The sequence below is a fragment of the Verrucomicrobiota bacterium genome (assembly GCA_016200005.1).
GTDB lineage: Bacteria > Verrucomicrobiota > Verrucomicrobiia > Limisphaerales > PALSA-1396 > PALSA-1396.
Genome location: JACQFP010000021.1, coordinates 1 through 57,671, shown reverse-complemented (window position 1 = coordinate 57,671; position 57,671 = coordinate 1). Strand labels below are relative to the sequence as shown.

Genomic DNA, 57,671 nt, shown 5'->3' with positions numbered 1-57,671 from the left:
TGCCCTTTGGAGGCATTTGTCCTGGTTCGAATCCAGGTCGGACAGCCACGCGATAGGAATTGCGCGCGATTCGTGGCGTAACACGCGGTGTGACCTCTGGAGTTTGCCCCCTCACCCTTCCCTCTCCCCTCCAAGGGGGAGAGGGTGGCCTCCGGCCGGGTGAGGGGTTTGTATCTTATCGATTGTTATTGGCAAGCGCCTCTCGTCCGGCGTCAAGCAATTCAAGAATCCGGTCAACGTCATAGACGCAGCCGCCCCACGTGCCGCCCCCGGCGCGTTGCAGCGCGGCCCACAGCCGGGTGTCATCCGGCACACCGGGATCGGGGGACAGGTTTTCGTTCGCCGTCCGCCTCGCTAGAATTTCCGCGCCTTCCTCCGGCATGAAATGGTGACCGGCTTCACCCACAAAATCCACGCTTCCTTCCAGCCGTTGACGATCAATCACAATCCGGATGATGTCGCCTTCACGCAATTTGCCAACCGGCCCGCCGGCCAGGGCTTCCGGGCCAACATGTCCAATGCACACGCCGGTTGAAACACCGGAGAAACGAGCGTCGGTGATCAACGCCACATCTTTCCCAAAGGGCAAATGCTTGAGAGCGGAAGTAACTTGATACGTCTCTTCCATCCCGCTGCCAAGCGGCCCGCGCCCGATCAACACCATCACATCACCCGCTTTGATACGGCCCTGCTTGATGGCGGCGATCGCGTCCTTCTCGCGAAAGAACAGCCGCGCCGGACCTTCCTTGCGGCAAATACCATCGGCATCAGCGAGCGACGGGTCTATCGCCGTGCTCTTGATGATCGACCCCTCGGGCGCAAGATTGCCGCGTGGAAAAGTCACGGTGCTAGTAAGACCTCGGGCGCGCGCCTTTTCCGGCGACATGATGACTTCGTCGGGATCAATGCCATCCTGCTGTCGCAATATCTCCCGGAAGCGTAAGCGTCGCCCCGACTTTTCCCACCAATCCAAAATTTCATCCAGCGTTTGACCCGCAACTGTTGAAACGCTGGTGTCCAACAACCCAAGTCGCCGCAAGTGCAACATGACTTCCGGCACTCCACCCGCCAGAAAAACACGGACCGTCGGATGGTGCGTCGGTCCATTCGGCAGCACATCGACAATGCGCGGCGTCTGACGGTTGACCGCAATCCAATCGTCCACCGTCGGCCGCGCCAAGCCCGCCGCATGAGCGATGGCCGGCAGGTGTAAGACCAGATTCGTCGAGCCACCGAAGGCGGCGTGGACGGCCATCGCGTTGCGGATGCTGGCGGGCGTGAGAATGTCGCGCATCGTTCGCTTCCGCGCTTCGAGCTGATGAACGGCGCGCGCCGACCGCGTGGCCATATCAAGCCAGACCGGTTGCCCTGACGGCGCGAGCGCGGAATGTGGCAGTGACATGCCGAGCGCTTCACCAACAACTTGTGCCGTGGCCGCTGTGCCGAGAAATTGGCAACCGCCACCGGGTGTAGCACAGGCGCGACACGCGAGGTCGGCAGCTTCCTGCAACGAAATCAAACCGTGCGCAAAGCGCGCACCAATAGTTTGAATTGTGCCTGCGTCTTCGCCGTGTTCCGGCGGCAACGTGACACCACCTGGCACGAGCACACACGGCAAATCATGCATCGCTGCCAGCGCCATCATCATTGCGGGAAGACCTTTGTCGCACGTTGCGACGCCGATAACGCCCGCGCGTTGAGGCAACGAACGAATGAGTCGGCGGAAAATCAGTGCAGCGTCGTTGCGGTATGGCAGACTGTCGAACATGCCGGGAGTTCCTTGAGTGCGGCCATCGCAAGGGTCAGAGCAATAAGCGGCAAACGGAATCACACCGAGGGCACGCAACTCTTTCGCCGCCGCTTGAACCAGCATTCCGATTTCCCAATGCCCAGTGTGATAGCCAAGCGCGATGGGTTGTCCGTCCGGCGCGCGGATGCCGCCTTGCGTGCTGAGAATCAGGAATTGTTTGCGACCCGCCTCACTCGGATTCCAGCCCATCCCGGCATTTTGAGTGAGGCCAAACAGGTCGCCGCTCGGGCTCGCGCGCAGTATTTCTTCGGTGAGGGGAATCCGGCCGATCGGGCCGGCCGCGCGGGTTTGAACCTGATAAATCTCCGCACTGGCAGCGCGCAAGAGGTCGTCAGTCTCAGTCATAGGTGACACGAATGCTGCCACACCTTGAAGCGATGCACACGCAGAAAGCGGGGCGGCGGCAAGCGGCCCTTCAATTCCTTGGCAGCGTGAAGAAGAAATTTGTCCCGGTTCCGGGTTCACTCTTCACGCCAACTTCGCCGCCGTGCGCCTGAATAATGTGTTTCACGATGGACAACCCGAGACCGGTGCCGCCGGTTTCGGCGGAACGCGCACGATCGACGCGATAGAAACGCTCGAACACGCGCTCGCGGGCCGCTGTCGGAATGCCTGGCCCGTCATCTCGCACCCAAAGTTCCACTTCCGTTTCCGAACGTGGTTTTCCGCCGACGCTCACGCGGCCTGCGTCCCGTCCATATTTGATGGCGTTTTCAATGAGATTGAACAGCACTTGTTGCAAACGATCAGCGTCGGCCTGCGCCGTCAAACCGGCAGGCACCAGGTTCTCCAACGTAACTTTTCTTTCTGCTGCGCGCGCTTGCAGATCATCCATGACGCGCGCGGCCTCTTCCCGCAAATCAACCGGGTGCCGGTTCATGACGATCTGGCCGCTTTCCAATCGGGAAATCGTGAGCAGGTCTTCGATCAAGTAGGTGAGCCGGTTCGTATGCTTCTCGATGGTTTGCAAGAAGCGGTTGGCGGTTTCCGGATCATTCTTCGCGCCGTCGATCAGGGTTTCGACAAAACCTTTGATGAGCGAGAGGGGCGTGCGCAGTTCGTGGCTGACGTTGGCGACGAATTCGCGGCGGGTGTTTTCCAGTTGGCGAAGGCGGGTCAAGTCGTGAACGACCAGCATCGAGCCTTGCGGGTTTCCGTTCGAGTCGCGGAAGGCGGTAGCGTTGATCTCCAACCCGCGTGGGTTCAATCCCGGAAGTTCCAGTTCATAACCCTGCACGGTTTGTTCGTGGGGCAAACGGTTCACCAACGTTGCCAATTCCTGCTGGCGGAAGGCTTCCATGATCGTTTGTCCCCGGACATCGGCCGTCAAGGCGAACAGCCGTTGCAGCGATTGATTGACCAATTGAATCCGACCGGCGGCATCCAAAACCAGCACGCCTTCCGTCATGCTGTCGAACAAGGCCGATTGTTGCGCCTGTCTTTGGGCGAAAACCTGTTCGTGCTGCGTACGCACGACTTCGAGCGCGCGCTCTTGCTCCAGTTGTTGTGCGCGCAAGCGTTCGTAGCGGCGCTGCCACCAGAAGTGCAGCGCCACCGTGGCAACGAGGAGAAATGCGATTAACAAAGGCCACATGCGCCGAGTGGGTTCAATTCAAGATTGACCATGCATCGCCAGCCATGCGCGAAGGGTTGGACGGTTGATCGCTGAGGAATCATTCCTCCACAAACCGATAACCGACCCCGCGAACGGTATCGAGATATTTCGCGGCCGGGCCGAGCTTCTCCCGCAACCGCCGCATGTGCGTATCGACGGTGCGGGTGTCGATTAGGCGGTCGTAGTCCCAGACGTCCTTGAGCAGTTGTTCGCGGGACTGGACGCGCCCACGCCGTTGCACGAGCACGGTCAACAACTTGAACTCGGTGGCGGTCAGTTCAATCGGCTTGCCCTTCATGCTGGCCTGGTGTCGGGGAATATCAACGCACAGTTCTCCCAAGAGAATGCGTTCGGTTTTTTCCTTGGTGCTCTGGCCGCGCTGCAGGATTTTTTTCACCCGCAACACCAGTTCGCGCGGGCTGAAGGGTTTGGTCACGTAATCATCCGCACCCAGTTCCAAACCGAGCACGCGGTCGATCTCTGCGGCCTTGGCGGTGAGCATGATGATGGGAATGGCCGAGGTCCGCTGATCGCGGCGCAATATTTTGCAGACCTCCAATCCGTCCACTTCCGGCAACATCAAATCCAATATGATCAATGCCGGCAAGATCGAGCGGGCTTGCTTCAATGCCGCCTCGCCATCGGCGGCGGTCGTGACTTCAAAGCCCGCGGCCTTCAAGTTGAATTCAATCAACTCGACGGCATCCGGTTCGTCATCCACCACGAGAATCTTCTGCTTCACGGTTTTGAAATAGCACGCGACGAGCAGTGAAACAATTCAAACCGGGCAACGAACGGGTGACGGAATTGTGACGAATGGGTGACGAAGTTCACCAAGCTCCAAGCACCAACATCCAAGCTCCAGAGAAACTTCAAATTTCAAACACCAAACACAAAACTTCGTGAGCCATTCGCATTAGATATGATGTTTGGAATTTCTCTGGATGTTGGAGTTTGGTGCTTGGTGCTTTGGGTCTGTCATGGTCCAGCTGCTTTGGGTTGTCCCGGCGCTGGCACTGCGACCGGAGCGGGACGCGGTGGTTGCAAGACCGGGAATTTGATGAGCGGAAATTGTGGATGATTCGATTTGACGCTGAACTCGACTTTCTCATCGCGACCAATCTCAAATCCCTCCGGGAACGTGAGGGTGGCGATGAACTGGCGGCCAGGAAGGAACTCTTTTATCTGGATATCCACTCCCTTGGCGTTTACTGCCGGGTCAGTAAGTACCATGACGTTCGTCCCGTTGTTGATGATGGAGACCTTGGAAATCACGTTGCCCGTCAGCGGAGCCGCGGGAAGGATGATCTGGGGTGGCCCCGTCTCGATCACCTTCTGCATGTTTGCCAGGGCGGTGACGCTGATGACTGGCGTGTTGGTCGAAGAGGTCTTCAAGGAGATCTGCCCTTGCATATTCGCACCTTCCAATGGCGGCACAGTGCTAATGATCAACTCAAACTCCTTGCCAGGTTGGTTGGTCTTAAGTTGGGCGGTGAAGAGGCGGTTGTTGCTTTCCGGATTGGAGACGGTGAGCGGCTCATTCACGTTGTTGAGGATGCGCACCGTCGTCGCATTGGACGGCGATTCGGACGTGACCATGATGACCGCGAACTGCGGGGAAACTTCCACCGGCCGCCAAATGTTGCATTTGATCTGGAGGTTCACGGCGGGCTGGGTGGGGTCATTACAGGTCACAGTAATGGACTTTTCAACCGGGCCGCTGTAACTGCCGCTGTTGAACTGGATGGGAATGGAGCCGCTCTTGCCCGGCGCCACCGTTCGCGACCACTCGCCCGCCGCTGTGCAGCCGCAAGTCGGTTGCACGTTGCTGATTTCCAACATTTGGTTGCCCACGTTGGTGAAGAAGAATTCGTGTTTGACCACATCGCCGCCGTTCACTCTGCCAAAATCAAACTCTGGAGTTGCAAACCGGATCCTCGGTCCGGACGCAACGGTGGCAGGCGACACGCCGCTCGCTGCTGAGAGCAAAGGCTGGACCGGCACCGATCCCGGAATTGTCGGTTGCGGCGACGTTGCGGTGCTGGGCGGTGGGGTTGGGCTTACAGCGACGGTGGTGTCCGTTTTGCGCCCGGATAGTCCCGTTGCGGCATACAGCAGCAACCCGGCAACTCCGGCCATCGCGGCTATTATGGCGATGGTTTTCGCCGACCTGGATTTATTCTTTGCTTTCATGCTCTACGCGCTGGCCTCATTGTTGTTTGCCGACTCAATACCTGACCGCAGCCTCGCCGCGTATGCCTCGAACAGGCGGCGGATTTCGTCCCGCACGCGCCGGAACTCCGCGAGCCTTAGTTCTTCGCTGCCTTCGGCCCTGGCCGGGTCGTCGAATTCCCAATGGTTACGGTTTACCTGACCGGGAAAAATTGGGCAAGCCTGGTCTGCATGACCGCAAACCGTAATGACCGTATTGACCGGCCGCGACAGGAATTCGTTCATGTGCTTCGAGCGGTGGCCGGAGATATCAATGCCGATTTCGGCCATGACTTTGAGGGCGAGCGGATGAATGAAGCCAGCGGGCTGGCTGCCGGCGCTTTGCACATTGACGAGATCGCCGGCTGCGGCCCGCAAAATTCCTTCCGCCATTTGACTGCGGCAGGAGTTGCCGGTGCAGAGAATCAGAACTGTGGGCTTCATGGGTTGGGGATACATTCAATACTCAACATCAAAACTCGAACATCGAGGGTGCGTGTGTTGGGACGTTTGGATGTTGGACGTTTGCTGTTTCATTGGGCCAGACTCAATCGCGCCTCATACCACCCACGCGATTGGTTGCAGATTCTGCAGACGGACAGCATTACGGGAACTTCGACGAGGACGCCCACCACCGTCGCCAACGCCGCGCCTGAACCCGGGCCGAACAATGTGATGGCCACCGCCACCGCAAGTTCGAAGAAGTTGCTCGCGCCAATGAGCGCACCGGGCGAAGCGACGTTGTGCGGCACGCGCAGCCAGCGCATCAACAGGTAGGCGAGCGTTGAGTTGAAATACACTTGGATGACAATCGGTATCGCCAGCAGCAACACAGCAAACCATTTCGTCGTTAAGTTCTCGGCTTGGAATGCGAAGATCAGCACGAGCGTCAAAAGCAGCGCGAAGATCGTCACGGGATGAAACTTCGGTAGGAATTTTTGTTCGAACCACTCTTTGCCGTGTGACTTGAGCAAAAGCGTTCGCGTCAGCCAACCCGCCGCCAGCGGGATCACGATGAACACCACCACCGACGTAATGAGCACTTTGGACGGCACGACGACATTCGCCACACCGCACAAGAACATCACGATGGGAGCAAAGGCCACGAGCATGATGAGGTCGTTTACGGCCACTTGCACCAGTGTGTAAACCGGGTCGCCGTCGGTGAGGTAGCTCCACACGAACACCATCGCCGTGCAAGGCGCAGCGGCGAGGATGATGAGGCCGGCGGTGTATTCCTTGGCCAGCTCCGGCGAAATCCACGCGCTGAAGATGTGTTGCATGAAGAGCCACGCCAGCAGCGCCATGCTAAACGGTTTGATGAGCCAGTTCACGACGAGCGTGACACCCAACCCGCGTGGTTTGCGCGCGATGCCGCCCAACGCCGTGAAGTCCACCTTGAGCATCATCGGGTAGATCATCAGCCAGATGAGCACGGCAATGGGCACGTTGACCTGCGAGCCTTTGCCGAACTCCAGTTTGCTCAGGCAGGCAGTCAGCGCGGGTGCGAGTTTGCCCAGCGCCACGCCCGCGACCATGCACAGAAAAACCCAGAGCGTGAGGTAACGCTCGAAGAAATCCAACCTTCGCTTGGTGGCTGGAGCTGTAGATCGGTTCATTTCGTCTTGTTTCGTTCAGGTCTCAATTCACCGTCCTCCATCTCGAAAGTTCGGTCAAAAACGTCGAGCGAGCGTTGGTCGTGGGTGACGACCAGCACCGCCGCGCCGCGTTCATGCGCGACCTTGGCAAACAACTCCATCACCTGCCGTCCCCGATGGCTGTCGAGCGCGGCGGTCGGTTCGTCGGCAAGAATGAGGCTTGGCTCATTGGCCAGAGCGCGGGCTACCGCCACGCGTTGCTGCTGGCCGCCGGAAAGCGCATCGGGCAAATATTTGGCGCGATCCGCGACGCCAAGGTAGTCCAGCAGTTCCATGGCGCGTTTGTGCGCGGCGCGCGGGGAAGCGTCGTTGATCTCCAGCGCCACTTGCACATTCTCCACCGCGTTGAGGAACGGAATCAGATTCGCTTTTTGGAAAACGAAGCCGAGATGGCGGCGGCGAAATGCACGCAAGTCCACTTTGGCCTCGTCCGCCTCCATGACCAATTCGCCGCCGATGTGGATGCGGCCAGCGGTGGGCGGGTTGATGAGGCCAATCGCAGTGAGTAGCGTGGACTTGCCCGCGCCACTCGGGCCAAGCAGCGCGATGACTTCACCGCGCGCTACGCGCAGCGAGACATCCTTCATGGCCACGACTTCGGTGTTGCCGCTGCCATAAACCTTCGTGAGGTTTTCGGCCACGATGGCGGGCGCGTTGGAATCGTTCGTCTTCATCACGACAAAACCTTGTTCGGCTCAACGCTCATGGCCTTGCCGATACCAAGCAGGCTGGCGAGCGCGGAAATTGCGAGCACAATGCCGGCGAGCATCAGCAGGTCGGGCGTCTCGATGACGACGAGACGCGGGAAGCGCGGGAAGGCGTATTGCCCCAACCACCACGCGAGTCCGTAGCCCAGCGCGCCCATGAGCAACGCCTGTTGGAGAATCAATCCAATGATGACGCCGTTGCGCGCGCCAATGAGTTTCAGCAGGGCGATGTCATGAATCTTGTCGAGTGTGAGCGTGTAGAGGATCAGCGCCATGATGATGGCGGAAATAATGATCAGGAGAACGCGGAACAGGCCCAGTTGCCGCCGCGCTTTGTCCACCATGCCGGAGAGCAGGAGATTTTTCTGCTGTTGGGTGGAATAGACCGTCACGTCCGGCCACGTCGCGAGCGTCGCGGCCACGCGAGCCTGGTCCGCGCCTTCCCGCAGCGTCACCAGCACCGCGCTGACTTGCGGCGGCGCGAGCGCGGGTAACTCGCTGGCCGGGCCAACTACTCGTTCTGACAAAAGCGGCGTCACGCGTCCGAGGTCCAAGTCTTCGAGGCGGGCACGGCGCGCGGCGCGTTCGAGGCGCGTGGCTTCGCCCGGCACGTCGAACTGGACGGCCATCGCATCGCTCACCGTGAAGAACGTCAAGCCATCGCCGCCCGAGCCGACCATTCCGCGCGTCAGGCCGACGACCTCGTAAACGTCTTTGCCGAGCCTCAACTTTTCGCCGAGCGGCAAACCGAGCGAGCGGTCGGCAATCAGTTCGTAGTGTGCCTGACGCAACGGGCGACCGGCAATCAGCGACACCCAATCGCCTTTGTCCTCGGGCCACGAGAGTCCTTGCACGACCATGCGCAACGGCTGGCCGCGATGCTCGCGTTGAATCGTGTGCGAGACGAAACGTCGCGCGCCAGCCACACCCGGCATGGCGCGCACACGATCTTCGAGGTTGGCAGGGATGCGCGATACTTCGGCGAAGGGGCCGCGCGTGCTGCCTTGCACGACCCATAAATCCGCGCCGACCTGGTCCACGAGCAGTGTCGCCTCATAAATCAGTCCGCGATAGATGCCGCCCATGCCCATGACAATCATCAACAACAGGCCGATGCCCACGGTCGTGAGGGCGAAGCGGCCCAGATTGTGGCGGATATCACGGACAGCGAGGTTCATAGCGTGTTTGTAGCGCAGGCGTCCCCGCCTGCGAGTTCCGGCAGCGTCTCGCTGCCAGGACGTGACGTTGCGGAAACACGGGGCGGGACGCCCCTCGAACTCGCAGGCGAGGACGCCTGCGCTACGTCTCCGGTCCGGCGGACATATTGTGCAGCGAGATTCATTTCGCTTTGATGCGTTGACCATCAGTGAGCGGCTGTTTCTGGCCTTCCACGGGCTGGACGATTTGTTCGCCGGCGGACAGTCCTTCCGTAACTTCAACATTCTGCAATCCGCGCAAGCCCTGCGTGACGCCGCGCCAGCGAGCGCGGCTGTGGTCGTTGACGAACACGCCGGGTTTGTTTTCGCGCCAGCGGAGAAAAGACGCCGGCATCAAGATGGCGTTGGCTTTCCGTCCGGTTTCGATGAACACCTCGGCGCGCTGGCCAATCGTCCAGTTCTCCGACAATTCCTTCACGCGCACGTCCACGACGAACTCACGTGTCTCGCGATCGGCTTCGCGGCCCAGCCGCGCCACTTCCCCGGCGTAACTTTTCGCCGGCTCGGAGCGGAAGACGACGCGCGCGGGCTGCCCTTGTTTCAAACCAGCCATCGCCGTTTCGTCCACCCAGGCGGACACCCAGATTTCATTCGTGGCGACCAGTTGCAGAATGGACGCGCCCGGCACGACAATCCCGCCGGGGTCGCGGTCGCGGCGCGTGACCAGACCGTCGTAGGGGCTGCGCATTTCGGTGAACGCCAGATGTTCTTTTTGATAGAGCAAAGTCTTTTCGGCGGTGAACACCTGGCTCTGGGCTTCCACAATGGTGGATTGAGCGCGCTTCAAGTCCGCCTCGGCGACGTGCAAGGCTTCGGATGTTTTGTCGAAGTCGGCTTGCGCGGCGATTTTGCCGGCGAGCAATTCAGTCGAGCGCCGATGGTCAAGCTGCGCCTGCTGAAGCACCGCCTGCGCGCGGGCTTCGTCTGATTTCACCCTTTCGACTGTGGCGCGAGCAGCAGCGAGCGTGGCTTCCGCGATGGCCACCTGTTGCTTGGTCTCCGCGTCATCGAGGCGGGCGAGAAGTTGTCCTGACTTCACCGTGTCGCCCTGATCCACGAGGACTTCAGCCAATCGTTCCTGAATGCGTGGGCTGATGATGGTCTTGACGCGCGCCTCCAGCGTGCCGGTGCCCATGACTTCTGCGCGCACTTCTCCGGTGGCAACGGTATGAGCCGTCACCGGCATCGGACTAAACTTGAGGCGATAGACGGCGAAGGCGACGACTGCGGCCACAATCAGCCACGGCAGGAGTTTGCGGAGGGAAATGCGTTTCATGGTTGATTGGTTCGCGGCGAGGCGTAGCTCAGCCAAATACCGCCCAGGAAAACAAAGATGCCGCAGACGATCTTGGCGACATCGACGATCACGGCACAATGTCCGACGCCGTAGGCAAGCAACATCAGCGCGCAGTGCTGCGCTGTTTTGTCATTTCGCCAATCGTCTAAATCGCTGGCCACAACAAATGCCTCACGGTTTGCGCGCTTGAACTTCGAGGCTGGTCACATAATCCGACGCCTTCGTTCCCGGCGGCAGATTCGCCACAACCTCTTTGTAAAGCGGGTCTTCAAAACTCGTCATCGCTGCGACATAGCCCGACCTGGGTTTGAGAACGATGTCCGTCAATCCCGCCTCGCGCACCATGCGTCCGGTTTCGGTCACCAGCGCCACGCCCGCGACGCACCCCACCAGCGCCTCGACCATCTTGAGCACTTCCGCGGGCAGCGGCTTCAACAATGCCATGTCCGACACCGCCACGCGTCCGCCGGGCTTGAGCACACGGGAAATCTCGCGCCACACTTGCGCCTTGTCGGGCGACAGATTGATGACGCAGTTGGAGATGATCGCGTCCACGCTGTTGTCCGCGATGGGCAGATGCTCGATTTCGCCGAGGCGGAATTCCACGTTGTCCAAGCCGGTCTGCTCGCGGTAACTCGCCGTGTTTCGCCGCGCCTTGGCGAGCATCTCCGGCGTCATGTCCACCCCGATGGCGCGACCGCGGGCGCCGACTTTGCGGCCGGCGATGAAAACGTCAAACCCACCACCGCTGCCAAGGTCGAGCACCACTTCACCGGGTTTGAGCGCGGCGAGCGCGGCGGGGTTGCCGCACGAGAGGCCCATGTTCGCGCCGTCGGGGAGCGACCTGAGTTCCTCGACTGAGTAGCCGAGTTCACGCGCAAGTTTGTCGGCGTCGTGCGAGAGCGAACCACAGCACGAGACGCCCGGACTGCAACAGCCGGCAGACGTTGTCTCAGCAATTTTTGCGTAACCGCCCCGCACCATTTCGCGGACGGCCCGTTCTTTATCGAGTGTAGTTGTGTTCATAAATTCATTTGGTGGCGGCTCAACATCGCCGGCGACAGATTTCCGCCAGGTCCATTTTCACGATTTTCGTCAGCCGTGTCCCGTCGGCCATGGCTTCCGGGGTCCTGGCGAGCGACTTGTGAACCCAATCCAGCGCTTCGCGCACGGCGACGGGCGCAGATTTGTCCGGCAGCCGATAATACACCCAGCGCTCGCTCTTGCGCGAAAGAATCAACCCGGCGTGATGCAGAACGGATAGGTGCTTGGAAACCGTGGAGGTCGCCAGCCTGAACATCTCCGTGATCTGGCACACGCAGAGTTCGCGTCGCCGCAGGGCCAAGAGTATCCGCACCCGGTTCGGGTCGGCCAGCGCTTTTGTGATCGCCAGAAACTCGCGCATTGTGTTTCTATATTTCGCCAAACAACGAAATGAATATGCCGTTCACCCTGCCTGCGTGCAAGCACTTTTTTGGCAATGATGCGGATCAGCGTCCAGCGATCTTGGTCTGCCCTTTACCCTCGTGCCGGATGTCCTGCGCTTCGCACAGATAAACCACTTCCTCAGCCAGGTTCGTGGCGTGATCGGCGACGCGTTCGAGGCTGCGCGTGGCAATCATCAGGTTCAGACAGCGCGGGATGCTCTCGCGGTCGGACATCATGTACTCGGTGAGCCGGCGATTGATCTGTTTGTTGAGGGCATCCACCTCGTTGTCCCGCGGGATGAGCGCGCGCGCGGCGGCGGAGTTGCGGTTCACGAAGGCGTCGAGCGCGGCCTTGAGCATTTCGAGCGACAACTTCGCCATGCGGGGTAGTTCAAGATCAAGTTTGAGGGGCGGTTCTTTGGAAAGGTCGCGGGCGCGCTTGGCGATCTTGGCGGCTTCATCGCCAATCCGCTCCAGGTTTTGTGAAATCTTCATCGCCACGGTGACAAAACGCAGATCACTGGCAAGCGGCGCCTTGGCGAGCAGATGGATGGCGAGTTCGTCGATCTCGATTTCGAACTGGTCAATGATGCTGTCGTCCTCCTTCACGCGCAGGGCGAGGTCGTAGTCGCGGGTGAGCAATGCCTGCAATGCGCGGTTGACGGCGGTTTCGGCGTGGCCCGCCATGGTCAACAACCGCTGCTTCAACTCGCCGATTTCGTGCTCGAAATGTGTTTCCATAAAACTGTTCTTAAATCTTCATCTTAATCTTTCTCTTAATCTTAATCGCCCTGCCTTTCCTGAAGATTAAGATTAAGAGCAAGATTACGATTAAGAACTGGATCACCCAAACCGTCCAGTCACGTAATCTTCCGTTCGTTTATGGGCCGGGTTGGTGAAAATCTTGCTGGTCGCATCGTATTCAATCAACTCGCCGAGATAAAGGAACGCAGTGTAGTCCGAAATACGCGCGGCTTGTTGCATGTTATGCGTGACAATCACAATGGTGTAATTCCTTTTCAATTCGATGATGAGGTCCTCGATTTTTGAGGTCGCCAACGGATCGAGCGCGGAAGCCGGCTCGTCCATCAACAGCACTTCCGGCTGCACCGCCAGCGCGCGGGCAATGCACAGACGCTGCTGTTGACCGCCCGAAAGGCTGACGGCCGGCGCGTTCAACCGGTCCTTCACCTCGTCCCAGAGTGCGGCCTGTTGCAAGGATTCATCGCGTCGCTCAGCGAGCAGCGCGCGATCCCGCACGCCGTTCAAGCGCAATCCCACGGTCACATTGTCCGCGATGGACATGGTGGGAAAAGGGTTCGACTTCTGAAACACCATGCCCACCCGCCGGCGGACTACCACGGGCTCCACGCTGCGGGCATAAATGTCCTCGCCGAACAAACGGATTTCACCGGTCATGCGGGCGTGCGGCACCAATTCGTGCAGCCGGTTGAGCGAACGCAGAAATGTGGATTTGCCGCAGCCGCTTGGCCCGATGATGGCAGTGACGGTCTTCGCCTGAATATCGAGCGAAATGTTTTTCAACACTTGATGCGCGCCAAAAAAAACGGACAGCTCTCTAACCGTCAACGCCGGCACGGACGCAGCCGATGCTGCGGCCGGCGGAGTCGCCGTAGTCCGCGTCTTGATCGCCGGAGAAACGGCGGTTAGTTTGTCCTGTTCTGTCATCATGATTCGATCATCAATGTCCCTGCTGGCTGAATCGGTCGCGCGTCAACAGCCGTACGCCGACGCTGACGCTGGCGATCAACAGCAACAGCACCAGCGCGCCCGCCCAGGCTTGTCGATGCCAGTCTTCATACGGCGAAATCGCATAGTTAAAAATCTGCAAGGGCAACGCCGCGATGGGATCGGACGGGTTGTGGTTCCAGAAACGATTGCCGAACGCCGTGAACAACAGCGGCGCCGTCTCGCCTGCGACTCGTGCCAGCGCCAGGAGAATGCCGGTGATGATGCCCTTGAGCGCCGTGCGGACAACGATGGCCACGATCATCCGCCACTGCGCGATGCCCAACGCCAGGGCTGCTTCGCGGTAGCCGTTGGGCACGAGGTGCAACACCTCTTCCGTCGTCCGCATGATCAGCGGGATCATCATCATGCCGAGCACGATGCCACCCGCCCAGGCGGAGAAACTTTTCATCGGTATGACGACGAGCGCATACACGACGATGCCCCAGATAATCGAAGGCACTCCGTTGAGAATGTCCGCCGCAAAGCGAATCCACCAATTCATTTTCGAAGCTCCGTATTCGGACAGATAGACGCCGCCAAGCACACCAACCGGCACGCCGATGAGCGCCGCCAGTCCCAGCAGCACGAACGTGCCGACGATGGCGTTGGCCATGCCGCCGCCGAGTTCGCCCACGGGCTTGGGCAGGTGCGTGAAGAAATCCCAGTTCAGCGCGCCGATGCCGGACTTTACGAGGTGAAAGAACACCAGCGCGAGCGGCGCGATGACCAGCAAAGCACAGGCGCAGGTGACGGCCTGCATCAGACCGTTCTTTGATTTTCGCCAGAGATGATTTGCGCGAGTCATAATCCTGTTCAACACGTTGCCCGCGGCCCGCCAAACGTTTTCAAAAGCAACTGCGCCAGAGCGTTGACCACGATGGTCACGCCGAGCAGCACCAAACCGATTTCAAACAGCGCATGAAGATACAAGTCTGTAGTCGCCTCGGTGAATTCATTGGCGATGACACTGGCCAGCGTGTAACCGGGCGCAAACAATGAAGCGGCGATTTCGGGTCGGTTGCCGATGACCATCGTGACGGCCATCGTTTCGCCGAGGGCACGGCCCAGACCCAGGATGACCGCGCCGAACAAACCCTTTTTGGCGTAGCTCAACACCGCAATGCGCGTAACTTCCCAGCGCGTCGCGCCAAGCGCATAAGCGGCTTCCCGCTGGAGACCCGGCACCGACCGCAGAATCTCCCGCGCGACCGAGGTGATGATCGGCACGATCATGATGGCGATAATGATGCCGCCGGCCAACATGCTCACGCCGTAGATTGGGCCTTTGAACAAAGGAAGAAAACCCAGCGTGCTGCGCAACCAGGGAAACAAATGTTCCCTCAGCCACGGGACCATCACGAAGATTCCCCAGAGTCCAAGAATCACACTCGGCACCGCGGCGAGCAGTTCGATGAACAGCGAGAGCGGTTGCCGCAACCATCGCGGCGCCAGTTCGGTGAGATAGACGGCGGTGGCGATGCTCAGCGGCACGGCGATGAGCAGCGCGATAAACGAGGAGACGAGCGTCCCGAAAATAAACGGCAGCGCGCCGAAGTGTTCGCTCACAGGGTCCCATTCCGAACTGGATACGAACCGCCAGCCGAATTTCGCAATCGCCAAGTGCGAACCTTTCGCCAGCTCAAATCCGATCAGCACAATGAGCACTAAGACGGACAGCGCCATCAGCAGGGTGAGCCATTTGAAGGCGCGATCGCCGAATTTGCGTCGGCCGAGGCGCGGGTTCGTCAGCTCAGGCAATTCCTTGGTCGCAGTGAATCCCATGTTTTTGGCACATTCCAAAAATCAGTATTTAATCGTCTTGATTTTCTCCAGCACACGCTGTTGCACTTTCTCGGGCAACGACGCGTAGTCGAGCGCTGCGGCCATGCCTTCGCCTTTGGTCATCGCCCAGTTCAGAAACTCCACCAGCTTTTTGCCTTTGGCCGCGTCCTTCTGTTGCTGATAAACCAGCAGCCAGGTCGCGCCCGCAATCGGATACGCCTTTTCGCCCGGCGGGTTTACCATCGAAAACCGAAAGTCATCAGGAATGTTGGCCGTGGCCAGCGCTTCGGTGACAGAATCCAGCGACGGCATGACGAAATTACCCGCCGCATTCTTGAGGTCGGCAAAGGGCAGTTTGTTCTGATGTGCGTAGGCCAGCTCAACATAACCAATTGTGCCGGGCAATTGTTTCACCTGGCCGGCGACACCTTCGTTCCCCTTGGCCCCGAGACCGACGGGCCACTTGACAGAGGTGTTCCGCCCAACCTTTTTCTCCCACGATGAACTCACGCTGCTCAAGTAGTCAGTGAAGATGTAGCTCGTTCCGCTGCCGTCCGACCGATGAACGACAATTAGATCAACGTTGGGGAGCTTCACACCAGAGTTGAGCTCAGCGATGCGTTTGTCATTCCACTTGGTGATCTTGCCGAGGAACATGTCGGCCAGCGTCGTGCCATCGAGTTTGAGTTTCGGGTTGCCGGGCAGATTGTAAGTGACAACCACGGCGCCGGCTACGGTGGGGAGGTGCAGGATTTTGCCCGGCGCCTTGGATAAATTGTCGTCGCTCATCGGTCCATCCGATGCGCCAAAGTCCACGGTCTCGGCGAGGATTTGTTTTTGACCACCGCCGGAGCCGATGGATTGGTAATTGAAGCGCGCCGAGGGATCGACCTTCGCATATTCGTCAAACCACTTGGAGTAGATCGGATATGGAAAGGTCGCGCCAGCGCCGTTGATCAGCATTTGGGCGGACGATGCGAGAACCGCGCCGCAGAACAGAACCGCCGTGAGCAGATATTTGATCAAGAGATTTTTGTTCATAGGTTTTTTGATTTCTTGGATAGATGTTGAGAGTTGTGGGCCGGCTCGACCTTAGAAGGCCCAGAGCAAATCGAAGAACAGCCGTGTCTGCTGCGAGGATACACCGGCCGGCGTGTTGATCTGTTCGGTCCGCATCACACGCAAATTCATCGTCAGCGGATTTGCGACCCGATAACTGGCGACGATTTGATGACCGGCCACGCCCGTGCCGCCCTTGGCGTTGACGCCAAAGTCGTCGTCGTTGAGGCCGTGCCAGACGGCGGCGGTGCCGATGTGTTTGTAGTTGTAGGTGAGTTGCCAGTTGCCCTTCTTCTTCGCGTCGCCCAACGCAAGGCCGAGGTTCCAGGCTTCACTGCCACTGCCGAAGCTGGATGCGCCGGGGTTATTGGCGTATTCCGCTCCCAGCGTCACCGGGAACGGGCCGTCAAACAGCGGCCCGGAGTCGAAGGTGTACGTCACTTCGCCGCGGGCAATAATCGGGTTGAAATGCGGCGCAGTTGCGCCCGCGGCAGACGTGCCGTTCTGATTTAAGAAGGTTTCAAGGTTGGTGGAGACGCTGTCCTGATTAGCAAACGCATAAGCGCCAACTCCGAGGCGGGACGACAAATGATCCGACCATTTGGCCGTCCAGTCCGCCTGTCCAACGAAAAGGTAAACATCCTGGTTCGCGCTGCCGCTGCCGGTGCCGCTGAAATTCTCGGCGATGACGAATTGTCCAGCAGAGAAGCCGATCTTGTTCTGCTTGTTCAACGCGATACTGATTTTTTCCTGCGCGCCTTCGGGGTTGTAATCCGGGTCCAAGACGGCGTCGGTGAACCAGAAGTCGCTGCTCATTTTGCCGAGTTGCGCGCTGAACCAATCGTCCGGCTTCCACTTGGCGTAGGCAAGATCGACGAAGATGAACTTCCGGCTGCCATCGTTATTCAGGGTGGTATTGGCGGAGAAGGGACTGCCGCCGAGGGAAGGCGCCGCTGACCCGATTTCGCCGGAGCCAAGACGCAAGCCCACTTCAAAGTGGTCGGTCATCTCCGCTGTGATGCCGTAGCGGACGCGATAACGGAAGCGGTCGCGGTCTTGAGTGGCGCTGCCGGCGCCGGTGTTCGAATCGTCCTGAAAGACGCCGTCGTAACGGCCCCGGAAATCACCGCCGAACTTCAATTTGTTGACCCAGTCCGCCGAACCCATTTGCGACGCGAACGTCTTGGCGGAACTCTTGGCGCTCTCCACGCGCAACTCCTCCGCTTCCTTCACCGTTAGAATTCCCTTCTGCACGAGTTTGTCGATCAACGCATCGGATGTTTGCGCGACAGCAGGAATCGCGAATGCCGAGATAAAAAGTAGTGCCAATGCGGTCGTGGAGGATTTCCAGGTATTGTTCATAGGTTCTGTTTGGTGGTCACTGAATCCGCTGCGAGCTTGGCCGCGAATTGTTACGAACCAAGGTCGAGTTTGTTACGATTGCGTGACGATTGCGTGCGCGGCTCTTGGTTCATGAATCTCGGAAGAACTCCTTTCGTTCAATCCGATTCGGGAGAGTTTCGTGATTGCTCAGACCGGGCGCGCTGAAGCCGTGTGCCATCCCCCGCAGCCATTCGCCGACACGTATCGTCAGAGCGAATGATTTCGCCGAGTCACATCAGCGCAGGATCGACCAACCTTTATTTTCTCGCGGATGAGATCATCATTGAGACGCGACTGTCCGGTTCGGAACGCCGCTGGTTCGCGCTGCTGGCCAGTCCAGCGTCCGAGCGGCGGCCGGTGCGATTGGGACAAGCTTCTTAATCCGCAGTCGTGCGAACTGCACTTTCGAACCGGGATGATGATTTTGGAGGCCGATGTAACCCTTCGCCCGCCGATTACCATTGGTGAGCTGACTGACCTGTTGGCCATTCAAGCGCACTGTGATTCTCGGACCGATGGCTTCAATCTCGTACGTGTGCCATTGCCCCACCGCCGGCATGATGGCATTGGATGCCGCGAGAGTGTAGATGGCCCCGGTTTTGTGCAGCGGGTCGTCGAATCTGTTCGTGTCCGGGTTGAAACCCGTGTTGTCGATTTGAATCTCGTAACCCCCGTCAACTGCGGGCCTCCAGTCGTTCGCCGGGTCGCTGACGCCGAGCGCCGGGATGCGGATGAAGATGCCGGAATTATCGGTCGGCGAGGAAAGCCGGAAGTCCACGCGCAGGATGAAGTCGTCGAACTGCTCCTTGGTGAACCACAGCAATCCGATTCCATCCACGGACTCGATGATGTTTCCGCCGAGTTCCACGAAGCTGCCAGTGCCTGCCATTTGCCAGCCGGCAAGCCCGCCAGTGCCGAGCGCACTGAAGCCTTGTTCTGCGCCCAATGCTTCGCGTACGACGGCCAACGCGGTGCGTCGCGCCAAGGCGAGGGCCGTCAACGACGGGTTCGCCGAGCCGAGCGTTGGGAAAATGGCCGGGCCGGCGACGTAGGCGTTGCTGATGTGATGGAAGCGACCATCGGAGTTGGTGACGGACGTGTTTGGGTCGCCCATCCAGAGCGTGCCGGCTTCGTGATGCGTGGTGCCGAGGCCGTCGCGGATGCTGCCGATTGGGGGCGGCGTGTTTTGCCATGCGCCACCGTGGAAGTACTGAATCAGTGACGCGTCGTCGTTCGCGAGCTTTTTCGCCATCACGAGCGAAGCGGTGTCCATCGCATTCCACAGATTGAGGTCATCCTGCGACGCCACGATATTGACCCAGGCCCGGCGCATACCAAACTCATCGGTTTGATCGCTCAAGTCCTGCCAGCTCGGCGCGGTGCCGGTGATCTTCGGCTGAGCGGAGTTGCGGCTGCCGAGCATCTCGCCAATGCCGCGCAGCGTGATGACAATCCAGTCCGACGACTGCCCCGCCAGCATCTTGTCGAGTAACTCGATGTCGGGAATCATGCGCCACATCGTCGCCTCGGAGTTCGCCCCACTGATGGCAGCGGCAGTGACCTGCAAGTGGTATCGCCATTTCGGCGTCGAGCCGCGCACCAGCAAGGCCGCGGCTTCGAGCGCCTGGGGCAACGACCCGCCGAGCGCCGACCGCTTGATGCGGACGACCAAGTTGCTCCGCAAGTGAGCCATCAGGTTGCCGCCCATGAGTGGCGTGGGGAATGATTCCATCGCGAGGCGCGTGGCCTCGATGGTACCGGAGGCCAGCACCACGGCGCACTTGGGCGAAATGTTCAAGAACTTCTGCTGACCATTAACGCGCGCTTCGATCGTGGTGACGGCGCCGTTGGTGACGTGCAACCGGGTGACGTGCACGCGCGGGACGAAGAACAGGCGACGTTGCCAGTCGGGATTGCCCGCGGCTTCGCGAATGGCGTCCACGAGGATCGGCGCACTGCTCCATTTGTCGAAGCTGAACAAGCCGGACGCCGGCGCCGCCGCCTGCACGGTAAGCGGCGCGTCTTCGATCTTGTCCACGGTGGGCACGCCAGCCTGCACCGCGTTGAACTTGTCACGCAGCGCCTCGAAGAGCTTGCCGGAGATGTAGTCGGTCTTGTCGAAAACTCCCGTTTCGCGTTCGACGATCATGTAGCCGTTGCGCAGGTAATGCGCGACCTCGGCGGGCCACTGCGCAAGGTCGTCCTCCGTCAGTTGCGGCGACCAGCCACCCCAGTAGAGCGAACGTCCCCCGAGACAATAAGCCAGGCCCGGGAACGGCACCCGGCTGCGCCAGGGCGAACCCCACACGCACTCACGCGCGCCCGGGTCTTGATTGTTGAACTCCACCTTCACGGCACCGCCCGCGTTCAAGCCGATGCGCGCGAGGTTTTGCACATGCTCGGTCACGAGCAGCGAACCCGCGTCGAGCACGAGCACGCGCATGTTCGAGTTCCGGTAAATTTTCTCGGCGCAATACGCGCCGAACATGCCCGCGCCGATGACCACGGCATCGAACGCGACGCCGCCGTTTTGCGTGGCTTCATCCCAGGTGTTGCAGATATAGCGGCCCAGCGCGTCCTGGGTAAATTCAGTATCCTGCACGACCACGCGATCATTGGGGTCGGCAGCGGGAATCAGGCGAGGAAGATTGTTTGGCATAACTCAGTCCTTTGGTTGCGATTTGAATCGGTTTCACGGGGGCCGAACGAAACCCCGTCCTTTCTTTCTACTGGTGATGACCCTGGCTCTTTCAGGTGACCTTGTCACCTGGAATCTTTTGGAATTGGCCGCTCGCCACGCGCGCGAGCGGACGTTGCACTTCCGCGTCCGTTCCAGTGGCCAGCGCCATCGGCACGAAGCCGAATAAAAATCTTCAAACCGACCAAGGTCAACTTGCCTGACCGCCTCCAGCAATCCGCGAATGACGATCGCGCGAAGTGTCTGGTTGATTTGTTCTCAATCGCAGGATTTTCGCTCCTTCAATGCAACAGGTGCCTTGCGCCCTGAATGCAAATGAACAAACCAATGAGCGTCATCAACGCGGCGCTCGCGTAAGGCATTTTCGCCGCCAGCTTGTGCAAACCCGCGAAACGTTTCGTCGCGTGTTTCACCGAGAGCGCGGCCAGTGAACCGACCGTGACCAGCGTGAGCGCAAGGCCGACGCTGAACGCCAGCACCAGCGCGAAACCGAGCGCGAATTGTTTCAGTTGCAGGCAGACCAGCAGCACTGCAAATGCTGATGGACACGGTATCAATCCGCCCGTCAGGCCGAAAAGGAGAAGTTGTCCAGTCGTCACGTCCCGATTGGCAAAGCGTTGCTGCCAATCGCGAGCGTGCGCCCGTTCGTGCGCGTCCTGGTCTTGCAAGTCGTGACTTTGCGCATGTTCATGGGCGTGGCTGTGGTCGTGAGGATGTTCGTGATCGTGATGATGGTCGTGCTCCTCGATGAAAGTTGTCGCAAGTGTCTTCGCAACTCCGGCGCGATGCAGTGTCAGTTTCAACTCGAATTCGTGCGGCTCGGGCAATTCAGCCGTTGCTTCGAGATACGCGCCGTGCGTTTTGAATTGGAAAATCTGCCCCGCGCCTTTTCCGACTTCTTCGGGACGGATAGTCACGCACGTCGCTTCCAAGTCCGCCGGCGGCGCGATGGCCAGCCGCGCCTCGTCAAAAAAATAAAGACGGAATCGCGGCGGCACATCGGTTTCGAACACGCTCACTTCCACCAAACCGTCTTCGGTCTTGAGCACCGGCCCACCGTGTGGCCCGTGCGTCGTTGGCTTTTGCATCCGCCGAATGCGCCAGACCATCCATGCCGCCAGGGCGATGACGATGACGCCGGTGGCGACTTGCAGATACGGCTCGACATCTTCGGCGGCGAACTTGCCGGAATAATGGAGTCCAACAAATGCGAGAATCCAGATCAATGCCGTATGTGAAACCGTTGCCGAGATGCCGAGCAAGACTGCCTGACCAACCGTCCCGCGGATGGCGACGATGAACGCCGCCATCATCGTTTTGCTGTGACCCGGCTCTAACCCATGCAACGCGCCGAGAAGAATCGCCGCCGGGATGTAGAGCCAGGCGTTGCCGTGCGCGAGATAATCGGAAAAAGAGTTCATGGGGCTTCGACTGGTTTGCGGACTTTGCTTTCAGCCCACTCATAAAGCACCGGCAGCAACACGAGTTTGAGGAAGGTTGAGCTGAGCAGACCGCCGATGACGACGATGGCCAGCGGACGTTGCACTTCCGCGCCCGCGCCGGTCGCAACGGCCATCGGGACGAAACCGAAACTCGCGACGAGCGCGGTCATCAGAATCGGACGCAAGCGCGTGAGCGAACCCTCCACGACCGCGTCGCGCACACTCTTGCCTCCTTCGCGCAGTTGGTTGAAGTAGGTCAGCATCACCAGACCGTCGAGCACAGCCACGCCGCTCAGCGCGATGAAACCCACTGCCGCCGAAATGCTGAACGGCATTCCGCAAATCCACAGCGCGAGCACCCCGCCCGTCGCGGCCAGCGGAACGCCGGTATAAATAATCAAGGTCTGCCGCACGCTGCTGAAAGACATGAACACGAGCATGAAAATCAGCGCCAGCGTCGCGGGCACGACGACCATGAGCCGCGTGCGCGCCTTCTGCAAGTTCTCGAACTGTCCGCCGAACTCGACGAGATAATTCTCCGGCAGCTTCACTTGCTCTTTGATTCTTCGCTCGGCGTCGCGCACAAAGCCTTCGATGTTGCGCGTCTTGAGGTTCACCATCAACGCGGCGCGGCGCTGGCCCTAGTCGCGCAGAATTGGTTCGACGGTTTTCACGGTCGCAAACGCCACAGCTTTGCCGAGTGGCAACAGCCCGTGCTCGCCGACGCGCAGGGGAAGTTTTTTCATTTGCTCGTCGTCGGCGCGGAGTTGTTCGGGCATCCGCACCACGATGTCGTATCGCTTGTTGCCCTCGATAATCTGTCCGGCTTTCTGTCCGGCGAGCGCGGCGTTGACGGCCTTGTTCACTTCGCCCGCCTGCAAGCCATGGCGTTGCAGCACGTCGCGCTTGACGTTCATCTCCAACTGCGGCGTGCGACCTTCAGTTTCATGTTCGACCTGCGCCGTGCCGGGCATTTTTTCCAGGATGCCTTTGATTTGTTCGGCGAGTTTTTCCAGCACGTCGTAATCGTTGCCGAAAATCTTCACCGCAAGCTCGGCCTTCGTGCCTTCCAGCATTTCGTTGAAACGCATTTCAATCGGCTGCGCGGAAAGGATGTCGTAGTCGGGATTCAACCTCTTGAGCATCACTCCGATTTGCTCGTTCAATTCCGCCTTGGTGCGCGGACGGCCCGGCGTCTTGGGCCATTCCTTGATCGGCTTGTAAAAAATATAAACATCGCTTTCGTTCGGCGGCATCGGGTCGGTGGCGATGTCGCTCGTGCCAATGCGGGTAAAGACGCGCGTGACTTCGGGAAACTCTTTCAGCAAGGTTTTTTCAACTTCGATGTCCGTTCGCAACGATTCCTCCATGCTCATGCCGACGGGCTTGTAGAGCATCGAAGTGATTGAGCCTTCGTCGAGCTTGGGCACAAACTCCGCGCCGAGCCGCGTGAACAGCCAGATGGAAACGGCGAACAGCACGACCGCGCAGCCGGTCACAAGCCAGCGATGCCGCAGCGCGATGTCCAGCGAGGGCGTGTATAGTTTCTTGATGAAATGAATGATTTCGTTGTCACCCTCGTGAACTTTGCCGCGCAGCAGGAATGAGCAGAGCACCGGCATGAGCGTCAACGTGAGCAGCAACGCGCCGGTCAGTGCGAGCATCACGGTGAGCGCCATGGGATGAAACATTTTTCCTTCAATCCCAGTGAGCGCGAGAATCGGAATATAGACCGCCGTGATGATGACCACGCCAAAGAACATCGGCGAACCGACCTGTTTGCTCGCCGCCAGCACAACGTGCGCGCGTTCCTCGGTCGTAAGCGCGCGGCCAAGGTGATGCTGACGCTGGCCCATTTGGCGGACGATGTTTTCCACGATGACGACCGCGCCATCAATGATAAGCCCGAAATCAATCGCGCCGAGGCTCATCAAGTTGCCGGAGATGCCGAAGCGCTCCATGCCCGTGAGAGCGAACAAGAATGAAAGCGGGATGGCCGTGGCCACGATGAGCGCCGCGCGCCAGTTGCCCAGCAAAACCAGAAGGACGATGACCACCAGAATCGCGCCCTCGAACAAATTGTTTCTGACCGTGCGAATCGTTCGGTCAATCAGTTCGGAGCGGTCATACTGGACCTGCAATTCCACGCCGTCCGGCAACTTGCTTTGAATTTCTTTGAAGCGCGCTTTCACGCGCTCGGCCACGGTACGGCTGTTCTCGCCCGCCAGCATCATCGTCGTGCCGATGACAGTTTCATGTCCATTGAGCGTCGCCGCGCCGGTGCGAAACTTTGTGCCGAGCTTCACTTCGGCGACGTCCTTGACGAGCAGCGGTTTGACGGCCGCGCCAAATTTCAGCGGCAGGTTTTCAATTTCCTCCGTGTTGCTGACCCGGCTGACGGCGCGAATCGTGAGTTGCTCCGTGCCACGACTGACGATGCCGCCGCCCGCGTTCTCGACGTTTTGCGCAACGAGCTCAGCCAGTTCACTGAACGTCATGTTCACGTCGGCCAGCGCGTCGGGTTTCGGCTGAATGACGAATTGTTTTTCGTAACCGCCGCTGCCGTTGATTTCCGCGATGCCCGGCACGGTGCGCAAAAGCGGTTTGATGATGTATTCCTGGATTTCACTCAACTCGATGAGTTGCTCCAGTTCGGTCGCCGGTTTGTTCGTCGCGTCCGCGCGATACTGGACGTTGTAATAAAAAATCTCGCCCAGTCCGGTGCTGATTGGAGCGAGCTTCGGCGACGCGCCGGGCGGCAAGCTGTCCAGCACACCTTGCAAACGCTCCGTGACGAGTTGACGGGCGCGGAAAATATCCGTGCCGTCCCGAAATTGCAGCGTCACCTGCGACAGCCCGAACTTCGTCAGCGAACGCATCTCCTCCATTCCGGGCAGGCCGGCCATTTCGATTTCAATGGGTCGCGTGACGAGCTTTTCCGATTCCTCAGCCGCGAGGGCCGACACTTCGGTGTTAATTTGCACCTGCACGCCGGTGATGTCCGGCACGGCGTCAATCGGCAAATTCAGCGCCGACCACAGACCGCCCGCGAACAGCGCGACGGCGGCAAATAAAACTATGGCGCGCTGTCGGAGAGAGAATTCAAGAATGCGGTCAATCATAAGCAGATGTGCGAACACGCTGAATTGATTTGAAGAACGCTCGCCCTCACCCCGGCCCTCTCCCCCGAGGAGAAGGAGGGCGAAGCAGCATCATTCGACGGCTCGGAAGTCACGGTTGCAGTCGCCGCTTTTCTGACATGCGTTTCTGAGCGCGCGCGGTAAACCGACGCGTTCACATCCCTCGAGGGCGGCGAACCGTTCTCCCTCTCCTTGGGGAGAGGGCCGGGGTGAGGGCGGACGTTGCTCACGCTCATTGCTTCCCCTCCGTTGGTGTGGCGACCCGCCCCGCGTTGAAGTTCAGTCCCGTGAGCCGCTGTAATTCCTGACCGGCATCCAAAGCCTCACGCCGCGTGTCGAGCAACGCCTCGACTGCTTCAAGGTATTGCTTCTGCAACTCGACGTAAGTGGCAATCGGCACTGCGCCAAGACGGTAATGCCGGTCAGCCAGTTCCGCTGCTTGGCGAAATTCGTCCACTGATTCGGGCCGCCACTTGCTGATTTCTGCGAGCTTCGTTTGATACGCCAAAAGTCTTTCAAGTATGCGCCGGTCAAGATCGCGTTGCGTGATGAAAAGTGAAGTCTCCGCTTGCTTTCGCCGCGCTTCCGCTGTTTCGACGCTGCCTTTGTTCCGATTCCACAAAGGCAGCGGCAGTGAAACGCCAATGCCGACTTGTTGTTCGCGGTCGCCGGCCCGCTCTTGCGAGTAATACGGCCCGGCTGTGAGCGACGGATAACCGTCCTTTCGTGCGAGCGAAACCTTGAAGCCTTGTTGCTCCAATTCCACACGCCGCATTTGCAACTCGAAGTTGTTTGTTTGCGCTGCGACGAGCAAATCATCCGGTCCCGGCGCTTTGCCAAACGTCAGTTTGACCGGCTCGACTTTTGTCGCGTTCGTCCACGGCTGTCCGCGCAGTTGATTCAGTTCAAGCAATGCCCCCTGTGATTCCAAGGCGGCTTCCGTCGCTTTCCGCTGAAGCGTCAACTCCGTCGCTTCGATGATGCGCGTCTCCAACTGCGGCGTGAGTCCGGCCGGGTCGCGTTGGACCAGGACCTCGCGCAATTGCTGGAATCGGTCGGCGACTTCTTTCGCCGCCGCCGCTTTTTCCTGCGCCGCAAACACACCGTAAGCGAGCGTGCGTGTCCGCGCCGCCAGCGACGCCTTGAATTGCGCGAAGCCGAGTTCGGCCAGTTGCATCTGGCGGTTGGCAATCGCCTTTCGCAGCGGAATGCGGCCCGGCCAATCAAACGTCTGCTGCACACCCACCGACCACGCGACACCCTCATCTGAAAGTCCGCCGCTTCGCACGAGTTTTTGCCCGACGGTCGAAGACACTTCAGGATTGGCCCACGCCGCAGCGGTGCGACGCTCGCCTTTTGTTGCGGCGATTTCGGCTTGGTAGAAATTCAGCTCAGGATTTTTCTCCAGCACTTCGGCCACGAGCGCGGCGAGAGTCACTTGATTCGTAGCAGTAGGCAACCCGGCAGCGGTTTCTTTCGGTGTTTCTTGCGCTGATATTGGCTCGCTCGCAAAATAAATTACTACGGCCAACACCATGGCAAGGCCACACAATTTCAAAATTTCTTTTTGCTTCATAATGCAGAGGTTTTAGAAACACGACGACTTGACGGACGAAAGGCGCGCAAGCACGCCAACGCCAGGAAAAGAAGTTCTCAGCCGGAGAACTTCTCAGGAAGCGAAGGAAGGAGCGCGGGCAGGAAGCGCCGCGCGCCAATGGAATTGCCAGGCCACCTGTAGTTCAGGCGGAGACGGATTGATGATGGGAAGCGGAACGAAGCCAGAAAGCGATTCAGCCAGTGAGGAACCGCTGAATAAAACGGGAAGTAGCGACGACGGGCAGACAACCCATTCCGGCTGGACTTGGTCGCTGAGGGAGGTCGCCAACGAAATGCCATCTGCCGCATCGTGTTGATCCGAGTCAGCATCGGTTGGGTCTTGGTGAATGCAACCCACTTCCTCAAGAAGGGCGTGCGAGGTCGTTGGCCACCAAAGCAGCAACATTAGCAGCGCAATGATTCTGTGAATGCGGATCACGGGTGAGACTTTTATACGGGAAAGCCTACCCGTGTCAACGATTTGGCGGACAGCCACAGATTGATCACGTTTCATTTTTTCAGCCAGTTGTAAAGCGCCTCGAAGCAATCAAAGCCTTTGGCGAGAATCTCCGTATCACTGAGACCGAGCTTGGCCCAGCCCTTGAACACGCGGTCGAGACCAAAACCTTCGACGCGTTGAAACTTGCCGTCCTCGAGATCGGCGTCGTGAATCATCTCACCGATCTGCTGGGCCGCGCGGTCGCGGATGCCGAAGCGCCTCAGCAGGGTTTCATAAGTGCAATCTTCGCCCTGGTGCGTGAACTCAACGTCAAGCATGTCGTATGGAATCGCTTCGGGATGAGTCGCCGGGTTTGTGGCGAATACAAAACGCGCCGTCGGTTCAATGAATTTGCGAATCAACCAGGCCGAGCCGACGCGGTCAATTTCGGGTCGTGGACGGGTGAGCCAGGTTTTGCCCGAGAATGTTTTGGCGTCGAGTTTCCGGCCTACCTTGAAAACTGAGGGCAACAACCCCGCCGCGCGTTTCAACAGAATCTGCGCGTCGTGCGCGGCGGGGCAGTCGAAGTAATCAATCTCCCGGATTTCGTTGTACCGCTGCTGGAACTTTTCGAGTTCGTCGTTGGATGAACCCTGTCTTTTTCCTCTTTTCTTTTTGATGAAGGCCGTCGCAACCCGGCTCAAATCCGCGTAGTCCTTCGCACGCGCGTCGTTAAACTTCTGGGCGATTTGTTGATTGGACAGCCCTTCGATTTCGGTCACGCGAATCAGTGTGGCGTCGCCGCCGTCATCGCGCACTTGTTTGGCGAGCCACTGGAATCGCTCGAAGTGCACCGGCTGGTCCGGCAGCACATAGGCAGAAGTTTTGAGTTGCAGCGCGCCGAACTTCCGAAGCTTGCGCCATAAGCTGACGCGCTCGGCACTGTGCTTGGTAGGCAGCCCGTAGAGTAGAAGCAGCCAGGCCTTCGGAAAAATCATGTTGACTTGAATACATGAATGTAAGATGTATTTCAATGGAATTCCGAACCGGAGAGCTTGCTATGAAAATAGAACAACGTTTACATGTGAAGATCATCCTCGCGTCCATCGCAGTTTTTCTCAGCGCCGAAATCTCCGCCTTCTGTGCGGTCGAGAAAATCGACACCGCCGCCATCGAACGACTCACCGGATTGAAAGGCGCGTTCAATGAACAGGAAGATGTGTTTAAGGTTTCCGCGCCCCGCACCGACGTGAAAGTCGCCGTGGATGAATGGGTGATGCCGCCGTTCATGGGCCTCACTTCGTGGGCCGCGTTCACACCCGGCAAAACCGCCGAAGCGATGGTGATGGGCGATCTGGTTCTCTTCCAGGACGAAGTGAACCCGGTGATGAGCGCTGCGCTTGACGCTGGCCTCAACGTAACGGCGTTGCACAATCACTTCTTCTTTGACGAGCCGAAGGTTTTTTTCATGCACATCGGCGGCGAAGGCAGCGTGGAACGAGTCGCGACCGGCGTCCGAAAAGCGCTCGACAAGGTGAAGGAAATTCGCGCAGCCACCCCTCAACCGGCGAAAAGTTTTAACGGCGCGCGTTTGCCGGCGCAAAGCTCCATCACGGGTAAAGCCATCGAGGACCTCCTCGGCATTAAAGGCCAGGCGAACAACGGCATGTTCAAAGTAGTGATTGGCCGTAAAACAAAAATGCCCTGCGGCTGTGAGGTCGGTAAAGAAATGGGCGTGAACACGTGGGCCGCCTTCGCCGGCACGGACGAAAATGCGGTCGTGGACGGCGACTTCGCGGTGCATGAAAACGAATTGCAAGGTGTGCTCAAAGCGTTGCGCAAAGCCGGCATCAACATCGTCGCGATTCATCACCACATGACGCACGAAGAACCCCGCATGATTTTTCTGCATTACTGGGGCAAAGGAAAAGCTGAGTCGCTGGCCCGTAATCTCAAGCAGACGCTCGATGTGCAAAAGACCGCGAAGTGAAACCAACCAACCGGAGAAGACCATGAAAAAACTCAACTTAGTATTCGTTATGACAAGTCTGATAAGTAGCAACGCACTGGCCGAAACCATCAACTTCGACGACGCCACGCCGGGCGCAGCGCCGCCCGGCTGGACCGCCACGAAAACCGGTAAAGGCGAAGCGAAGTGGACAATCGAGAAGGACGACAGCGCGCCGAGCAAACCGAACGTCCTCAAGCAATCCGGGGTAGCCACCTATCCGGTCTGCCTCAAGAACGACACCAGCCTGAAAGACGGCTTTGTCGAAGTGAAGTTCAAACCGATCTCCGGCAAAGAAGATCAGGCCGGCGGCGTGGTCTGGCGGGCGAAGGACTCGGACAATTATTACATCGCCCGCGCCAATGCGCTCGAAGACAACGTCTGCATTTATCACACGATCAAGGGCAAACGCAGCGAGAAGAAGCGCACCCAAATGAAAGTTGCAACCGGCGCGTGGCACACTTTGCGCGTGGACTTCAGTGGCGAGCATTTCACCGTCACCTTTGACGGGAAGAAAGCCATCGAGTGGGACGACAAGACTTTCTCCGATGCTGGAATGGTCGGCGTGTGGACGAAGGCCGACAGCGTGACCTTGTTTGACGATTTCACTTTCGGGAGCAAGTAAAGGTTCACGTTCATGAAACGCATCGTTCCGATGGCGGTTCTGGCGACAGGTTTATTGTCGGGCGCGCTCGCGCAAGAGCCTGCCGCGCTCAAGCTCGTCAAAACAATCCCGCTGCCGGGCGTCAAAGGCCGGTTCGACCATTTCGCCGTGGACGCAAAAGGCGGGCGGCTGTTCGTCGCCGCGCTCGGCAACAACACGCTCGAAGTGCTCGACGTGGCAGCGGGCAAGCGCCTCAAAAGCATCACCGGCCTTCGCAAACCGACCGGCGTGGTTTTTCTGCCGGAGTTGAATCAAATCGGCGTCGCCAACGGCGATGACGGCTCGTTCAAATTGTTCGACGGCGTTTCCTACCAACTGGCTAACAACCTTCCGGGCCTAGACGACGCCGACAACGTGCGCCGCGACGCCAAAACCAAACTCATCTACGTCGGCTATGGCGACGGCGCTCTCGCCATTCTCGACAGTGCGGGCCGGACGAAACTCGGCGAAGTCAAACTTCCCGCCCACCCGGAATCATTCCAGTTGGAAGCCGATGGCTCGCGCATTTTCGTCAATGTGCCCGATGCGCAACAGGTCGTCGTAATTGATCGCGAGAAGAAAAGCATTATGGCGACATGGCCGATGAAGCAGTTCAAAGCCAACTTCCCGATGGCGCTTGAGGAAGCAAACCACCGGCTCTTCCTCGGCTGCCGACAGCCGTCGCGACTGGTTGTCTTCGACACGGCTTCCGGCAAACCCGTTGCCGACCTTGCCATTTCCGGCGACACGGATGATTTATTCTACGATGCGAAACACAAACGGCTTTACATTTCATGCGGCGAAGGTTTTATCGATATCATCGAACAGCGCGATGCTGACAACTACAAATCGTTGGAGAAAATTCCGACGGCTGCCGGTGCGCGCACGTCCTTCTTCTCACCTGAATTGAGCCTGTTGTATCTGGCCGTTCCACATCGAGGAAATCAATCGGCGGAAACCCGCATTTATCAGATTACGGAGTGATGAGAATTTCTTTGTCGTGCCGAACACGGCGTGTTTATTTTGAACGATTAAATAGTTGCCGGAAAATCAATATCCAATAGCCCGATGAATCTCCTTCAACCTGCACTCCGCCGTCCTCTGACAATCGCCGTAGCGGTTATCGCTGTGGCCCTCGGCTCCGTCCTGGCGCTGAGACAAATGCCGCGTGACATTTTCCCCACGTTGGGTATTCCCACGATTTACGTCGCGCAACCTTTCGGCGGCATGGACCCGGCGCAGATGGAAGGTTACCTCACCTATTACTACGAGTATCACTTCCTTTACATCACCGGCATCGAGCACGTGGAATCCAAATCGATCCAGGGCGCGAGCATCATCAAGCTGCAATTTTATCCCGGCACCGACATGTCCCAGGCGATGTCCGAGACCGTCGCATATGTCAACCGCGCCCGCGCCTTCATGCCACCAGGCACCGTGCCGCCGTTCATCATGCGCTTCGATGCCGGCAGCGTTCCGGTAGGCAATCTGGTGTTCTCCAGCGAGACCCGCACGGTTGGTGAGATGCAGGATGCAGCGTTGAATCTCGTGCGCCCGCTGTTCGCCACGTTGCCCGGCGTCTCGGCGCCGCCACCCTTCGGCGGCAGCGCGCGCAGTATTGTCATCAATGTCAAGCCCGACCGCTTGCGTTCCTACAACATGTCGCCCGACGAAATCGTCGCGGCAATCACCGCGGCGAATATCATCAGTCCCTCTGGAAACATGCCCATCAAACGGAAGTATCCGATGGTGCCACTCAATTCGGTGGTGAGGAACATCAAGGACCTGGAAAGCGTTCCAATTCGCACGGGCACGTATCCCGCTGTCTTTCTGCGCGACATCGGCGAGGTGAGGGACGCCTCCGACATCATTACCAGCTATGCGCTGGTGAACGGCCGCCGGACCGTTTACATCCCGGTCACCAAGCGCAGCGATGCCTCCACGCTTTCGGTGGTCAATCTGGTGAAGAAAAACATCCCCAAGTTCCAAAGTGTGGTGCCGGCAGATGTGAAGGTTAGCTATGAATTTGACCAGTCGCCCTACGTGACCGGCGCGATTGCGGGACTGACTTTGGAGGGCGCTTTGGGCGCTCTGCTAACAGGCTTGATGGTGCTCTTGTTTTTGCGCGATTGGCGGAGTTCCTTGATTGTCGTTATCAACATCCCCCTCGCGCTGATGGGCGCGGTGCTCGCGTTGTGGATTACCAAACAGACCATCAACATCATGACGCTCGGCGGGTTGGCTTTGGCCATCGGCATCCTCGTCGATATGTCCACGGTCGTGATTGAAAACATCCACACCCATTTGGGACGCCGCAAAGCGGTCGGCCGTGCCGTGGTGGACTCCGGCCATGAAGTCGCCTTGCCATTGCTTATCGCGATGCTTTGTGTGCTGGCCGTGTTTGTCCCGTCGTTCTTCATGGTCGGCGCTGCCAAGGCGATGTTCGTGCCGCTCTCACTCGCCGTCGGTTTCTCGATGGTTGCTTCTTATCTCCTGTCGAGCACGCTGGTGCCGATTTTGTCGGTTTGGGTTCTGCGTGGCCATAAGGAGGTTCAGGAGAAAGTCGTGGAGGAGGAACGCAAACTTGAAACTGGATTTGCAAAATTCCAGAAACACTATGCTGGCTTTGCGCAAAAAGTCGTACGCGTGCGCTGGCTGGTGGTGGGCGCGTATCTCGCCGTGGCAGCAGTAATGATTGTCTTCATTGGGCGGCAGCTTGGCACCGAGATTTTCCCCAAGGTGGATGCGGGTCAGCTTCAAGTGCGCCTGCGCGCGCCCACAGGCACACACGTCGATGGCACGGAAGCCATCGCATTGCAAGCGTTGGACATCATCAAGAATGAAGTCGGCACAAATAATGTCGAAATCACTCTTGGCTTCATCGGAGTTCACCCTTCGAGTTATCCCATCAATTTGATTTACCTCTGGAACGGCGGCTCGGAGGAAGGAGTGGTTCAGGTTCAATTGCAGCCCGGCACGTCGATTCGCATCGAAGAACTTAAGGAACGGCTGCGTAAAAGGTTCGCTGCGGAATTGGCGGAAGTGAGCTTCTCGTTCGAGCCGAGTGACATCGTCAGCCGCGTCATGAGTTTGGGCGCGCCCACGCCGATTGAGGTGGCGGTCAGCGGTCCGAATCTGGCGGCTAATCGCGAGTTCGCAGAGAAAGTAAAGGACAAGCTCCACCAGGTTCCCACTTTGCGTGACGTGCAGTTCGGTCAGGCACTGGATTATCCGACCGTGGACGTGGCCGTGAATCGCGAACGCGCCGGCATCATGGGGGTGAAGATGGCGGAAGTTTCTCGTTCTCTTGTCGCTGCCACATCGTCGAGTCGCTTTGTCGTCCCGAACTTTTGGGCCGACCCGAACAGTGGCGTGGCCTACCAAATCCAAGTGCAAATCCCACAGACCTACATGGACTCGGTTGAAGAAGCTCAAAACCTCCCGGTGACGTATCGCAACGGCCAGGCGATTTTGCTCCGCAATATAGCAAACGTCACCGAGGGCACCACGGTCGGCCAATACGAACGCTACAACATGCAGCGGATGATAACGGTGACGGCCAACATCGGCGGCGCGGACTTGGGAAGTGTTGCGCAGCAAGTGACGAAGGCGATTAAAGAACTGGGCAATCCGCCGCCAAGGGTGAGCGTCGCGGTTCGCGGACAGGTCGTGCCGATGCAGCAAATGTTGGATGGACTGCGAACCGGCCTTTTGCTCGCCGTGGTTGTGATATTCCTGCTGCTGGCGGCCAATTTCCAATCGGTGAAGTTGTCAGTCATCGTCGTCTCCACCGTTCCTGCTGTGATTGCAGGCGTCGTGCTTACGCTCTGGTTGACCGGAACGACGCTCAACATTCAATCGTTCATGGGCGCAATCATGGCCATCGGCGTGGCGGTGGCCAACGCGATTCTCCTCGTCACTTTTGCAGAGCGCAGTCGCATCGGCGGAGCAACGGCAGCCGCGGCGGCGGTTGATGGAGCGCAAAGTCGCCTGCGCCCCATCTTGATGACGAGCTTGGCCATGATTGCCGGCATGATGCCGATGGCCTTGGGCCTGGGCGAAGGCGGCCAGCAAACCGCGCCGCTTGGTCGGGCGGTTGTCGGCGGACTCGCGGTGGCGACAGTCGCGACGTTGCTGGTGTTGCCGTCGGTGTTTGCCATCGTTCAAGCGCGCAGCCATCGACGCTCGGCGTCACTTGATCCAGATGATGCTGGGAGCAGCCCCGCTCTTCTGCCCGGAAAAAGTCAATAGATGAGAATATCATGAATCCTAAAATCGCTCGCTTCACTTCCATTCTGTTGACCGTACTCGCACCGACATTACTGTTGAGTTGCAAGCCTGCTGCTACCGAGCCGATCGGCAAGCCCGCTTCCCCAATCTCGGTGAAAATCGTCCATCCGCATCGAGGCGAAATCACGCGCAGCATCACGTTGCCGGCCAGTGTCCTGGCGTATCAACAGGCGACGCTTTACGCCAAGGTCGCGGGTTATTTGAAAACGATCACGGTCGATAAGGGTGACGAGGTCAAGGAAGCCGCGCTGCTGGCGGACATCGAAGTTCCCGAACTGCTCGCCGACCTCGCCAAGTTCAAGGCCGAGCTTGAAGTGGCGGCCATCGATTACAGGCGTGTGAGCGAAGCGCAGAAAAAAGCTCCCGATCTGGTCATCCCGCAGACCGTCGATAACGCCAAAGGAAAACTCGACATCGCCAAGGCGAATCTGGAACGCACGGAAACATTGCTCGGCTTCGCCAAAATCACCGCTCCGTTTTCCGGCGTCGTGACCAAACGCATGGTTGATCCCGGCGCTTTCATTCCCGCCGCGACTTCCGGCAGCGCCGCGCAGAACGCCGCCCTGCTCACGTTGATGGACTTCAGCAAGGTGCGCATCCAGGTCGCGGTGCCAGAGCTTGAGGCCGCCTTTGTAAAAAAAGATCAGCCGATCAAAGTCAACGTGGAGGGATTAGCTGGTCGCACTTTTGATGGAAAGATCACCCGCTTCAGTTACGCATTGGACGACGCGACCAAGACGATGCTGGCGGAGGCCGAACTGCCCAACCCCACGCGCGAACTGCGGCCCGGCATGTTCGCAACCATTAAGCTCGGCATCGAACGAAAAACTGACGTGCTGTTGGTGCCTGTCGAGGCGCTTTTAATCGAAAAAGCAAAGAGCTCCGTCTTCACTGTGACTGACAACAAAGCCAAAAAGGTCACGGTTAAAACCGGATTCAACGACGCTGTCTCAGTCGAGATTCTTGATGGTCTGAAAGGTGGCGAGCCGGTGATTTTGATTGGCAAGCACGTTTTGAACGACGGGCAGGCAGTCAGCGTGATGGAGGCGAAGTGATTTACGATTTCTGGAGAGATTAAGATGAAGATTAAGAGAGAGATTAAGAGGAATAGCAATCACCGCAGCCCCATCTTAATCTTAATCTTTCTCTTAATCTCAATCCGCACCTCACCCGCCGAAACGAACGTCGCTCACCAGATCGACCTGCCCACTGCGTTGCAACTGGCGGGCGCGCAGAATCTCGACATCAAAATTGCCCGCGAGAAACTTGCCGAGGCCCGCGCTAATCACGAAAGCGCCGTCGCCCAGTTCTTCCCGTGGCTTTCGCCGGGAATCACTTATCGCCGGCACGATAACTTGATTCAGGACGTGGCGGGCAACATTATTGAAGTCCACAAACAATCTTATGCTCCCGGCGGAACCATTGGCGCGCAACTGGACATTGGCGATGCCATCTACAAATCGTTGGCGGCCAGACAACTCATCAAAGCCGCCGATCACGCCCTCGAATCGCAGCGACAGGACAGCACTCTCGCGGCGGCGCAAGGTTACTTCGATCTGACGCTGGCCCAGGCCGCCGTCGATGTTGCGCGTGAGGCTGTCAGGATTTCTGCAGACTATGAAAAGCAGATTCAAAACGCCGTCGAAGCCGGCATTGCTTACAAAGGCGATCAGCTCCGCGCCAAGGTTCAGTCGGAAAGAAACCAACTTGCTCTTCGCCAGGCCGCCGAACAACAACGCATCGCCGCCGCCCGGCTCGCGCAAACGTTGCACCTTGATCCGGTCGTGGAATTGGTCGCCCGCGATTCCGACCTTGCGCCACTCACGCTCATCCAAACCAACGCGGCACTCGATTCGCTCGTTCAGCAAACGTTCACCTCGCGCCCGGAACTCAAACAAAGCCAGTCGCTCATGACAGCGGCGCGCGACACGAAAAACGGCGCCGTTTACGGGCCGGTGATTCCTTCACTCGGCGCGCAGGCTTTTGCGGGAGGGCTGGGCGGCGGCCGGCGCGGTGTTGCCGATACGTTCGGTGAGCAGGAGGATTACTTCGTCGGCATGAGCTGGCGCATCGGTCCGGGCGGCCTGTTCGACTTTGGTCGCATTCATTCCACAGACTCGCGCTTAAACGTGGCGCGGCTCACCGTTGATAAACTCCGCGACGACATTACTCGCCAGGTGGTGGAAGCCTTCACGCGCTGGCAATCCTTGGGCGACCAGATCGACACGGCGAAGCGCGCGTTGGTTGCTGCCGAAGAAGGTCTGCGACTGACCCGCGAGCGGAAGGAGTTCGCCGTTGGAATTGTTCTCGAAAACATTCAGGCCGAACAAGACCTGACCCGCGCGCGGTTGGATTATTTCAAAGCCGTCGCTGAGTTCAACAAGGCGCAATACTCACTTAACAAGGCGATCGGGAAACTGTAGCCAGGCGCCCGCGTCGCGGACTGCTTGACTGTTTGTCGGCTGACGCGAATGCGCCGGCGCAATGAGCACTATCTGCCCTCGCCGAATTGTGTGACCTTGCCGTTCTCAAGCTTGACGGCAATCCGTGCCCACTGCCACCACGGTCTTTCTTCGACATAATAGAGAGTCTCGGAATCCTTTGCCGCCGACACACTCTCTGGCTCACCGATGGCGTTAATGACTTCCTGCCTCGTCATGCCGACATTGATGTGACTGATTTTGCCGGGCTGAATATGGCCCGCAGGCGGAACTGACGCACACCCGAAAACCAAGCTGAGTAGTAAGACGCAAATAAGGTTTTTCATAATCTTATCTGTATCGTGCCTTACACTCTTGGCCGGTCAAGGCGAATTACTGCCAGAGTAATGAATTGAAAACGGGCCAAAAAAAATTGACCAACAACAAACCGAACCCCCCGCGCCGCTTTGAATTGACGAACGTGCATGGCGTCGGCACAGTCACGCTGGACATGAAACCAGCCGTCCTCCCAAAAGCAGAGAAGCTTTCGCGCCAGTCCGGCTTCACAACACCTACCGTTGACGCCGTCATGGTCGAGGAACGCGCCGCCGCGTTCTCCAAGCGCAGCATCAAGACCAGCACCAAGCTCGTCGGACTCAAGATGGCCGTGAGCATGTGCGACCTCACCACGCTCGAAGGCAAAGACACGCCAGGCAAGATCGCCTATCTCTGCCGCAAGGCGCTCCAACCCGCGGAGGCTAAATACAACGTGCCGCCCTGCGCCGCAGTCTGCGTTTATCCGAACATGGTGAAATACGCCCGTAAATTCCTCGGCGACAATTCGCCCGTTCGCGTGGCTTCCGTCGCCACCGGTTTTCCCAGCGGACAATTTCCCTTGCCGACGAGACTCGGTGAAGTCCGTCGCGCCGTGGCCGATGGCGCGGATGAAATTGATATGGTCATCAACCGCTGCGCCTTCCTCGCCGGCAACCACGCTAAAGTGTTCGACGAAATCGCCGCCACGAAGGAAGCCTGCGGCCCGGCACACTTGAAGGTGATTCTCGAAACCGGTGAACTCGTGACCTACGACAACGTCCGTCTCGCCAGCGAAATCGCTATGCAAGCCGGCGGCGATTTCATCAAGACCAGCACCGGCAAAGCTTCGCCCGCTGCTACCCTGCCCGTCACGCTCGTGATGCTGGAAGCCATCCGCGATTATTTTTTTGCCACCGGCATCCGCATCGGCATGAAGCCGGCCGGCGGCCTCCGCACGTCCAAGCAGGCGCTCGCCTACCTCGTGATGGTCAAGGAAACCCTCGGCGACGACTGGCTCACGCCCGACCTGTTCCGCTTCGGCGCCAGCACGCTCGTCAACGACGTGCTCATGCAAATCGCCAAGCTCGCAGATGGCAGTTACCAGGGCGCGGATTACTTCTCGCTGCCGTAAAGCTTGCGTCAAATTGCTTTCCTATCAAATCCAACCCGCTAGAATAAGTTCATGGCAGAGCTTGTAAAGAAAGGCCGGCTGGCCATCCTGGTCGGGGGTGGTCCGGCGCCCGGCATCAATGGCGTCATCAGTGCCGCCACGATTGAAGGCGTCAACCAGGGCTACGAAGTCATCGGTTTTCGGGACGGCTTCAAGTGGCTCGCGCAAGGTGACGCGGAACATTACTCCAAGTTGAGCATCGAGGGCGTCAAAGATATTCACCTGCGCGGTGGTTCCATTCTTGGCACGGCGCGGGCCAATCCCACGAAGTCCGAAGCGAGCATGAAGAATGTGCTGGAGGTCCTGCGCGGCTGGAACATCGGCGCGCTCGTGACCATTGGCGGCGACGACACGGCCTTTTCCGCCAGCCGCGTTTACAAGGAAGCCGGTGGCGCCATCGGCGTCGCGCATGTGCCCAAGACCATTGACAACGATCTGCCGTTGCCCGGCTCAACGCCAACGTTTGGCTTCGAGACCGCGCGACACCACGGTGTGGCCATCGTCCGCAACCTGGCCGAAGACGCGCGCACGACCTCGCGCTGGTACATCATCATCAGCATGGGGCGCGCAGCGGGACACCTTGCGCTTGGTATGGGCAAGGCCGCCGCGGCCACGCTGACCATCATCCCGGAGGAGTTTCGCGAACGCCCCGTCACGTTCGACGAGGTTTGCGACATTCTCCTGGGCGCGATCATCAAACGCCGCGCAACCGGAAACCGTTTTGGCGTCGCGGTTTTGGCGGAAGGATTATTGGAGTCCATCGGGGAGAAGGGATTGTTGGGAGCGGTTGAGCACGGAAAGCTTGAGCGTTACGGAAAAATCAGCCGTGACGATCACGGCCACCTGCGGCTGGGCGAAATTGATTTCGGCCGGATGATCACGGACATGCTCGGCGAGCGGCTGGAGAAGCTTGGCCTGAAGCTGGTGCTGGTGGCCAAAGACCTCGGTTACGAATTGCGCTGCGCCGATCCGATTCCGTTCGATGCCGAATACACGCGCGACCTCGGTTATGCCGCGGTGAAGTTTCTGCGTTCGGAACAGGCGGCCAGACATGGCGCCATCATTTCCTTTGTCGGCGGCAAAATGATGCCACTGCCGTTCGAGCAACTGCTCAATCCGGCGACGGGCCGCATGCAGGTGCGCAAAGTCAATGTGGACGCCGAGGCCTACGAATGTGCGCGCCGTTACATGATCCGGCTCGAACCGGAAGATTTCCAGAAACCGACGCGGCTCGCCCGATTTGCCGAGACCGCAAACATGACGCGGGAACAATTTCGCGCACGGTTTGGTTACATTGTCGGCTTAAGCTCCGGCCCGACCGCAAGCGAAAGACCCCGTGAATCAGTCAATGCTTAGAGCGCTCGAAGTCGACTCAAAAGTTGTCGAGGTCTGGCGTTCGCCGCATTTCCTGTTCGCCGTCTTGTTGTTTTGCCTGATGCCATCACCTCTGACGGCGGCCGAGTCCACCAACGCGTTGTCGAAGTTACAAGATGTTCGTCGCATCGTTTTTCTCGGCGACAGCATCACCTATGCGGGCCAATATGTTGAAATCATTGAGGCCTACTTCGTGACGCGCTTCCCTGAGCGGCAATTCGAGTTTCTGAATCTTGGCCTACCCAGCGAAACTGTCTCCGGCCTTTCCGAAGAAGGTCATGCGGGTGGCCAATTTCCCCGGCCCGATTTGCACGAACGTTTGAGCCGCGTGCTGGAGAAAACGAAGCCCGACCTGGTCATCGCTTGTTACGGAATGAATGACGGTATTTATCTGCCGTTCAGCGCGGAACGGTTTCGAAAATTTCAAGCCGGCATCAAGCGGCTGCGTGAACAAGTCACGGCGGCGGGCGTGAAAATCATTCTCATCACGCCCCCGACGTTCGATGAAGTCAAAGGCGGTCATCCCGGCTACGGCAACGCGCTCGACCGCTACTCCGACTGGCTGCTGGCGCAGTGCGCGGCGGGCTGGGACGTGGCGGACTTGCACGGGCCAATGAACCGTGATCTCACCGAGCAGCGCGTGCGCGACCCGAAATTTTTTCTCGCCGGCGACGGCGTGCATTGCAACGAGACCGGCCATTGGATCATCGCGAAACAAATCCTATTGCATCTCGGCGCGAAGGACCTGACGGCCATTGACGATCCGCAGGCGATGCTGGCGGCCCACCCGCGCGGCAAGGAAATCCTGAAGCTGGTTCAAGACAAACAGCGCATGATGAAAGACGCATGGCTCACCGAAACCGGCCACCAACGGCCCGGGATGAATCGAGGCTTGCCGCTTGCCGTGGCAAAGGCGAAGGGAAAAGAAATTGACGAGCAGATTTCCGGCTGGAAAACGCTGAAGAAAAACGCCCCATGAAAACCAAACTCAAATCCTTCCGTGCGCGCACGCTCGTCAACGAAGTGCTCATGCAAAGAGCCAAGCAGGTGGATGCGAATCATCAAGGCCCGGATTACTTTTCGCTGCCGTGAAACAAAAATTAGCCGCAACACAGACCGTAAATTGTGCCCGTGCGGCATCGCAGTCACCCTCTCCCCCATCAGGGGAGAGGGGTGGGGTGAGGGGGCGACCGCCACAATACGGCAAACGCCGCACACGTACCGTCGAGGTCCGCAACTTCGCGCGCCACTTGCGGAAAAAATCCACTGAAGCCGAAAGACGCCTGTGGCGTTTGCTGCGCGACCGCCGCTTCGTCGAATTCAAATTCCGCCGCCAGTATCCATGCGGCATTTACTCCCTCGATTTCTTCTGCACGGCCGCAAAAATCGCAGTTGAACTTGATGGCGGCGGGCGTGGCTTTCCCGACCAGCGCGCCCGAGACGAAAAACGAAATCAGTTCCTCGTCGGCCAAGGGATTAAACTGCTCCGCTTCTGGAATCATCAATTGCGCGGTGAACTTGAGACGGTGCGATTTGAAATCTGGCACGCATTGATGGAACGAACGGGACGCCAGGAGGAAATTGATGGCTATTTGCCACAGCCCGCCCCCTCACCCCAACCCTCTCCCCCGATGGGGGAGAGGGAGTCCGATTCTCGATTGTTATGAAACTCAAACATCTCTCCCGCAAAGTTTCAGCCAGGCGCGTAGTCGCCGCTCCAACTCACGCCGTCGTGCCGCTGAAAGAGCGCCGGCTCGTGTTCGGCAACAAATGGGATTACGCGCCCGCGCCGGAGGAATCAAAACATTACGTCATCGCGCCGCGGCATGAGCTGTTCATCAACGGCAAGTTTGTGAAGCCGCGCTCGGGAAAATATTTACCATCTATCAACCCCGCGACCGAGCAGCAACTCACGGAAATTGCGGCTGCGAATGAGGGCGATGTTGATTCAGCGGTGAAGGCCGCGCGCAAAGCCTACGATAAAGTCTGGAGCAAGATGCCGGGACGCGAGCGGGGCAAATATCTTTATCGCATTGCGCGCATCATTCAGGAGAAATCGCGCGAACTGGCCGTGCTCGAAACGATGGACGGCGGCAAGACCATCAAGGAAAGCCGCGACGTGGATTTGCCGCTCGTGGCTGCGCACTTCTTTTATTACGCGGGTTGGGCGGACAAGCTGAAATACGCATTCCCCGGTAAAACGCCGCAGCCGCTCGGCGTCGCGGGGCAGATCATTCCGTGGAATTTTCCGTTGCTCATGGCCGCGTGGAAAATCGCGCCCGCGCTCGCGTGCGGGAATACCGTCGTGCTCAAGCCCGCCGAGACCACGAGTCTCACGGCGCTGCGGCTGGCGCAGATTTTTCAGGAGGCGGAATTGCCCGAAGGCGTGGTGAACATCGTCACCGGCGCGGGCGAAACCGGCGCGGCGCTCGTCAATCATCCGGACATTGACAAGATTGCTTTTACGGGGAGCACGGAAGTCGGTAAGGCGATTGCGAGGGCAATTGCGGAACGTAGCGGCGCTCGGCAGAGCGCCGGTAACTTCTCAACAAACAAAATTGGCCGCGTTCTGCCGAACCCAGCTACGCCGAAATTGACGCTCGAACTCGGCGGCAAGGCGGCGAACATCTTGTTCGAGGACGCGCCGATTGACCAGGCCATCGAAGGCGTCATCGCGGGCATTTATTTCAACCAAGGCCACGTCTGCTGCGCCGGCTCGCGCCTGTTCGTGCAGGAAGGAATTTATTCCACCGTCATCAAGAAATTGCGCGACCGCATCCAGACCTTGCGCGTGGGCAATCCGCTCGACAAAAACACCGACATCGGCGCGATCAACTCGCGGCCGCAGCTCGAAAAAATCCGCGAGCTGGTGCAAAGCGGCGTGGACGGAAATCTTCGGGCCGGTGTTGAGCGTGATGACGTTCCGCACGCCGGAGGAGGCGTTCGAGCGCGCGAACAACATCCCCTACGGCTTGAGCGCGGGCGTGTGGACAGACAAAGGCAGCAAGATTTTCAAGATGGTCAACAAGCTGCGCGCCGGCGTCGTCTGGGCGAACACGTACAACAAATTCGACCCGACGAGTCCGTTCGGCGGTTACAAGGAAAGCGGGTTTGGTCGTGAAGGCGGATTGCAGGGATTGTCGGCGTATTGTCGTCTGGATTGATTCAAAAATACTTAATGCCGATTGTGAACGAATTTCCGTTCCAAATCATAGTGGAAAACTTGCCACACAAGGCGACGCTTCGTTTTGCAAACCAAGCCGAACTCCGCCGTTATCATCGCAGCCTTTCTCCGTTCGCGCGCAAGTCCTCCACTATCATCCGGGAAGCGGTCGAATTCACGCGGCTCGCCGCCAAGCGCTGGCGCTATTACTCGCGCACCGATGAAGCCGCCGAAAGTTTTGCCGGACTTCAGCGCGAGATTCGCCGCGATGCGAAATGCGAAATCGCCTTCATCATGGTCGCCACGATCCGGCAAGGAGGCCGGGATTTGCCCATTGGCCTCGCCTATTGCCGACGCACTTGGTGTCATCACCTTGCGCTCGATTTTCTCGCGCTGCACCCGCGCGCCCTCCAACCGACATGGCCGGTGAGCGGCGTGGGCAGCGGCATCATTTTCGGCCTGGTTCAATTGGCGAAAGCTTTGAACATTCCCCGAATTTGGGGCGAGGCCACGGTGAATTCCGCGACGTTCTACGAGAAGCTGTTGGCCGTTTCTCCCATTCAGGATTTGTTTATCATTCAAACGCCGGAGATGACCGCCATCACCAAGCGGCAGGAGAAAATCAGTCATCCAACCCTTGCAACAAAGACGACAACTGAACTACATTGACGCCATGACAGTGAAACGGACAAAACCGATAAGCCTCGAAGAACTCTGGGAATTTGAGGCCAAACATCCCGTTGTCTTCGCCGCGCCGCGCGCGCTGGCCGAGGCGCGGCTCATCGCGGAATTGGATCGCGTAAAGCGCGGGCGCCGCCGGGGCCGCGGCGCGGTTCATCGTGCTTCACGCAGACTGGCGACGGCCTGATGAAACGTCGTCGGCAAGCCGTGCTCAAACAAATCGGTTCAATGCGCGAGCAGATGGAAGATTTGAACGACTACCTTGACCTGCTCGAAGCCCGTGCCCGCAACAAAGGCAAGCCGACGTTCTCCGCCGACCAAGTTCGCAAGCAACTGGGCCTCACATGAAGCCGTTCGGCGGCTATAAGGAAAGCGGCTCTCGCCTCGGCGAAGCCTCCGGCGCAGCCTGGGTCGGTCGCGAGGGCGAATTGCAGGGGCTGGCGGCGTATTGCCGGGAAGATCGAAAGAAACCCAAGTCGCAAAGAGAAACTTCGGAAGCTAAACCGAAATTCCCCTTCCAAACGCCCTGTGTTCTGTTATGAGTTGTCAAACCCATTACCAAGCATGGCCCGCACATGCCCAAAGTTGATATTCAGATCGAGTCAACATCGTTCTGATCTGGCACTGATGACACTGGCGATGCTTCTTGCGGGTGAATTCAGTTCTGGAGCAAGAACATTTCAGGGAACTGGAGTCGGTCCAGTTCCGGATGGCGGCAGCGGAACCCCGCCAGTTTACGGTGCTCCGCTGGTCATCAGTTTTGATGTTGTTGGTGTCAATGCTCCCATCGTCGACATTTCGGTCGCCGTCACACTAACTCACACTTGGGTTGGTGATGTTGACATGAGGCTCGCCTCTCCCAATGGCACAAACCTGGTGCTGGTCAGCAGGATCGGCGTTATGACGGCGACCGGTTTTGGAGACGATTCCAATTATGGCGGCACATACACGTTCAACGATGCCGCGCCGACCCCACCCCACATTTGGACGGTTGCGACCGATGGTTCATGTGGCGATACATGCACCGTAACGCCGGGAACTTACCGAACGACAGAAGCAGGTGATTTTGGCCAGATCAATCCCGCACCGCGGACGCAATTGAATCTGGCTTTCGCGGGAGTAACAAATCCGAACGGAACTTGGACTTTAATGGCTCGAGATGCGGCACAGAATGATGTCGGTTCGGTTACAGCAGCAAGTTTGACTGTTCACGGCACCCTTGACACAAACGTGGTAACTCACACGGGAGATGACGGGCCAGGTTCGCTGCGATATGTCCTCGCGGATTCCGGACCCGGCCATGTGATCACTTTCGCCTCGAACGTCATAGGTATGATTACATTGACCAACGGTGAATTGGTCATCGGCAAGAGTCTCAGCATCGTTGGGCCATGCGCGAAGCAACTCACAATCAGCGGCAACAATTCCAACCGCGTCTTTCACATCACCAATGGCGTCGTCAACATTTCCGGCCTGACGATCGCCAATGGTTTCGCGACAGACTATGGCGCGGGTATCAAGATGGATGGCGGCAGCAACACGATTTCGGCCTGCGCCATCGTCGGCAATCACGCGGAGTCTAACGGCTTCAGCGGCGGCGGCGGGATTTACGCAGACTCGGACGTTTATCTGAATGTCGAGAACAGCACCCTCGCCGGAAACGAGTCCGGTGCCGCCGGCGCCGGAATCTTCGCCAACGCCGGCGCGGTGCTGACCATCCGCAACACCACCATTTCGAGCAATCGCACGGTGTTCGTCGGTGGGATCACGACCAAACGCGGCGGCGGCATTGCCTTTGGTGGACTGGGTTCCGGAATCCTGACCCTGATCAACTGCACCGTCACCGGAAACTCGAGTACCAACGGCGGCGGCATTGACGACAGCGGCAGCAGCTACATCCATGTCATCACCAACAGCATCATCGCGGGCAACAGCGGCGTCACCGGCCCGGACCTCAAGGGCACGTAAACATCGGGCGGATTCAATCTGATTGGTAACACCAATGGCGCGATTGGCTTCACCGACGGGATAAATGGCGACCAAGCCGGAAGCATTGGTTCGCCGCTCAATCCGTTGCTCGGCCCGCTGGCGGAAAACGGCGGCTGCACACCCACGCACAGACCGCTGAACGGCAGTCCGGCGATCGACAAAGGGAAAAGCTTCGGTGTCGCGTCCGATCAACGAGGCGCACCGCGGCCATTTGATTTCGCCTCCACGACGGATGCAGCTGGCGGCGACGGCAGCGACATCGGCGCGTTTGAATTGGGCAGCCCGCTTCTGAACATCCAACGCACACCGACCAAGAACGTCATAGTTACATGGCCTTTGTATTATGGCGACTTCACGCTGGAAAGCGCGCCTGCGTTGCCTGCGTCGAATAATTGGAGCACCGTATCGAACGCAACAATTGTCGGCAATCAGTTCAACGTGACGAACAGCGCAGTGGATGGGAACAAACTCTATCGCCTGAAGGGATTTTGAAGGAAATCTTCGGGCCGGTGTTGAGCGTGATGACGTTCCGCACGCCGGAGGAGGCGTTCGAGCGCGCGAACAACATCCCCTACGGCTTGAGCGCGGGCGTGTGGACAGACAAAGGCAGCAAGATTTTCAAGATGGTCAACAAACTGCGCGCCGGCGTCGTCTGGGCGAACACGTACAACAAATTCGACCCGACGAGTCCGTTCGGCGGTTACAAGGAAAGCGGCTTCGGGCGCGAGGGCGGATTGCAGGGGTTGGCTGCGTATTGCCGCTTGGATTGAAAGGTAGAAGCGATGAACCAATCCAATTGGAAATTGAAATGGTTGTGGGTGCGTTGCTCATGGCCGTTCAAGTCCCCGGGTAAAGGGTGTAAGTTTATTGAAGACTCCATGAGTCAGGTGCGAAAAGGTGGCAGTCCACCAGAAATGGCACTTGAATGAAGTTCTGCGATGGGGGCTTCGCGATAAATCGACCGAAGTTCGGATGGTTGCCATCAAATCCGTTTCTTGCTTGATTCCATCTGCTCAGTTCGAATTGCTTGTCTCAGCGTTGGGGGATGTGGAAGCCAGTATTCGCGCGCTCGCGGCTCTTGCTCTTGGAAAATTGAAAGACTCACGATGTCTGGAGGCACTCCTCAAAGTTTCTACAATACAAAGATGAAAGGGTGCGCGTCGCTGCTGTCGAGGCGCTGCAAGTTGCGCAAGATCCGCGTGCTGTCGAGCTACTCATCAGTGCGTTGGCCGTGAGAAGGGATTGGCGAGTGCGGGAGGCTGCCACCAAAGTGCTTGGCGAACTGAATCATTCACACACATTCGACCTTCTCACCGCCGCGCTTAACGGAAGTCCGAATTTGTCTGTCCGTTTAGGTGCAGCGGAGGCGTTAGGAAAACGTCCCGATGGGACGGCGGATGGTCGTTGTTGCTTGGGGCCGTGGTCCAGCCACTTCCTGGCTGGCTAACTTCCGTGACCGCTTCGCGGCTTGCCGTCTTTGCAGTGCTATCTCCCAACATCGTCACAGCTTGCGAAGATTTTGGAGCGCGGAATTTATTCCGCTTCAACGTCCGAGGGTTCGAGCGGGCGCCGAACTTTCCAGGCGGTACAGCGGAGCGAGAGTCGAAGCGGAATAAATTCCGCGCTCCGCTGCGGTTGCGGCTTGGCCGCGCTAAGCCTTTGCGTTGCAATCCGCGATTGATCCCTCGTCGTTGGCCTTTGCGGACGTGCTCGGTCGCCGGTCGTAAGCCGTGCGCCAAGTGTTCGTCGCGCTGGCCCAACGAACAACTCCCGCGACGCGTATGCTCCCCTGAACTTCAAGTTCCGTAAATCGTGAGTTGCGCACTAACGATTTTTCATTCCCCATCGTCCGCCTTGTTGCGTTTCTTCGCGCCCCTTTCGGGTTTGGCGGGCGGGCGTTGCTCGGTGTTCTTCGTTGGCATGGGGGCTTTTAGTTCCTGACGCCAAGCCACCAGCTTCGCGTGCAGTTCCCTGACTTTGTCGGGCAGCTTGGCCACGAGATTGTTTTTTTCGCCGAGGTCATCGCGCAGGTTGTAGAGTTCGAGCCGACCGTCCTCGAAGAATTCCAGCAGTTTCCAATCGCCAGAGCGAATTGCGCCCACGGGTGTCGTGCGCCAGGTATTTTCTCCCGCGCCGAGGTAGCCGGGGAAGTGCCAGTAAATCGCTTCGCGATTCAGCGTCGCTTTGCCGCCGCTCGTCAGCAGTTTGAGATAGCTCTCGCCATCGAGCGGGTAATTGGGCGACGGTGACGCGCCTGCAACTTCGAGGAGCGTTGGGTAGAGATCGACGCTGTTGATGGGCGTGTCGCAAACGGTGCCTTTGGGAATCTTGCCGGGCCAGCGGAAGATGTAAGGCACGCGAATGCCGCCTTCGTAGAGCATTCCCTTGCCGCCGCGCAACGGTGCGTTGTCGGTGATGCCATTGGCCTTCTTGATGCCTTCGCGTTCGTATCCCCCGACGCCGCCATTATCGCTGGAGAAGATGACGAGTGTTTTTTCGGCGAGCTTCAATTCATCCAACAGCGCGACGATGCGGCCCACGCTTTCATCGACGCTGTAAATCATGGCGGCGTAGGTTGGGTCGTGATGACCGCCGGCGGGCGGCTTGGGTTTGAACTTCGCGATGAGACCGGTCTTCGCTTCGTGGGGTGAATGAACGGCGAAGTGCGGCAGGTAGAGAAAGAACGGACCGTCCTTATGACGGCGAATGAAGTCGGTGGCTTTGTCCGTCAGGAAATCGGCGAGATAAGTGCCTGGCGGATAATCGGTGCGCGGATTGGTTTTGAAATCGAAGTGTTTGTCGGCGCTGACAATCGCCTCATCGAAGCCGCGCTTCCCAGGATGATGCGGTCCATCATCGCCCAAATGCCATTTGCCGAACATGGCGGTGGCGTAACCAGCCTTCTTCAACGATTGCGCGATCGTGATTTTATCGAGCGGAAGTTTCTCCACATTGTCCACGGGCCGAAGCGGACGGCTGCGCCAGTCGAAACGGTCAATGCTGCCAACGGTATAGACGCCGGTGCGCGGCATGTATTGGCCACTCATGAGCGCGGCGCGGGTGGGCTGGCAGTTCGGCGCGCACGTCTGGCCGCTGGTGAAGCGGATGCTCTGTTTCGCCAGGCGGTCGATGTTCGGCGTCTCGTAATATTTGTTGCCGTAACAGGCGACGTCGGTGTAGCCGAGGTCGTCAGCGAGGATAAAAATGATGTTGGGTTTTTCGGGTGCGGCGGCGTGCAGGGAAATTGGAGTAGAAACAAGCGAGAGCGCCAACAGTGCTGCAATGGAAGAGGAAATCAGTTTCATGGCGACGTCCTATTGCGCGGAAGCTGGCAGGGGAACTTGACCGGGACGGCTGAGGTAGTAAATCAAATCGCGGATTTCCTGGTCGGCCAAAGGAGCGAGCAATCCTTCCGGCATCATCGAGAGTTCGCTTTGCTGCTGTGATTGGATTTCGTTTCGCGGCAGAACCAGCGTCTCGGTCTGCGTCGCGACGGTGACGGACTTGTCGTCCTGTTGCTTCACGATACCAATGAGGCTGCGTCCATCCTTGGTTTCGATGGTGGAAGCTCGATAATCATTCGGGATGACGGCGTTCGGATCGAGGATGTTTTGCAAAATGTAGTCAAGGTCGGCGCGATTTGAACCCGTGAGGTCCGGCCCGACTTTGCCACCGGTGTCGAAGAGCGTGTGGCATTGGGCGCAAATCTTGTCGAACACTGCGCGACCGCGCGAAGCGATTCCCGGCTGTGAACCGCCCGCATAATAAATGCGTTTGTATTTCTCGATTTCCTTTTTCTTGTCGGCGCTGCTGTCACGAATCGTGCCATAGACTTTTTGAAGCTGCTGGTCGATGTCGGCGTTCTTCAAGTTGCGCAACTGACGGATGATTTCGGCGGTGAGCGCATTGCGCGGAATCGTTCCGCTTTCGACGGATGCAAGCATCGGTTTGGCGAACGCAGCGCGCGAGGCGAGCGTGTTCAGCGCGTCGCGCGTTTCGCCGGTGCCGAGCGATGCGTAAACTCCGAGGATGGCATCGGGAGTGTTTGAATCGTCGTAGCCGGCCAGAGCGCGAATCGCTTGGCCGCGAAGGTCCGTGCTCTTGAGTAACTGCTGAAGCAACAGCGGCAACGACGCGTCGCGAGTGCTCAGCAACGAATCGAGCGCGGTGCGGCGGGCACCGGCTTCGGCGGACTCATCCATCAGCGTTTTCTTCAACGCCGCGAGCGCATTCGCGCTCCCGAATGTCAGTGACAGCGATTGAGCAAGGGCGCGAATTTGCGGATTTGAACTGGCGGATAGTTTGGCTTCAACCTTTTCCCAGCCTTGTGGCATCGGCACACTGCGCTGGCCTTTGAGCGCGGCGCTCAAGCCGGTGAGCATGTCGAGTTGTTTGGATGAATCGTCAAGCTTGGCCAGCGTCTCGGCGATGAGGTCGCGCGCTTCGGCAGTGCCGAGTTGTGCGATGCGGCGCGTGGTGAAATTGAGAATCTTCGGCAGCTTGGCTGTGACCGCGAGCGACAATGCTTTGACCGGCTGTGTTGCTGCGAGGACTTCGCCACCGTACCAAACCATCAGCGGGATATTGTGGTCGTTGGCGTCTTCGCTGTGCTGGAGCAACGCGGTGTAAATGTCCCAGCGTTGTTCCGGGGACAGACGTTGAAGCGCGGAAGCGAGGTAAAGTCGGACGACGGGCGATTTGTCTTCACGCGCGAGGCGGACGAATTCTTTTGAGGCTTCTGTAGATAGGCTCTTGCTTTCACAAATGAGTTGAACTGTCCAGGCCCGGAGGAATTCGTAATCGGAACGCTGCAGGATTTTCAACGCTTCATCTTCCAGAATTCCGATCGTGGAATGCTGAACTTGAAGGAAGTGGAGAGCTTCAACTTCGTTCATCGGCATCCTTAGTTTTTCTTTGGCAATTTGTTCGGGGATGTTGGTTTTGAGTTTACCATTTGCAGCGCGCTCTTGAAGAATCCGACGCGCATGTCTGGCAGCCCACTCGGACCGTAACCCCATTTGCCGCCATTGCATAAACAGAAGAGCCTCGTCCGGTTCTCTCTGCAAATCCACCTTCGTCACCTTCCGATCGTTGTAAACGATTTTGTAGATGCGGCCGTTGGAGCGGTCATGGCCATCAGGATTGGTGTGGTGGCATTGGTTCTTGTCGTACCAGTCGATGATGTAAACCGAGCCGTCCTGGTCATAGAGTTGGTTGAGCGTTTGCGACCAAGTGTCGTTGAAGTTCAGAAAGTCCTTGCCGTGATGGCCGACGTAACCGGAGCCGCTGCGCTCGGGGATGTCCATGTTGAGCCGCTGGCCGTGGATGTTGCCCATGAAAAGGTTCCCGCGATATTCGGTGGGCCAACTGTCGCCGAGATAAACCATCATGCCGGCGTGGGCGTGGCCGCCACCCGCGGCGTCGGAGCGCGCGTTGCCGGCGTGCGGGCCTTTGTTGCCGGCGTAGTGGACGTGATCGCCGACAGATTGGATGTCTTCATAGACGTAGGGGAAGATCGGTTTGCGGCTGCCGTTCTCACGATGCTTTTCGTTGCGCGCGGTTTCGTCGCGGTTGATGCTGAAATGCTCGCCGCCTTGGCGCAGGTAACGGCCGCCTTGGATCATGTGCCAGAGGTGCGGGATGACGCAGGCTTCCTCCCAAAGTTGCCCGTGTTCATCGAAGTCGATGCCCCATGGGTTGCTCGTTCCTTCCGCGAAGACTTCAAAGATGTGCTTGGTGGGATGGTAACGCCAGACCCCAGCGTCCATCCATTGACGCTCGCTCTCAGGCGCGCCGGGCTTGCCGACGTGCGAAGGACAGAAAACGCCGTGGCAACCGTATAGCCAGCCGTCCGGCCCCCAGGTGAACGTGTTCAAAGTTTCGTGCGTGTCGCGTTTGTAATCCCAACCGTCGAGGAGGATTTGCGGCGGACCAGCGGGCTTGGGCGCGTCGCTGTCTTGAATCGGAATGAACATCAGGTAAGGAGCGGCACCGACCCAAATTCCGCCAAAGCCATATTCGAGTCCGCTGACGAGGTTGAGGCCTTCCATGAAGACGGTGCGCTTGTCGAACTTGTGATCGCCGTTGGTGTCCTCGAAGACGAGGATGCGGTCTTTGCCCTGCCCTTCCGGCGCGCGAATCGGATAGGTGAGTCCTTCGGCGACCCAAACGCGACCACGATCGTCGAGACAGAAGGCTATGGGTTGCACAATGTCCGGCTCGCCGGCAAAGACGTGCATTTTGAAACCGGGCGGTAGCGTGGCAAACTTCGCAGCGTCTGCGGGCGACAGACCGGCGTAAGGCACAACATCGGCGGGCGGAGCATCAGCGGCGACTTTGGCGGGGTCGAGTTCGTTGTCAAATTTCGGTCGTTGGGCGTAGAGCTTGAAGTCGTCGAAGTTGATGTGTCCCCACCCGCCACTCGCTTGGTCGAGGATGCGAATAAAGATTTCCTTGCCGAGGTGGGGTTGAAGATCGACGACGACCGGACGCAGATTTTCGCTATCGGTGCCCGAGGTTTTGAAGAAGATCCGTTCGGTGTCGGCGCGGACGAGTTCGACACGGGTGTTGGGCGACAAGCCGCCGGCAACTAAGAAACTGGCGAAAGGTTGAGTGACTTTGAAGGGAACGGAAGTCAGCGTGCCTTGAGGTTCGTCGCCGGCGATTTCATAAGTGCCGATCCAAAAGTTTCCGGTGTGCTGGCTTCGCATGTCCGTGCGCCGTTTGGTGACGGTATCCCCTTTGATGGGTTGACCTTCGAAGGCTTTGCCGGTGGCAGTCCAATCTTTGAGCGTGCCGACTTCGAAATCTAGGTTGAGAGGTTTGCCATCTTTTCCGACGGGCGCAATGACTTCGAGCGTGGCAGCATTAATCGGCGAAATCCAAACGAAAAAGGCGAGGGAAAAGAAACCGCAGGCACGGAATAGTTGATCTTTCATAAAGGGTGGGCGGATTATCTGCCAAGTCGCCAGAAAGAGCACGTATTTTTTCTGACGCAAACGCTCTTAATTCGGGAAAGCAGACTGCTCTTTGGCTCAGGGCGAAAGCAGTTTCGGTTGGGATTTCTCCCACTCCGCTTTGCTAACCTTTTTCGTTTGTTGCAAAAAAACGAAGGTCCCCTTTTTGTTGCCGACGACAACATCGGGCCGCTTATCGCCGTTGATGTCGCCCGCCACAACTTGTGTGCCGATGCCGGAGTCGTTGTCGATGAGGTAGGGGATAAAATCGACCGACTTGTCTTTGTTGCGTACGAGCTTGAACCAATAGAGCACGGCTGGCGCATTAGGTTCGGGATCGCCTGCAGGTCCGTGGGCCCAGAAGCGCTTGCCGGTGATGATGTCTTTCAGGCCGTCGCCGTCCATGTCCACCAGATCAACGGCGTGAAGTTGGGAGAAGGTGACGCCGTATTTATTGGGGCTGGGTTTCTGCTCTTTGTTGAGAATGGAGTGTTGTTTGAAAGTGATGATTCCGTTCTCCCTGACTTGTTCATACCACGCTAGGCCGTAGCCGTGAGCTGCCAGGCTGGTGATGACGTCATTTAGGCCGTCGCCGTTGACATCGTAAACGTACATCTGGGAGCTGCCATGACCGGGTGCGAAGGGAAACTGGTGTTTTGTCCAAACGGGATCACCGCTGAGCGAGGCCGGTTGCTCCCACCAACCATCAAGTTCCAGAATGTCCTTCCGGCCATCTCCATTGACGTCGCCATAACCAAGCCCGTGAGTGAAGCGTTGCCAGTCCCCTTTCGGTGAGATGCGATGAAACGTCCACGGTTTGGTTGTGTCGGACCAGTCCGGTTCGGCGAAACCGAAGTAGCCGCCAGAGTTGCAAATGAGTTCCGGTTTACCATCGCCAGTCAAATCGCCCCAAGTTGGCGATTCATTGTCAACGACATCAAACACCTTATGTCGTTGCCAGAGGCCTTCGCGACCTTTCGGATTTTCGTACCATGACGCGTCCTGGCCTGGGAATCCCAAGATCAGAATATCGTCCCAACCGTCGTTGTTGAAGTCGTAGGCAAATGCGAAAAAATTGTCAGAGTAGGCGTTATTTGTGCCGAGAGCGCCTTCAAAACCTTGGATGGCTTCTTCAGTGCCATCATTCTTCTTGCGCTTAAATGTTTTGTTCGCGGGATAATATTCATGGCGCTTCTTGAAGTCAGGGCCTTCATACCAATACGGGCCGGAGACGATGTCCTTATAGTTGTCGTGGTTGAAATCGCCAAAGTTTGCGCCTTCGCCCCAGAACTGATCGGAGAGACGTATCTTCTTGAACGTTTGAACAGCGTAATCTTTGGCACAAATGGTGGTCGCGCCCAAAACGAACACGGTAAAGGCGAGCGGAAATTTGAACATGGCGGATATCCTTCGCTATTATTTCTGACTTGGTCAAGCGGTATGCGTCGCGTGCTGTTGCGTTAAATTTTGGCGGCTGCTTGAACCAACTGGCAACTGAGAGCTGTTCGGGGATAAGTTAGAGCCTGTCCGAGAAATCGCCTGGGCAATCAGGGCGCGGGTTGAGGGAACAAAAACAATCAGGCAAAACCACCGATTAAAATGGTTTTGCCCGAAAGCAGCGGGTTATGATTTTCACGCTAATGAAAAACCATTCACCCGCCGCCCCAATCCTACCCTTCCAACCGACCCTGCGTCCAGCTTTGCCTGTGGTTCTGGGCAATGTCGATTACCAGGATTTCGAGCAGCAACTGCGCCGCATCGACCAGCTCCTGCTCTGGAGCGGCGTGGAAAAAAGTTTCGTCGAACAAAGCCTCCGGCGTTACGACCAGCAATTTCCCGCCGCCAAAACCAAGGCCCGGCAAGGCCATCAACAGCACAGTTACCGCGCCCTGCGTTGCACGGTGCTCCGAGGATGGTTGGGGGAAGATTATCGCGGGCTGAGCCGGCGGCTGGCCGAGTGCCCGCTCTTCCGCTGGTTTTGCGGGATGGAAGAACTGGCCGCCGTGCGTGTGCCCGGCAAAAGCACTTTGCAGGATTACGCCCACTGGTTGCCGGCCGAAACGATGCGCCCGCTGATTGAGCAAATGATCCTAGCGGCCCAGCAGCCGTCGGGCGCGTCGGCTTTGGAACTGGCCCACGCCCTCGAATTGGAAACGGTGTGGGTGGATACGACGTGTCTGAAAGCCAACATTCATTTTCCGGTGGACTGGGTGCTGTTGTGCGATGCGGTGCGAACCTTGATGAAAGCCACGCGCTTGATTCGTGCCCACGGTCTCAAGCAGCGCATGGAGCCGCCCGAGAATTTTCTCAAAGCGATGAACCGCTTGAGCCTGCAAATGACCCATGCGCGCCGGGCCAAAGATTCCAAAAAACAACGCAAGCGAACCCTGCGCCTGATGAAGCAGCAGGTCAAAGTCGTGGCCGGACACGCGCGACGACACCGGGAGTTACTGGATCAAGCCTGGGGCCAAACCGACTGGACGCGCCCGCAAGCCGAGGTGGTGTTGCGGCGGATCGACGGCGTGCTGGCGCTCTTGCCGGCCGCGCAAAAGCAGGCGCACGAACGCATCATTGGCGAGCGCCAAGTGAACAACGCCGACAAGGTGCTGAGCCTGTATGAAACCGACACGCGCGTGATCGTGCGGGGCAAAGCCGGGGCGGAAGTGGAATTTGGCAACACCCTGTTGCTGGCCGAACAAAAAGACGGAGTGATCGTGGACTGGCAGTTGCATCGCGAGAGCGCGCCGGCGGACCGGCGGCAACTGCCGCAGAGTTTGGCACGGATGGAGGCGGCTTACGGCGTCGGAGTGATCCGGGCGCTGGGCACGGATCGGGGCTTTTGCAGCGCGGCCAACCAGGCGTTGCTGGCCGCCCAGGAAATTTACGACGGGATTTGTCCGAAGCACCCGGCACGGCTCAAAGAGAGAATGGAAGAAGAACGCTTTGGGCAACTGCAACGGCGGCGCAGCCAGACCGAAGGCCGCATCGGGATATTCAAGAACGGATTTTTGGGGCGCCCGCTGCGGGCCAAAGGATTTGCGCATCGGGAGCTGGCGGTCGTCTGGCAGGTCTTGACCCACAACCTGTGGGTGCTGGCGCGACTGGAACAAAAACAAGTGCTGGCGCAAGCCGCCTAAAAGGACGGCGCGCAACCCACGGCCAAACACGAGGGAAGCGGTGTGTCCGCCGCCGGGCCAAAAGCGATTGCAAAAGCCAGGATCACCATAAAGACCACCCCTGCCGCCGCCCGCGCCCGGAACTTCCTCCGACGTTTTCCGACCCTTTTCAAAAATGCGCGTTTTGCGGACAAGCTCTACCTATGGTTGGCGTGTCCAGTTCAAATTGTGCGGTACGCCGGCTGGGCTATTCGAATCGAGCAGGCAGGTATTGCCAGGCTCTATTCGCCGGGCATAAACACTACTCGCCCAGTCTGCTTTTCGACCCGAACGTAGTGACTCGCTCCAGGTGGAGGATAGCGCACATCAAGATCAAAGCGCACCCACCAGACGTCATTAGTCGGGTGGTCAACTGTAATCCTGTAGTCCTCAACCTTGCGTCCGGCCTTCCTAAACTCTCGTTTAGCCATTGCGAGCACCTCAGACTCAGCCGACACAGGTGTCGTTGTCTTCTCTTTCAAGCACGATGAGCACAATAAACAGACAGTCAGCGAAATGAGCAGCCAAGCGGCAATCGAGTTCATGGCGATTCCCCTTAATTGCACTTGTTGTCCTTCAAGCCTTGGTTGTCACGGTCAATTCCCGCTTGAATGGCAGCCTTATCCTTTTTTTTGCAGTGCGTCAGAAGATCTTCACGGCACTTCTTGCCTGCTTTGAAGGCCTTGCATTCTGACTGGCGAAGAAATTCAAGGTATCCGTCGCCGCCTACGGGTACAGTGCCATTATTCTGACCTTTGCAGACGCCATCGCCGTATCGCTTTAACCAATCCTGCAAGTGCGAATACTCATGTTCGCCTGTGCATTTCCTATCAGGACCTTTGTTTTTGTTCTGGATGGTGAGCTTTCCGTTAAAACAAATGACCGTATTGTGGCCGCCTCCGGGTGGAAAATCGGTCGGCGTGACGAACAAGCCAAAGCGGTCGAACAGGTCTACTGGATCATTTCCCGCAAACTCAAAAAGATTTAGGCCGCCTCGTTCCCCAATGGGATCTCGGTTCAGCCACCGCTGCAAATTGGGATGATAGAAGCGGTAGCCGTAGTAATACAGCCCGCTGTTGACATGAATCTCCTTGCTCGAAAAACGATACACGTTCGCTCCGGACAGCGTGCCGCTTGCGGTGATTGCGTTTCCAAACGGATCATACCGGTAATTGGCTACCACCGATTGGGAGCTGTTCAGCATGTACGTCACGTTCCCGTTCCCGTCGGCATGATAAACGTTATGGTTCGTCCAACTGCCACTGCCCGATTGATACGCGTGGCTGCGCCCCAACAATCCACCAATTCCACCCGCACCTTCCAAGCTCCCGCTCAGATCAGTCCCGCGCGTATAAGCGACCGTCGGCGTGTTGCTGCTGTTGCGTTCTTGAATCACCCGCATCCCGTCATAGAGGTAGCGCGTCTCAGAAGAAACGATCCAAACAGAACCGTCAGTCGTGTACTCCACCCGCTTGCGCAACCGCCCCTTGCCATCGTAAATGAACTCCGTCCGCTTGTCCTTGGAATCTGTGGGCGACCCGTCGCCGTTGTAGCCGCCGTCATAATGATACCAATTCTGCAATTGATTCTCGTCGTCGTAGCTGAAACCATCCGCGATGCCCGCACTGAAGGTTACGTTGCCATTGTCATCGTAGGTCTGCGCGCCGACTGGCGTCGCGTTGGTCAACTGGTTCTTCCCGTCCACCTTGAAGCTGTAAGTCGTCGTGTTGTTGGTGCGGTAATTGAGATTCCACGCCGCGTCGTACACATACTTCCGATCCTGAGCCGCCACCGAACTGTCCGCATTGGTCAACTGGCCGATGTTGTCGTACGTGTAACCGTACGTGGCCGCGTCCATGAACGTCTGCTGCGTGCGCTGATTGCCCGCGGTGTAAGAGTATTCGTGCTTGTTCGTCAGCACGTTCGCGCTGGTCTTGAGATACGTCCCCGTCAACCGCGCCATGCTGTCGTAGGTGTAGGTGTTGGTGATGTAGGAAGTATTGCCAAGCAAAACCTTTTTCGGCAATGGACTTGCCGCGTTCGCCGCGCCGAGGGTATAGGTGAAGGTGCCGCCGGGCGCCGTGACACTCGTCAGGTGTTTCGCCGAGTCGTAACCAAACTGGTTGGTCCAACGTAACCGACAGCCAGACTGCCTTGGGTGAGTGGCACGGAAGCTGACGAAGGAACGGGAGTAAATCAGGCGGCGGAACGCATGGCGGCGCGTCTGGCTTTGGCCCAGGCTGCGGGCGTGAGGGATTTCAGGTCGGAGGTCT

45 protein-coding genes, 1 tRNA gene and 3 pseudogenes (1 of these 49 running past the window's edge) are annotated in these 57,671 nt (G+C 58.2%); 21 read left to right on the top strand and 28 right to left on the bottom strand.

The genetic code is table 11. The annotated features are described in order from the left end of the window. A tRNA-Gln gene (locus HY298_07190) sits at positions 1–48 on the top strand; it begins 26 nt to the left of the window's first position. Between the two features lie 127 nt (positions 49–175). On the opposite strand, the gene HY298_07185 is transcribed toward HY298_07190, so the two are convergent. The 23 genes and pseudogenes from HY298_07185 to HY298_07075 form a co-directional block, all read right to left on the bottom strand. After that, entirely contained in the window at positions 176–2,155 is a 1,980-nt protein-coding gene (locus HY298_07185; protein ID MBI3850057.1) for a YjhG/YagF family D-xylonate dehydratase, read from the bottom strand. A 70-nt stretch (positions 2,156–2,225) separates the two neighbouring features. Next, positions 2,226–3,404 carry a PAS domain-containing protein gene (locus HY298_07180; protein MBI3850056.1) on the bottom strand — a complete coding sequence of 393 codons (1,179 nt, stop codon included), beginning with the start codon at positions 3,402–3,404 and terminating at the stop codon, positions 2,226–2,228. A gap of 79 nt (positions 3,405–3,483) precedes the next feature. Next, positions 3,484–4,167 (bottom strand): response regulator transcription factor, encoded by a 684-nt coding sequence (locus HY298_07175; protein ID MBI3850055.1) that lies wholly within the window; start codon positions 4,165–4,167, stop codon positions 3,484–3,486. A 236-nt stretch (positions 4,168–4,403) separates the two neighbouring features. After that, positions 4,404–5,618, bottom strand: a complete 1,215-nt coding sequence (locus HY298_07170) for a DUF1573 domain-containing protein (protein MBI3850054.1) — start codon at positions 5,616–5,618, stop codon at positions 4,404–4,406. Positions 5,619–5,621: 3 nt separating this feature from the next. Next, on the bottom strand, positions 5,622–6,080 hold the full coding sequence (locus HY298_07165) for an arsenate reductase ArsC (protein ID MBI3850053.1): 459 nt from the start codon (positions 6,078–6,080) through the stop codon (positions 5,622–5,624). An 89-nt stretch (positions 6,081–6,169) separates the two neighbouring features. After that, positions 6,170–7,255, bottom strand: coding sequence for an ACR3 family arsenite efflux transporter (arsB, locus tag HY298_07160; protein MBI3850052.1), 1,086 nt, complete (start codon positions 7,253–7,255; stop codon positions 6,170–6,172). After that, complete coding sequence (locus HY298_07155) at positions 7,252–7,968, bottom strand: ABC transporter ATP-binding protein (protein MBI3850051.1); 717 nt, start codon at positions 7,966–7,968, stop codon at positions 7,252–7,254. Before HY298_07155 ends, arsB begins: the two co-directional genes overlap by 4 nt. After that, entirely contained in the window at positions 7,968–9,179 is a 1,212-nt protein-coding gene (locus HY298_07150) for an ABC transporter permease (protein MBI3850050.1), read from the bottom strand. The genes HY298_07155 and HY298_07150 overlap by 1 nt, the downstream gene beginning before the upstream one ends. A gap of 160 nt (positions 9,180–9,339) precedes the next feature. Next, a complete protein-coding gene (locus tag HY298_07145) occupies positions 9,340–10,494 on the bottom strand; it encodes an efflux RND transporter periplasmic adaptor subunit (protein ID MBI3850049.1) in 1,155 nt (384 codons plus the stop codon). After that, on the bottom strand, positions 10,491–10,676 hold the full coding sequence (locus HY298_07140) for a hypothetical protein (GenBank protein MBI3850048.1): 186 nt from the start codon (positions 10,674–10,676) through the stop codon (positions 10,491–10,493). The genes HY298_07145 and HY298_07140 overlap by 4 nt, the downstream gene beginning before the upstream one ends. A gap of 10 nt (positions 10,677–10,686) precedes the next feature. Beyond that, positions 10,687–11,541 carry an arsenite methyltransferase gene (gene arsM, locus HY298_07135; GenBank protein MBI3850047.1) on the bottom strand — a complete coding sequence of 285 codons (855 nt, stop codon included), beginning with the start codon at positions 11,539–11,541 and terminating at the stop codon, positions 10,687–10,689. Positions 11,542–11,560: 19 nt separating this feature from the next. Then, entirely contained in the window at positions 11,561–11,920 is a 360-nt protein-coding gene (locus tag HY298_07130) for a winged helix-turn-helix transcriptional regulator (GenBank protein MBI3850046.1), read from the bottom strand. A gap of 85 nt (positions 11,921–12,005) precedes the next feature. Beyond that, positions 12,006–12,683 (bottom strand): phosphate signaling complex protein PhoU, encoded by a 678-nt coding sequence (phoU, locus tag HY298_07125; protein ID MBI3850045.1) that lies wholly within the window; start codon positions 12,681–12,683, stop codon positions 12,006–12,008. Positions 12,684–12,785: 102 nt separating this feature from the next. Beyond that, positions 12,786–13,631 carry a phosphate ABC transporter ATP-binding protein gene (pstB, locus tag HY298_07120; GenBank protein ID MBI3850044.1) on the bottom strand — a complete coding sequence of 282 codons (846 nt, stop codon included), beginning with the start codon at positions 13,629–13,631 and terminating at the stop codon, positions 12,786–12,788. A gap of 13 nt (positions 13,632–13,644) precedes the next feature. Next, positions 13,645–14,499, bottom strand: a complete 855-nt coding sequence (pstA, locus tag HY298_07115) for a phosphate ABC transporter permease PstA (GenBank protein MBI3850043.1) — start codon at positions 14,497–14,499, stop codon at positions 13,645–13,647. An 8-nt stretch (positions 14,500–14,507) separates the two neighbouring features. Then, entirely contained in the window at positions 14,508–15,476 is a 969-nt protein-coding gene (pstC, locus tag HY298_07110) for a phosphate ABC transporter permease subunit PstC (GenBank protein MBI3850042.1), read from the bottom strand. Positions 15,477–15,497: 21 nt separating this feature from the next. Next, a complete protein-coding gene (pstS, locus tag HY298_07105; GenBank protein ID MBI3850041.1) occupies positions 15,498–16,517 on the bottom strand; it encodes a phosphate ABC transporter substrate-binding protein PstS in 1,020 nt (339 codons plus the stop codon). Between the two features lie 51 nt (positions 16,518–16,568). Then, on the bottom strand, positions 16,569–17,897 hold the full coding sequence (locus tag HY298_07100; protein MBI3850040.1) for a putative porin: 1,329 nt from the start codon (positions 17,895–17,897) through the stop codon (positions 16,569–16,571). A gap of 301 nt (positions 17,898–18,198) precedes the next feature. Beyond that, positions 18,199–20,577: a DUF1080 domain-containing protein gene (locus HY298_07095; GenBank protein MBI3850039.1), complete on the bottom strand. Its 2,379-nt coding sequence runs from the start codon at positions 20,575–20,577 to the stop codon at positions 18,199–18,201. Between the two features lie 320 nt (positions 20,578–20,897). After that, a complete protein-coding gene (gene rcnA / locus HY298_07090; GenBank protein ID MBI3850038.1) occupies positions 20,898–22,037 on the bottom strand; it encodes a nickel/cobalt efflux transporter RcnA in 1,140 nt (379 codons plus the stop codon). Then, positions 22,034–25,180 (bottom strand): annotated as a pseudogene (locus HY298_07085) (efflux RND transporter permease subunit). Before HY298_07085 ends, rcnA begins: the two are co-directional and overlap by 4 nt. Before the next feature lie 250 nt (positions 25,181–25,430). Continuing rightward, entirely contained in the window at positions 25,431–26,774 is a 1,344-nt protein-coding gene (locus HY298_07080; protein MBI3850037.1) for a TolC family protein, read from the bottom strand. A 530-nt stretch (positions 26,775–27,304) separates the two neighbouring features. Beyond that, positions 27,305–28,231, bottom strand: a complete 927-nt coding sequence (locus tag HY298_07075) for a chromate resistance protein (GenBank protein MBI3850036.1) — start codon at positions 28,229–28,231, stop codon at positions 27,305–27,307. Positions 28,232–28,293: 62 nt separating this feature from the next. On the opposite strand from HY298_07075, the gene HY298_07070 reads away from it, so the two are divergent. The 6 genes from HY298_07070 to HY298_07045 all read left to right on the top strand — a co-directional run bounded on the left by HY298_07070 (position 28,294) and on the right by HY298_07045 (position 36,597). Continuing rightward, complete coding sequence (locus HY298_07070; protein ID MBI3850035.1) at positions 28,294–29,223, top strand: DUF1259 domain-containing protein; 930 nt, start codon at positions 28,294–28,296, stop codon at positions 29,221–29,223. Between the two features lie 22 nt (positions 29,224–29,245). Then, the gene (locus HY298_07065; GenBank protein MBI3850034.1) at positions 29,246–29,866 is read left to right on the top strand and encodes a hypothetical protein; all 621 of its coding nucleotides are present in this window, start codon (positions 29,246–29,248) and stop codon (positions 29,864–29,866) included. Between the two features lie 12 nt (positions 29,867–29,878). Further along, positions 29,879–30,868 (top strand): hypothetical protein, encoded by a 990-nt coding sequence (locus tag HY298_07060; protein MBI3850033.1) that lies wholly within the window; start codon positions 29,879–29,881, stop codon positions 30,866–30,868. Positions 30,869–30,952: 84 nt separating this feature from the next. Continuing rightward, complete coding sequence (locus tag HY298_07055) at positions 30,953–34,135, top strand: efflux RND transporter permease subunit (GenBank protein MBI3850032.1); 3,183 nt, start codon at positions 30,953–30,955, stop codon at positions 34,133–34,135. Positions 34,136–34,146: 11 nt separating this feature from the next. Continuing rightward, positions 34,147–35,229 (top strand): efflux RND transporter periplasmic adaptor subunit, encoded by a 1,083-nt coding sequence (locus tag HY298_07050; protein ID MBI3850031.1) that lies wholly within the window; start codon positions 34,147–34,149, stop codon positions 35,227–35,229. 24 nt (positions 35,230–35,253) lie between these two features. Then, the gene (locus HY298_07045) at positions 35,254–36,597 is read left to right on the top strand and encodes a TolC family protein (GenBank protein ID MBI3850030.1); all 1,344 of its coding nucleotides are present in this window, start codon (positions 35,254–35,256) and stop codon (positions 36,595–36,597) included. 68 nt (positions 36,598–36,665) lie between these two features. On the opposite strand, the gene bamE is transcribed toward HY298_07045, so the two are convergent. Continuing rightward, a complete protein-coding gene (gene bamE / locus HY298_07040; protein ID MBI3850029.1) occupies positions 36,666–36,941 on the bottom strand; it encodes an outer membrane protein assembly factor BamE in 276 nt (91 codons plus the stop codon). A 164-nt stretch (positions 36,942–37,105) separates the two neighbouring features. Between bamE and deoC the strand changes: the two genes are divergently transcribed. The 13 genes and pseudogenes from deoC (at position 37,106) to HY298_06975 (ending at position 46,734) form a co-directional block, all read left to right on the top strand. Beyond that, entirely contained in the window at positions 37,106–38,041 is a 936-nt protein-coding gene (gene deoC / locus HY298_07035) for a deoxyribose-phosphate aldolase (protein ID MBI3850028.1), read from the top strand. A 51-nt stretch (positions 38,042–38,092) separates the two neighbouring features. Further along, positions 38,093–39,436: a 6-phosphofructokinase gene (locus HY298_07030; protein MBI3850027.1), complete on the top strand. Its 1,344-nt coding sequence runs from the start codon at positions 38,093–38,095 to the stop codon at positions 39,434–39,436. A 79-nt stretch (positions 39,437–39,515) separates the two neighbouring features. Continuing rightward, positions 39,516–40,433 (top strand): SGNH/GDSL hydrolase family protein, encoded by a 918-nt coding sequence (locus tag HY298_07025; protein MBI3850026.1) that lies wholly within the window; start codon positions 39,516–39,518, stop codon positions 40,431–40,433. Positions 40,434–40,542: 109 nt separating this feature from the next. Continuing rightward, positions 40,543–41,121 (top strand): DUF559 domain-containing protein, encoded by a 579-nt coding sequence (locus HY298_07020; GenBank protein MBI3850025.1) that lies wholly within the window; start codon positions 40,543–40,545, stop codon positions 41,119–41,121. Further along, positions 41,118–42,618 (top strand): annotated as a pseudogene (locus HY298_07015) (aldehyde dehydrogenase family protein). The gene HY298_07020 and the pseudogene HY298_07015 overlap by 4 nt, the downstream one beginning before the upstream one ends. Positions 42,619–42,632: 14 nt before the next feature. Next, entirely contained in the window at positions 42,633–43,286 is a 654-nt protein-coding gene (locus tag HY298_07010; protein MBI3850024.1) for a hypothetical protein, read from the top strand. 4 nt (positions 43,287–43,290) lie between these two features. Then, positions 43,291–43,485 carry a hypothetical protein gene (locus HY298_07005; GenBank protein MBI3850023.1) on the top strand — a complete coding sequence of 65 codons (195 nt, stop codon included), beginning with the start codon at positions 43,291–43,293 and terminating at the stop codon, positions 43,483–43,485. Next, entirely contained in the window at positions 43,485–43,646 is a 162-nt protein-coding gene (locus tag HY298_07000; protein MBI3850022.1) for a hypothetical protein, read from the top strand. Before HY298_07005 ends, HY298_07000 begins: the two co-directional genes overlap by 1 nt. Positions 43,647–43,925: 279 nt before the next feature. Further along, a complete protein-coding gene (locus HY298_06995) occupies positions 43,926–45,266 on the top strand; it encodes a proprotein convertase P-domain-containing protein (protein ID MBI3850021.1) in 1,341 nt (446 codons plus the stop codon). 105 nt (positions 45,267–45,371) lie between these two features. Beyond that, positions 45,372–45,779, top strand: a complete 408-nt coding sequence (locus HY298_06990) for a hypothetical protein (GenBank protein ID MBI3850020.1) — start codon at positions 45,372–45,374, stop codon at positions 45,777–45,779. Beyond that, positions 45,779–46,057 (top strand): annotated as a pseudogene (locus HY298_06985) (aldehyde dehydrogenase family protein). The gene HY298_06990 and the pseudogene HY298_06985 overlap by 1 nt, the downstream one beginning before the upstream one ends. Before the next feature lie 151 nt (positions 46,058–46,208). After that, positions 46,209–46,436: a HEAT repeat domain-containing protein gene (locus HY298_06980; protein ID MBI3850019.1), complete on the top strand. Its 228-nt coding sequence runs from the start codon at positions 46,209–46,211 to the stop codon at positions 46,434–46,436. A 4-nt stretch (positions 46,437–46,440) separates the two neighbouring features. Then, positions 46,441–46,734, top strand: a complete 294-nt coding sequence (locus HY298_06975) for a HEAT repeat domain-containing protein (protein ID MBI3850018.1) — start codon at positions 46,441–46,443, stop codon at positions 46,732–46,734. A 388-nt stretch (positions 46,735–47,122) separates the two neighbouring features. Here the strand turns inward: HY298_06975 and HY298_06970 are convergent, their stop codons facing one another. The 3 genes from HY298_06970 to HY298_06960 all read right to left on the bottom strand — a co-directional run bounded on the left by HY298_06970 (position 47,123) and on the right by HY298_06960 (position 53,641). Continuing rightward, on the bottom strand, positions 47,123–48,592 hold the full coding sequence (locus HY298_06970; GenBank protein MBI3850017.1) for a sulfatase: 1,470 nt from the start codon (positions 48,590–48,592) through the stop codon (positions 47,123–47,125). A gap of 9 nt (positions 48,593–48,601) precedes the next feature. Next, positions 48,602–52,225 (bottom strand): c-type cytochrome, encoded by a 3,624-nt coding sequence (locus HY298_06965; protein ID MBI3850016.1) that lies wholly within the window; start codon positions 52,223–52,225, stop codon positions 48,602–48,604. Between the two features lie 96 nt (positions 52,226–52,321). Beyond that, positions 52,322–53,641 carry a VCBS repeat-containing protein gene (locus HY298_06960; GenBank protein MBI3850015.1) on the bottom strand — a complete coding sequence of 440 codons (1,320 nt, stop codon included), beginning with the start codon at positions 53,639–53,641 and terminating at the stop codon, positions 52,322–52,324. Positions 53,642–54,828: 1,187 nt separating this feature from the next. On the opposite strand from HY298_06960, the gene HY298_06955 reads away from it, so the two are divergent. Then, complete coding sequence (locus HY298_06955; protein MBI3850014.1) at positions 54,829–55,380, top strand: transposase; 552 nt, start codon at positions 54,829–54,831, stop codon at positions 55,378–55,380. 574 nt (positions 55,381–55,954) lie between these two features. Here the strand turns inward: HY298_06955 and HY298_06950 are convergent. Then, on the bottom strand, positions 55,955–57,671 hold a 1,717-nt coding region (locus HY298_06950; protein ID MBI3850013.1), incomplete at its 5' end, for an RHS repeat-associated core domain-containing protein.

What these genes read in the sequence shown, in the direction of transcription:
- HY298_07185 (MBI3850057.1), bottom strand. Translation starts at nt 2,155, where the DNA reads ATGACTGAGACTGACGACCTCTTGCGCGCTGCCAGTGCGGAGATTTAT.
- HY298_07180 (MBI3850056.1), bottom strand. Translation starts at nt 3,404, where the DNA reads ATGTGGCCTTTGTTAATCGCATTTCTCCTCGTTGCCACGGTGGCGCTG.
- HY298_07170 (MBI3850054.1), bottom strand. Translation starts at nt 5,618, where the DNA reads ATGAAAGCAAAGAATAAATCCAGGTCGGCGAAAACCATCGCCATAATA.
- HY298_07165 (MBI3850053.1), bottom strand. Translation starts at nt 6,080, where the DNA reads ATGAAGCCCACAGTTCTGATTCTCTGCACCGGCAACTCCTGCCGCAGT.
- arsB (MBI3850052.1), bottom strand. Translation starts at nt 7,255, where the DNA reads ATGAACCGATCTACAGCTCCAGCCACCAAGCGAAGGTTGGATTTCTTC.
- HY298_07155 (MBI3850051.1), bottom strand. Translation starts at nt 7,968, where the DNA reads ATGAAGACGAACGATTCCAACGCGCCCGCCATCGTGGCCGAAAACCTC.
- HY298_07150 (MBI3850050.1), bottom strand. Translation starts at nt 9,179, where the DNA reads ATGAACCTCGCTGTCCGTGATATCCGCCACAATCTGGGCCGCTTCGCC.
- HY298_07145 (MBI3850049.1), bottom strand. Translation starts at nt 10,494, where the DNA reads ATGAAACGCATTTCCCTCCGCAAACTCCTGCCGTGGCTGATTGTGGCC.
- arsM (MBI3850047.1), bottom strand. Translation starts at nt 11,541, where the DNA reads ATGAACACAACTACACTCGATAAAGAACGGGCCGTCCGCGAAATGGTG.
- HY298_07130 (MBI3850046.1), bottom strand. Translation starts at nt 11,920, where the DNA reads ATGCGCGAGTTTCTGGCGATCACAAAAGCGCTGGCCGACCCGAACCGG.
- phoU (MBI3850045.1), bottom strand. Translation starts at nt 12,683, where the DNA reads ATGGAAACACATTTCGAGCACGAAATCGGCGAGTTGAAGCAGCGGTTG.
- pstB (MBI3850044.1), bottom strand. Translation starts at nt 13,631, where the DNA reads ATGACAGAACAGGACAAACTAACCGCCGTTTCTCCGGCGATCAAGACG.
- pstA (MBI3850043.1), bottom strand. Translation starts at nt 14,499, where the DNA reads ATGACTCGCGCAAATCATCTCTGGCGAAAATCAAAGAACGGTCTGATG.
- pstC (MBI3850042.1), bottom strand. Translation starts at nt 15,476, where the DNA reads ATGGGATTCACTGCGACCAAGGAATTGCCTGAGCTGACGAACCCGCGC.
- pstS (MBI3850041.1), bottom strand. Translation starts at nt 16,517, where the DNA reads ATGAACAAAAATCTCTTGATCAAATATCTGCTCACGGCGGTTCTGTTC.
- HY298_07100 (MBI3850040.1), bottom strand. Translation starts at nt 17,897, where the DNA reads ATGAACAATACCTGGAAATCCTCCACGACCGCATTGGCACTACTTTTT.
- HY298_07095 (MBI3850039.1), bottom strand. Translation starts at nt 20,577, where the DNA reads ATGCCAAACAATCTTCCTCGCCTGATTCCCGCTGCCGACCCCAATGAT.
- rcnA (MBI3850038.1), bottom strand. Translation starts at nt 22,037, where the DNA reads ATGAACTCTTTTTCCGATTATCTCGCGCACGGCAACGCCTGGCTCTAC.
- HY298_07080 (MBI3850037.1), bottom strand. Translation starts at nt 26,774, where the DNA reads ATGAAGCAAAAAGAAATTTTGAAATTGTGTGGCCTTGCCATGGTGTTG.
- HY298_07075 (MBI3850036.1), bottom strand. Translation starts at nt 28,231, where the DNA reads ATGATTTTTCCGAAGGCCTGGCTGCTTCTACTCTACGGGCTGCCTACC.
- HY298_07070 (MBI3850035.1), top strand. Translation starts at nt 28,294, where the DNA reads ATGAAAATAGAACAACGTTTACATGTGAAGATCATCCTCGCGTCCATC.
- HY298_07065 (MBI3850034.1), top strand. Translation starts at nt 29,246, where the DNA reads ATGAAAAAACTCAACTTAGTATTCGTTATGACAAGTCTGATAAGTAGC.
- HY298_07060 (MBI3850033.1), top strand. Translation starts at nt 29,879, where the DNA reads ATGAAACGCATCGTTCCGATGGCGGTTCTGGCGACAGGTTTATTGTCG.
- HY298_07055 (MBI3850032.1), top strand. Translation starts at nt 30,953, where the DNA reads ATGAATCTCCTTCAACCTGCACTCCGCCGTCCTCTGACAATCGCCGTA.
- HY298_07050 (MBI3850031.1), top strand. Translation starts at nt 34,147, where the DNA reads ATGAATCCTAAAATCGCTCGCTTCACTTCCATTCTGTTGACCGTACTC.
- HY298_07045 (MBI3850030.1), top strand. Translation starts at nt 35,254, where the DNA reads ATGAAGATTAAGAGAGAGATTAAGAGGAATAGCAATCACCGCAGCCCC.
- bamE (MBI3850029.1), bottom strand. Translation starts at nt 36,941, where the DNA reads ATGAAAAACCTTATTTGCGTCTTACTACTCAGCTTGGTTTTCGGGTGT.
- deoC (MBI3850028.1), top strand. Translation starts at nt 37,106, where the DNA reads ATGAAACCAGCCGTCCTCCCAAAAGCAGAGAAGCTTTCGCGCCAGTCC.
- HY298_07030 (MBI3850027.1), top strand. Translation starts at nt 38,093, where the DNA reads ATGGCAGAGCTTGTAAAGAAAGGCCGGCTGGCCATCCTGGTCGGGGGT.
- HY298_07025 (MBI3850026.1), top strand. Translation starts at nt 39,516, where the DNA reads ATGCCATCACCTCTGACGGCGGCCGAGTCCACCAACGCGTTGTCGAAG.
- HY298_07010 (MBI3850024.1), top strand. Translation starts at nt 42,633, where the DNA reads ATGCCGATTGTGAACGAATTTCCGTTCCAAATCATAGTGGAAAACTTG.
- HY298_07005 (MBI3850023.1), top strand. Translation starts at nt 43,291, where the DNA reads ATGACAGTGAAACGGACAAAACCGATAAGCCTCGAAGAACTCTGGGAA.
- HY298_07000 (MBI3850022.1), top strand. Translation starts at nt 43,485, where the DNA reads ATGAAACGTCGTCGGCAAGCCGTGCTCAAACAAATCGGTTCAATGCGC.
- HY298_06995 (MBI3850021.1), top strand. Translation starts at nt 43,926, where the DNA reads ATGACACTGGCGATGCTTCTTGCGGGTGAATTCAGTTCTGGAGCAAGA.
- HY298_06970 (MBI3850017.1), bottom strand. Translation starts at nt 48,592, where the DNA reads ATGAAACTGATTTCCTCTTCCATTGCAGCACTGTTGGCGCTCTCGCTT.
- HY298_06965 (MBI3850016.1), bottom strand. Translation starts at nt 52,225, where the DNA reads ATGAAAGATCAACTATTCCGTGCCTGCGGTTTCTTTTCCCTCGCCTTT.
- HY298_06960 (MBI3850015.1), bottom strand. Translation starts at nt 53,641, where the DNA reads ATGTTCAAATTTCCGCTCGCCTTTACCGTGTTCGTTTTGGGCGCGACC.